Source organism: Lysinibacillus sp. NPDC098008 (assembly GCF_044760715.1).
Taxonomy (GTDB): Bacteria; Bacillota; Bacilli; order Bacillales_A; family Planococcaceae; genus Lysinibacillus.
On sequence record NZ_JBIWBA010000003.1, the window covers coordinates 114,364 to 172,034 of the forward strand.

At 36.8% G+C, this 57,671-nt stretch carries 54 protein-coding genes and 1 pseudogene (2 of these 55 only partly in view); 44 read left to right on the forward strand and 11 right to left on the reverse strand.

Features of this window, described 5'->3' with window-relative positions:
* Both ACIQVU_RS05295 and ACIQVU_RS05300 read right to left on the reverse strand, forming a co-directional pair.
* A protein-coding gene (locus tag ACIQVU_RS05295) for a TetR/AcrR family transcriptional regulator (RefSeq protein WP_340805110.1) crosses the window boundary here: on the reverse strand, window positions 1-366 show its 5' portion. 270 nt of this gene lie to the left of the window's left edge; only the first 366 of its 636 coding nucleotides appear in the window; it begins with the start codon at window positions 364-366; its stop codon lies off the left edge, out of view.
* Between the two features lie 535 nt (window positions 367-901).
* Window positions 902-2,299 carry a hypothetical protein gene (locus ACIQVU_RS05300; RefSeq protein ID WP_340805112.1) on the reverse strand — a complete coding sequence of 466 codons (1,398 nt, stop codon included), beginning with the start codon at window positions 2,297-2,299 and terminating at the stop codon, window positions 902-904.
* Between the two features lie 351 nt (window positions 2,300-2,650).
* On the opposite strand from ACIQVU_RS05300, the gene ACIQVU_RS05305 reads away from it, so the two are divergent.
* The 19 genes from ACIQVU_RS05305 to ACIQVU_RS05395 all read left to right on the forward strand — a co-directional run bounded on the left by ACIQVU_RS05305 (window position 2,651) and on the right by ACIQVU_RS05395 (window position 21,811).
* On the forward strand, window positions 2,651-2,992 hold the full coding sequence (locus ACIQVU_RS05305) for a DMT family transporter (protein ID WP_340805113.1): 342 nt from the start codon (window positions 2,651-2,653) through the stop codon (window positions 2,990-2,992).
* Window position 2,993: 1 nt separating this feature from the next.
* Window positions 2,994-3,308 carry a DMT family transporter gene (locus tag ACIQVU_RS05310; protein ID WP_340805116.1) on the forward strand — a complete coding sequence of 105 codons (315 nt, stop codon included), beginning with the start codon at window positions 2,994-2,996 and terminating at the stop codon, window positions 3,306-3,308.
* Between the two features lie 30 nt (window positions 3,309-3,338).
* Window positions 3,339-3,917, forward strand: a complete 579-nt coding sequence (locus ACIQVU_RS05315; protein WP_402894260.1) for a TetR/AcrR family transcriptional regulator — start codon at window positions 3,339-3,341, stop codon at window positions 3,915-3,917.
* Window positions 3,918-4,300: 383 nt separating this feature from the next.
* Window positions 4,301-4,972, forward strand: a complete 672-nt coding sequence (locus ACIQVU_RS05320) for a GntR family transcriptional regulator (protein WP_340805119.1) — start codon at window positions 4,301-4,303, stop codon at window positions 4,970-4,972.
* A gap of 358 nt (window positions 4,973-5,330) precedes the next feature.
* Window positions 5,331-6,797: a 4-hydroxyphenylacetate 3-hydroxylase family protein gene (locus tag ACIQVU_RS05325; protein WP_402894263.1), complete on the forward strand. Its 1,467-nt coding sequence runs from the start codon at window positions 5,331-5,333 to the stop codon at window positions 6,795-6,797.
* A 28-nt stretch (window positions 6,798-6,825) separates the two neighbouring features.
* Entirely contained in the window at window positions 6,826-7,617 is a 792-nt protein-coding gene (locus ACIQVU_RS05330) for a carbon-nitrogen family hydrolase (RefSeq protein ID WP_340805121.1), read from the forward strand.
* Window positions 7,617-8,291 (forward strand): DUF2848 family protein, encoded by a 675-nt coding sequence (locus ACIQVU_RS05335; RefSeq protein ID WP_340805122.1) that lies wholly within the window; start codon window positions 7,617-7,619, stop codon window positions 8,289-8,291. The genes ACIQVU_RS05330 and ACIQVU_RS05335 overlap by 1 nt, the downstream gene beginning before the upstream one ends.
* A gap of 1 nt (window position 8,292) precedes the next feature.
* Window positions 8,293-9,009, forward strand: a complete 717-nt coding sequence (locus tag ACIQVU_RS05340) for a cupin domain-containing protein (RefSeq protein WP_340805123.1) — start codon at window positions 8,293-8,295, stop codon at window positions 9,007-9,009.
* A gap of 198 nt (window positions 9,010-9,207) precedes the next feature.
* Window positions 9,208-10,074: an adenylyltransferase/cytidyltransferase family protein gene (locus ACIQVU_RS05345; protein WP_402894267.1), complete on the forward strand. Its 867-nt coding sequence runs from the start codon at window positions 9,208-9,210 to the stop codon at window positions 10,072-10,074.
* 53 nt (window positions 10,075-10,127) lie between these two features.
* Window positions 10,128-11,456: an MFS transporter gene (locus ACIQVU_RS05350; RefSeq protein WP_340805125.1), complete on the forward strand. Its 1,329-nt coding sequence runs from the start codon at window positions 10,128-10,130 to the stop codon at window positions 11,454-11,456.
* Between the two features lie 150 nt (window positions 11,457-11,606).
* On the forward strand, window positions 11,607-12,080 hold the full coding sequence (locus ACIQVU_RS05355; protein ID WP_340808544.1) for a flavin reductase family protein: 474 nt from the start codon (window positions 11,607-11,609) through the stop codon (window positions 12,078-12,080).
* 353 nt (window positions 12,081-12,433) lie between these two features.
* Entirely contained in the window at window positions 12,434-13,300 is an 867-nt protein-coding gene (gene folE2 / locus ACIQVU_RS05360) for a GTP cyclohydrolase FolE2 (RefSeq protein WP_340805126.1), read from the forward strand.
* A gap of 17 nt (window positions 13,301-13,317) precedes the next feature.
* Window positions 13,318-13,854 carry a dCTP deaminase gene (gene dcd / locus ACIQVU_RS05365; RefSeq protein ID WP_340805127.1) on the forward strand — a complete coding sequence of 179 codons (537 nt, stop codon included), beginning with the start codon at window positions 13,318-13,320 and terminating at the stop codon, window positions 13,852-13,854.
* 80 nt (window positions 13,855-13,934) lie between these two features.
* The gene (locus ACIQVU_RS05370) at window positions 13,935-15,131 is read left to right on the forward strand and encodes a GTP-binding protein (RefSeq protein WP_340805128.1); all 1,197 of its coding nucleotides are present in this window, start codon (window positions 13,935-13,937) and stop codon (window positions 15,129-15,131) included.
* Complete coding sequence (locus ACIQVU_RS05375) at window positions 15,121-16,059, forward strand: CobW family GTP-binding protein (protein WP_402894271.1); 939 nt, start codon at window positions 15,121-15,123, stop codon at window positions 16,057-16,059. The genes ACIQVU_RS05370 and ACIQVU_RS05375 overlap by 11 nt, the downstream gene beginning before the upstream one ends.
* A gap of 26 nt (window positions 16,060-16,085) precedes the next feature.
* The gene (locus ACIQVU_RS05380) at window positions 16,086-17,267 is read left to right on the forward strand and encodes a GTP-binding protein (protein WP_340805130.1); all 1,182 of its coding nucleotides are present in this window, start codon (window positions 16,086-16,088) and stop codon (window positions 17,265-17,267) included.
* Window positions 17,268-17,300: 33 nt separating this feature from the next.
* On the forward strand, window positions 17,301-17,888 hold the full coding sequence (locus ACIQVU_RS05385) for a hypothetical protein (RefSeq protein WP_402894274.1): 588 nt from the start codon (window positions 17,301-17,303) through the stop codon (window positions 17,886-17,888).
* A 119-nt stretch (window positions 17,889-18,007) separates the two neighbouring features.
* Window positions 18,008-18,910, forward strand: a complete 903-nt coding sequence (locus ACIQVU_RS05390; protein WP_340805132.1) for an NAD(P)/FAD-dependent oxidoreductase — start codon at window positions 18,008-18,010, stop codon at window positions 18,908-18,910.
* A 414-nt stretch (window positions 18,911-19,324) separates the two neighbouring features.
* On the forward strand, window positions 19,325-21,811 hold the full coding sequence (locus ACIQVU_RS05395) for an S-layer homology domain-containing protein (RefSeq protein ID WP_340805133.1): 2,487 nt from the start codon (window positions 19,325-19,327) through the stop codon (window positions 21,809-21,811).
* 103 nt (window positions 21,812-21,914) lie between these two features.
* Here ACIQVU_RS05395 and ACIQVU_RS05400 read toward each other — a convergent pair whose 3' ends face one another.
* Window positions 21,915-22,691, reverse strand: a complete 777-nt coding sequence (locus ACIQVU_RS05400; RefSeq protein WP_340805134.1) for an acetoin reductase — start codon at window positions 22,689-22,691, stop codon at window positions 21,915-21,917.
* 352 nt (window positions 22,692-23,043) lie between these two features.
* Here ACIQVU_RS05400 and ACIQVU_RS05405 point away from each other — a divergent pair, with 352 nt between their 5' ends.
* The 6 genes from ACIQVU_RS05405 (at window position 23,044) to ACIQVU_RS05430 (ending at window position 29,012) form a co-directional block, all read left to right on the forward strand.
* Window positions 23,044-23,415, forward strand: coding sequence for a hypothetical protein (locus ACIQVU_RS05405; protein ID WP_340805135.1), 372 nt, complete (start codon window positions 23,044-23,046; stop codon window positions 23,413-23,415).
* Window positions 23,416-23,598: 183 nt separating this feature from the next.
* The gene (locus ACIQVU_RS05410; protein ID WP_402894278.1) at window positions 23,599-24,183 is read left to right on the forward strand and encodes a pyridoxamine 5'-phosphate oxidase family protein; all 585 of its coding nucleotides are present in this window, start codon (window positions 23,599-23,601) and stop codon (window positions 24,181-24,183) included.
* Window positions 24,184-24,438: 255 nt separating this feature from the next.
* The gene (gene vanR, locus ACIQVU_RS05415) at window positions 24,439-25,125 is read left to right on the forward strand and encodes a VanR-ABDEGLN family response regulator transcription factor (RefSeq protein WP_053994230.1); all 687 of its coding nucleotides are present in this window, start codon (window positions 24,439-24,441) and stop codon (window positions 25,123-25,125) included.
* A gap of 22 nt (window positions 25,126-25,147) precedes the next feature.
* Window positions 25,148-26,242 carry a vancomycin resistance histidine kinase VanS gene (vanS, locus tag ACIQVU_RS05420; RefSeq protein WP_340805137.1) on the forward strand — a complete coding sequence of 365 codons (1,095 nt, stop codon included), beginning with the start codon at window positions 25,148-25,150 and terminating at the stop codon, window positions 26,240-26,242.
* 88 nt (window positions 26,243-26,330) lie between these two features.
* Entirely contained in the window at window positions 26,331-27,257 is a 927-nt protein-coding gene (locus tag ACIQVU_RS05425; RefSeq protein ID WP_402894281.1) for a D-alanyl-D-alanine carboxypeptidase family protein, read from the forward strand.
* Window positions 27,258-27,725: 468 nt separating this feature from the next.
* Window positions 27,726-29,012 (forward strand): NtaA/DmoA family FMN-dependent monooxygenase, encoded by a 1,287-nt coding sequence (locus ACIQVU_RS05430; RefSeq protein ID WP_340805141.1) that lies wholly within the window; start codon window positions 27,726-27,728, stop codon window positions 29,010-29,012.
* Window positions 29,013-29,073: 61 nt separating this feature from the next.
* On the opposite strand, the gene ACIQVU_RS05435 is transcribed toward ACIQVU_RS05430, so the two are convergent.
* The 3 genes from ACIQVU_RS05435 to ACIQVU_RS05445 all read right to left on the reverse strand — a co-directional run bounded on the left by ACIQVU_RS05435 (window position 29,074) and on the right by ACIQVU_RS05445 (window position 32,354).
* Window positions 29,074-29,982 carry a TIGR03943 family putative permease subunit gene (locus ACIQVU_RS05435; RefSeq protein WP_402894284.1) on the reverse strand — a complete coding sequence of 303 codons (909 nt, stop codon included), beginning with the start codon at window positions 29,980-29,982 and terminating at the stop codon, window positions 29,074-29,076.
* An 11-nt stretch (window positions 29,983-29,993) separates the two neighbouring features.
* Window positions 29,994-30,992 carry a permease gene (locus tag ACIQVU_RS05440; protein ID WP_402894287.1) on the reverse strand — a complete coding sequence of 333 codons (999 nt, stop codon included), beginning with the start codon at window positions 30,990-30,992 and terminating at the stop codon, window positions 29,994-29,996.
* Between the two features lie 162 nt (window positions 30,993-31,154).
* On the reverse strand, window positions 31,155-32,354 hold the full coding sequence (locus ACIQVU_RS05445) for an AraC family transcriptional regulator (RefSeq protein ID WP_402894289.1): 1,200 nt from the start codon (window positions 32,352-32,354) through the stop codon (window positions 31,155-31,157).
* 150 nt (window positions 32,355-32,504) lie between these two features.
* Between ACIQVU_RS05445 and ACIQVU_RS05450 the strand changes: the two genes are divergently transcribed.
* The 11 genes and pseudogenes from ACIQVU_RS05450 to ACIQVU_RS05500 all read left to right on the forward strand — a co-directional run bounded on the left by ACIQVU_RS05450 (window position 32,505) and on the right by ACIQVU_RS05500 (window position 43,636).
* Window positions 32,505-33,263 carry an SDR family NAD(P)-dependent oxidoreductase gene (locus ACIQVU_RS05450; protein ID WP_402894291.1) on the forward strand — a complete coding sequence of 253 codons (759 nt, stop codon included), beginning with the start codon at window positions 32,505-32,507 and terminating at the stop codon, window positions 33,261-33,263.
* Between the two features lie 213 nt (window positions 33,264-33,476).
* Window positions 33,477-34,259, forward strand: coding sequence for an IclR family transcriptional regulator (locus ACIQVU_RS05455; RefSeq protein ID WP_402894294.1), 783 nt, complete (start codon window positions 33,477-33,479; stop codon window positions 34,257-34,259).
* Window positions 34,260-34,276: 17 nt separating this feature from the next.
* Window positions 34,277-35,731, forward strand: a complete 1,455-nt coding sequence (gucD, locus tag ACIQVU_RS05460; protein ID WP_402894297.1) for an alpha-ketoglutaric semialdehyde dehydrogenase GucD — start codon at window positions 34,277-34,279, stop codon at window positions 35,729-35,731.
* Between the two features lie 28 nt (window positions 35,732-35,759).
* Window positions 35,760-36,701 carry a U32 family peptidase gene (locus ACIQVU_RS05465; protein ID WP_402894300.1) on the forward strand — a complete coding sequence of 314 codons (942 nt, stop codon included), beginning with the start codon at window positions 35,760-35,762 and terminating at the stop codon, window positions 36,699-36,701.
* A 37-nt stretch (window positions 36,702-36,738) separates the two neighbouring features.
* On the forward strand, window positions 36,739-37,857 hold the full coding sequence (locus ACIQVU_RS05470) for a UxaA family hydrolase (RefSeq protein WP_402894303.1): 1,119 nt from the start codon (window positions 36,739-36,741) through the stop codon (window positions 37,855-37,857).
* A gap of 16 nt (window positions 37,858-37,873) precedes the next feature.
* Window positions 37,874-38,188, forward strand: coding sequence for a UxaA family hydrolase (locus ACIQVU_RS05475; protein ID WP_340805150.1), 315 nt, complete (start codon window positions 37,874-37,876; stop codon window positions 38,186-38,188).
* A 22-nt stretch (window positions 38,189-38,210) separates the two neighbouring features.
* Window positions 38,211-39,368 carry a UxaA family hydrolase gene (locus ACIQVU_RS05480; RefSeq protein WP_340805151.1) on the forward strand — a complete coding sequence of 386 codons (1,158 nt, stop codon included), beginning with the start codon at window positions 38,211-38,213 and terminating at the stop codon, window positions 39,366-39,368.
* A 48-nt stretch (window positions 39,369-39,416) separates the two neighbouring features.
* Window positions 39,417-40,442 (forward strand): 2-keto-3-deoxygluconate permease, encoded by a 1,026-nt coding sequence (locus ACIQVU_RS05485; protein ID WP_340805152.1) that lies wholly within the window; start codon window positions 39,417-39,419, stop codon window positions 40,440-40,442.
* A 580-nt stretch (window positions 40,443-41,022) separates the two neighbouring features.
* Window positions 41,023-42,315 (forward strand): M48 family metallopeptidase, encoded by a 1,293-nt coding sequence (locus tag ACIQVU_RS05490; RefSeq protein WP_340808545.1) that lies wholly within the window; start codon window positions 41,023-41,025, stop codon window positions 42,313-42,315.
* Window positions 42,316-42,381: 66 nt separating this feature from the next.
* Window positions 42,382-43,200, forward strand: coding sequence for a YitT family protein (locus tag ACIQVU_RS05495; RefSeq protein ID WP_402894307.1), 819 nt, complete (start codon window positions 42,382-42,384; stop codon window positions 43,198-43,200).
* A 78-nt stretch (window positions 43,201-43,278) separates the two neighbouring features.
* Window positions 43,279-43,636 (forward strand): annotated as a pseudogene (locus ACIQVU_RS05500) (MmcQ/YjbR family DNA-binding protein).
* A 55-nt stretch (window positions 43,637-43,691) separates the two neighbouring features.
* Here the strand turns inward: ACIQVU_RS05500 and ACIQVU_RS05505 are convergent.
* Window positions 43,692-44,033 (reverse strand): GIY-YIG nuclease family protein, encoded by a 342-nt coding sequence (locus tag ACIQVU_RS05505; protein ID WP_340805155.1) that lies wholly within the window; start codon window positions 44,031-44,033, stop codon window positions 43,692-43,694.
* A gap of 17 nt (window positions 44,034-44,050) precedes the next feature.
* Window positions 44,051-44,806: a DUF2087 domain-containing protein gene (locus ACIQVU_RS05510; protein ID WP_340805156.1), complete on the reverse strand. Its 756-nt coding sequence runs from the start codon at window positions 44,804-44,806 to the stop codon at window positions 44,051-44,053.
* 202 nt (window positions 44,807-45,008) lie between these two features.
* Here ACIQVU_RS05510 and ACIQVU_RS05515 point away from each other — a divergent pair, with 202 nt between their 5' ends.
* Window positions 45,009-48,041: an Alw26I/Eco31I/Esp3I family type II restriction adenine-specific DNA-methyltransferase gene (locus ACIQVU_RS05515; RefSeq protein WP_340805157.1), complete on the forward strand. Its 3,033-nt coding sequence runs from the start codon at window positions 45,009-45,011 to the stop codon at window positions 48,039-48,041.
* Between the two features lie 49 nt (window positions 48,042-48,090).
* On the opposite strand, the gene ACIQVU_RS05520 is transcribed toward ACIQVU_RS05515, so the two are convergent.
* Window positions 48,091-49,488, reverse strand: coding sequence for an Alw26I/Eco31I/Esp3I family type II restriction endonuclease (locus ACIQVU_RS05520; RefSeq protein ID WP_340805158.1), 1,398 nt, complete (start codon window positions 49,486-49,488; stop codon window positions 48,091-48,093).
* A gap of 170 nt (window positions 49,489-49,658) precedes the next feature.
* Between ACIQVU_RS05520 and ACIQVU_RS05525 the strand changes: the two genes are divergently transcribed.
* From ACIQVU_RS05525 to ACIQVU_RS05555, 7 genes are all read left to right on the forward strand, one after another.
* Window positions 49,659-50,852, forward strand: a complete 1,194-nt coding sequence (locus ACIQVU_RS05525) for a multidrug effflux MFS transporter (protein ID WP_340805159.1) — start codon at window positions 49,659-49,661, stop codon at window positions 50,850-50,852.
* Between the two features lie 148 nt (window positions 50,853-51,000).
* Window positions 51,001-51,837, forward strand: coding sequence for a CbrC family protein (locus tag ACIQVU_RS05530; protein ID WP_340805160.1), 837 nt, complete (start codon window positions 51,001-51,003; stop codon window positions 51,835-51,837).
* A 42-nt stretch (window positions 51,838-51,879) separates the two neighbouring features.
* The gene (locus ACIQVU_RS05535; RefSeq protein ID WP_402894314.1) at window positions 51,880-52,908 is read left to right on the forward strand and encodes an AbrB family transcriptional regulator; all 1,029 of its coding nucleotides are present in this window, start codon (window positions 51,880-51,882) and stop codon (window positions 52,906-52,908) included.
* A 66-nt stretch (window positions 52,909-52,974) separates the two neighbouring features.
* Window positions 52,975-53,115, forward strand: coding sequence for an RAxF-45 family protein (locus ACIQVU_RS05540; protein WP_340805162.1), 141 nt, complete (start codon window positions 52,975-52,977; stop codon window positions 53,113-53,115).
* Window positions 53,116-53,218: 103 nt separating this feature from the next.
* Window positions 53,219-55,018 carry a ribosomal protection-like ABC-F family protein gene (gene abc-f, locus ACIQVU_RS05545; RefSeq protein ID WP_340805163.1) on the forward strand — a complete coding sequence of 600 codons (1,800 nt, stop codon included), beginning with the start codon at window positions 53,219-53,221 and terminating at the stop codon, window positions 55,016-55,018.
* The gene (locus ACIQVU_RS05550; protein ID WP_340805164.1) at window positions 55,011-55,799 is read left to right on the forward strand and encodes a GNAT family N-acetyltransferase; all 789 of its coding nucleotides are present in this window, start codon (window positions 55,011-55,013) and stop codon (window positions 55,797-55,799) included. Before abc-f ends, ACIQVU_RS05550 begins: the two co-directional genes overlap by 8 nt.
* Before the next feature lie 167 nt (window positions 55,800-55,966).
* Window positions 55,967-56,701 carry a hypothetical protein gene (locus ACIQVU_RS05555; protein WP_340805165.1) on the forward strand — a complete coding sequence of 245 codons (735 nt, stop codon included), beginning with the start codon at window positions 55,967-55,969 and terminating at the stop codon, window positions 56,699-56,701.
* Between the two features lie 136 nt (window positions 56,702-56,837).
* On the opposite strand, the gene ACIQVU_RS05560 is transcribed toward ACIQVU_RS05555, so the two are convergent.
* A complete protein-coding gene (locus tag ACIQVU_RS05560; protein ID WP_402894319.1) occupies window positions 56,838-57,209 on the reverse strand; it encodes a hypothetical protein in 372 nt (123 codons plus the stop codon).
* 76 nt (window positions 57,210-57,285) lie between these two features.
* Window positions 57,286-57,671, reverse strand: partial view of a M23 family metallopeptidase gene (locus tag ACIQVU_RS05565; protein ID WP_340805167.1) — the 3' portion only. Its footprint extends 286 nt past the window's final position; only the last 386 of its 672 coding nucleotides appear in the window; its start codon lies off the right edge, out of view — the gene reads right to left on this strand; the stop codon is at window positions 57,286-57,288.

Genomic DNA, 57,671 nt, shown 5'->3' on the forward strand with positions numbered 1-57,671 from the left:
TAAGCTTTTTTGATGCATTTCTGCGTTATCTGGCTGATGAAAATGCTCAATTAATTGCTCTTTTTGATCCCCTTGCTGTGGTGCTTGTGCTAGTAAAATCGCAAATAATTTCTCTATTGCTGACATAGTGGAATCACGGGCAATATGCTGCGCCTTTGCTACATCTGCTTGAATAATGCGCTCAATGATGGCATCTAGCACTTCCTCTTTCGATTTGAAGTAATGATAAAAAGTGCCTTTCGCAATGCCGATTGCCTGTAAAATATCATTGATGGTTGTTTTCATATAGCCCTTTGTAACAAAAAGTGTCTGAGCGGTATTTAATATTTCATTGCGCCGCTCCTCATGCTCTTTGACAACTCTCATGTTGAATGCCTCCTGATATGACCGACTGTCGGTCTATTCTTATTATATGCATAGCTTATTGAAAAATGCAAGATATATTGCTTATCTTTGCTGTTGCAAGCAATCGAGTAGATATAAACTTAATTCATTATTATAAGCTTTAAGCAAAGTTTTAAGCAATATAGAAGCTGCTAAATTGAAGCAATTAATTAGCAAGAGCATGTTAAAGCTTGTGTGAAATATTGGGATTGTATTAAAGCTGCTACCTTAGATAAAAAGAAAATCAAGCGACTCAACTCTCATGTAATGATTCGCGATTTAGCATGACACAAAGCTTAACCTTCATACCGTTCACAAAAGCTATTATTACCGTAAAGCCCTTTGCAAAAGCATTTGTGATGGATAAAAAATTTAATGAGGCAAAGAGTGCTACCCAACAGCTTCAGTAGGATTTAAGCAAATACTATACAGTACAACCATCATAAGAAAATCCCTTTAATGTTAAAAGCGATGGACTCGAACACTGTCCATCGCTTAATGCTGCTCTTTGATAGCACTATATTAAAAACATCGCTACTATTGTCGTTACAGCAAGCCCAATCACTACAGGAATTAAGTTACGTCTTGCTAGCTCAAATGGGCTGACATTACAAATAGCGGCTGCTGGAATTAATGCCCAAGGAATTAATGTTCCTCCACCAACAAAAATCGCTGTGATTTGCCCTAAAGCTGTTAACGTAGCCGTACCGCCACCAATAGCATTACCAAATAAGCTACCGACAGAGCCTGCAAGGGAAATACCAGAAAAGCCTGAGCCATCTAATCCAGTAATCGCGCCTACAACCGTTAATGTGACAACGGCTATTTCCTTTGTTAAAGGCACGACTGCGGCAAGCCCAACACCTAGGTCATTGACAATACCGTGCGAGGTAGCGGGTAAATGATCTCCGATAATTTGGATAAAGCCGACATCACCGAGGTAGAAGAAGGCGGCGATTGGGATTACAGGCCCAAACACTTTAAAGCCAAATTGAAAGCCCTGTATCAAATAGCTTGTCGTTTTTTCAAGCCCCTCTTTTTTATGTGCAGCAACACTTAGCAAAAGTAAAATAAAAACAGCAGTTCCACCAACTAATGCAGTAGCATCACCGCCCTGTAGCTGGAAGAGCGACATGGCAATCACATCTGCTATAAAAGCAATCGGAATAAGCACAGCAAAAAACCGCTTTTGCCCCATAGATAGTAAATGTGCAGTTGCTGCTTGTTCACGCTCCTTATCAGCCTCATCAGCAGTGTTTAGTGTTAGTGTTCCACGCTTCATATCGCGTCGCAATAAAATATAAGCAACAACAGTTGTCACAACGCCCATCGTTATAACAAGTGGAATACTAGCCGCTACAACATCCCCAACAGGAATACCCGCAGCATCAGCTGTTAGCTTTGGCGCTCCCTGTATGACAAAATCACTCGATAACGCAATACCATGCCCAAATAAATTCATCGCCATGGCAACGCCCAGTGCTGGCAAACCCGCACGAATCGCCACAGGCAAGAGTACAGCCCCTAGCAGCGCAACAGCGGGAGAGGGCCAGAAAAACCAAGAAATAACCATCATTAGTAGACCAATTGTCCAATAGGCGAGTGCAGGTGTTTTAATAATTTTTGTAAACGGTGCAACCATGATCTCATTAATGCCTGATGCCATCATCACTCGACTCATCGCAACAATAATGGAAATAATAAGAATCGTTGATAGCAGCTCTGTAATAGCATAAATAAAGCTATTAAACACACCACTAATGGAGGCAGTTAAATCGCCAGTTGCCACAATTGCTAGCATAAAGATGCCAAGTATACAAATAAGTGTAGTATCACGGCGTTTCACCATAAATCCAATAATAAGCACGATAAATATGACATAAATCCAATGGAGAGCGGTCAATTCAATCCCCATACAGTTCCCCCTCAATATTCGACCTGATGCTATAGAATATGAGAAGAAAAAAAGTTGGTGATGCATTTGAAAAATTTTGCTTTAAATAGAAAGGTAGGATGAATTGATAATTGAAATAATGAGGGTAATATCATGGCACTTAACCATAAATTCAACCAATTAGCTAGAAGCAAAAATTAACAAATAGAAAAAATGAATTATTTCTGAAAAATATTTAATAAAAAGGTTGCATTTTTATTTTTTTTTACTTAAAATCTAACTAACGTTAGTTAAATTATTGTTTGTTTAGCATATACTATATTTATTAGTGTTAAACGTTATTGGTAAAAACATATATAAAGGAGCAGTTTTATGGCATGGTTATTTCTTATTTTTGGAGGAATTCTAGAAGTAGGTTGGGTTTTAGGGTTGAAGTATTCAAATGGTTTCACAAATATAAAAGTCGTAATTCCAACGGTTGTATTACTGGTATTAAGTTTCTATGCTTTCTCTAAAGCGTTAAAGTTTCTTCCTATATCAACTGCCTATGCTGTTTTTACAGGTCTGGGTTCTTTTGGGACGGCCCTTGTCGGCATGGTATTTTTAGGGGATTCCGTTAGTCTTATAAAGATTGTATTCGTGTTAATGTTAATTAGCTGTATTATTGGGCTTAAATTTATATCCAATCAGTCTGAAACAGAGGATGGTGTATAGGATGAGCTGGTTATTTTTAGTGCTAGCAGGAATAATGGAAGTCGGTGGTGTAATATTTTTAAAATTATCTGAAGGCTTTACGAAAATAAAGCCAACTATTATGTTAATCATATTTATGGGGTTAAGCTTCATCGCTCTATCTATCTCGTTAAAGGAAATACCTGTAAGCATTGGTTATGGTATATGGACAGGAATCGGGGCAGCCGGAAGTGTGTTAATTGGCATGATGGTTTTCAAGGAGCCTAAGGATGCAAAAAAGCTAGTTCTTGTTGGTGGAATTATCATAAGTATTGTTGGGCTGAAATTGGTATCCTAATAGGAGGATATTATAATGAGGTGAGAAATGATGAGTAAGGGAGAAGCAACAAAGCAAGAAATATTGAAGCATGCTCTAATCCTATTCTCTACAAAAGGATATGAAGAAACATCTCTTAAAGAGATAGCAAACAGGGTAAATATTAAAGCACCATCTATTTATGCCTATTTCTCCAGTAAAGAAGAATTGTTTGAAAGTGTCACTAATAATGTTATGAGAGATTATCATCTTTTTATGCGTAACCAATTAAGTTCGTTAAACATGCCTTCTGTAGAGGAAAAATTATACACGCTTATGGAAAAATTAAATAAATATTTTTATGATCATGAGCTGGGCTTTTTTATTAAAAGATATGGAGTCGTGCCTCCTGAGAAATTTAAGGATTTTATGCTTCAAAAATATAATGAATCGGAATCAGAAATTAGAAAATTACTCTATAATATTTTAGAGAGTGAATCGGACAAATACGTTGAAACGGAAACTATTGTGACAGCTTTTCTTTGTATGTTAGATGGTACGCTCTTTTATATGGTGAATTTCTCTACAGAAGAATATGAAAGAAGATTAAAGATAAGCTGGGAAGTTTTTTTGCGGGGGATTGTTAAGTAACAAATAATTATTAGTATGAAAGAACCTTGCAAATGAATAGGAGGATTCTATTACCTTTAATAGATACACCTCCTATTTTAAGTGCTATTTATAAAATTATTGACTCTGTCAGTCTTAGTAGGTGTATGGATTAAACTGTACAATTTTTTGAAAAAAAGGAAGCATTTAGCGCTCTATATTAATATTTTAATAAAGCGGCAGACTTGAACACTGTAAGGATTCATTAACTTCTATTTAAAAATTTCAGAAAAAATAAAAAAATGTTGACTTCTATAAGGCGTTTTTCGTATTATGTATACATAAAACATGAAGAGTTTAACCATTCATATAAATTCAGATTTTTAATGTAGTATGGTAAAGACTTAGTAAAAGGGTGGATTGATATGAAAGAGGTTCAGTTAAAGCCAATAGCGAAGGAAAAAACAACCCAAGATAAAGTTTATAAGCAAATTAAGAAAGCTATATTATTTGGTGGAATTACAAGTGACGAAATTTTTACAGAAGTTCAATTAGCAGAAACACTGAATACTTCAAGAACACCAGTAAGAGCAGCTATTCAAGATTTGGTAAAAGAAGGTTTGCTTGTTGCGATTCCAAGAAAGGGAATGACCGTAAAAAAAATTACTAAAGAGGAACAGGATGAAATCTTTTTAGTAAGAAGTGCTATTGAAGTGGAAGCAGTGAAAAAACTTATTGAAAGAATTACATCGACTGAGCAGCTGAAATCATTGAAAATAATTTTAAAACAACAAGAGGAAGCATTGGAAAATGATGATGCGATTAGATTTATTGAGCTAGATCATGAGTTCCATCTCTCTCTTACCAAATTGGCTAAATTCACGATTATTGAACAAATTTTAACGAATCTTCATAATCTTACTCAGCTTATTGGATTGAGAGCAGTTAGGAAGCCAGGGAGAATGAGAAGTGTTTTAATTGAACACCAGCAGATTGTACAAGCTATAGAAGAAAAAAATCCTGAATTAGCTTCAAAAATGATTTTAAACCATTTAGAAAATACAAAAGAAACATTAGTAGTTATTGATAATTCCTGATAGCTAGAATGTTTTGAAGGGAGGTGTTAAGGAAGTTTACCACTATCTTTAGTAAAGGGTGTACTTCAATCTATTATAAGGCGGGTCTTATGCAAGAGGCTTTCATCTTGATACTATTTAACGGATGCTTCAATTTCGATTTAGCTATAGGTTAAGAAAAACATATTGTGGCATTTGTAAATTAATTTGCTTGAATGAAAGCGCTTGCTTATGAGTATTTGTTGCAATACAAGTTTTTGGGGAAATCAATGTATACACAACACAGTACACAGAGTTCTGAAAAGGGAGTTAATGATTCGTTGAAAGACTGTTTCTTTTAAAAACATCTATTTATTCGATACATGGGGAGGAAGTAAGTATGGTTAGAACAAGTCAAGAGTATTTAGAGGCATTGAAAGATGATAGAGTGATCTACATAAACGGAGAAAGAGTTAAAGATGTAGCAACACACCCTGCTTTTAAAGGAATTACAAATACGATTGCTGGTTTATACGATTTAGCATTAGATGAATCGCAAAATATGACTTATACAACAGAGGATGGCACGCTCGCAAACAAAATTTATATGATTCCAAAGAGTCGTGAAGAGCTAAAGGAACGAAGATTAGCAATTTCTAAATGGTCTCAAGCAACTTGCGGATTTGTTGGCAGAAGCCCTGATCATGTTGCTAGCTTTTTAGCCTCATTTGCTAGTTCACCTGAGGTATTTGAACGTGGGGGAGAAGGTTTTGGAGAAAATGTTGTGAATTTCTACAAGCATGTGCGTGATAAAGATTTATATGTAACATATGTTATCATTCCACCGCAAATTGACCGAAGTAAAGCAGCCCATGAATTGGAAGATAAATTTCTACCAGTGGGTGTTTATGAAGAAAAAGAGGACGGTATTGTTGTAAGAGGCTCTCAAATGCTTGGCACAGCATCAGCAGTATCTGATTATTTATTTGTAAGTTGTCTTACTCCACTACGTCCTGGGGATGAAGACTATGCATTGTCCTTTGTATTACCGATTCATGCAAAAGGGTTAAAATTTTATGCAAGACCTAGTTATGCTGACAAATCACCAAGCACATTTGATTATCCATTATCTTCTCGTTTTGATGAAAGCGATTCATTAGTTGTTTTTGATGATGTATTTATTCCATGGTCAGATATTTTTGTTTACAAAAATATTGATATTGTGAGAGCACAGTTCCATGAAACGCCAGCACACGTATTAGGTAATAATCAAGCCCAAATAAGATTTAGTAATAAATTGAAATTCTTAATTGGTGCAGCACGCAAAGTGACAGCAATGAACGGAATAGATAAGATTCCTTCTGTTCAAGAAAAGCTAGGTGAACTTGCATCTATTGCAGCTTCTGTAGAAGGTAACCTGTTAGCATCCGAATATAATTGTATCATTGATAAAAATGGTGTAGCACGACCAGACCCGCGTTTCCTTTATGGTGTAGTTGGTCAGCAGGATATTATTTATGCTTCAGTTATTAGAATTTTAAGAGAGCTATGTGGGGGAGGCGTTTTACAATTACCTTCTTCCTACAAAGAACTGATCAATCCTGAAACGAAGGATGATATCTATCAATATATACGTTCTACAGGCGTAGGTGCTGAGGAGAAAATTAAATTATTTAAGTTAGTATGGGATATCATTGGATCAGAATTTAGTGGGAGACATCAACAGTACGAAATGTTCTATAATGGTGCACCATTCGTTACGAAAGGCTATTCATTTAGAAATTATGGATATGAAGAACCAGTGAAAATGGTTGAAGCTTTTTTAGAAAGTTATTCTCTTCCTACACAAGTGGAGGAGCTCGTTTAGGAAATATAGATAAAAGGATGTTGAAAAAATGAAGATTGCATCAATACAATTAGAGATTAAAGATAATGAATCTAAAAACGCTCGTATAGATCGTGTGGAAGCAATGATTGATAAATTAAAGGGTCAAGATTTAATTGTTCTACCTGAAACATGGGCAACTGGGTACTTTGCATTTGATCGATATGTTGATGAATCGGAAGAAATTAATGGAGATTTTGTACAGCGATTCTCTTCAAAGGCAAAAGAAATTCGTTCTTATCTATTTGCAGGCAGCTTTATAGAAAGAAATAATGGAAAATTCTATAACACTAGTGTTTTATTTTCTCCAGAGGGTGCACTTATTGGAACCTATAGAAAAATTCATCTATTCCGTTATGGTTCACAGGAGGGGCAAATTTTAACGAGAGGCAATGAAACAACTGTAGTAGATACAGACTTTGGGAAGGTAGGATTATCAACTTGCTATGATTTACGTTTCCCTGAATTGTACCGTGCAGAAGTAGATTTAGGAGCAGAGCTACTTCTTGTTACATCTGCTTGGCCACATGCCAGATTAGAGCATTGGAAAATATTTAATACAGCGCGAGCATTAGAAAACCAATGTTTCTTAATTTCAAGTAACTGTGTTGGTCAGACGCATGGTGTTCATTTAGGTGGTCATAGTCAAGTGGTTGATCCTTGGGGAATTGTAATGGCAAGTGGAGGCGATGAAGAAACGATTGTAAAAACAGAAATTGATCCATCTCAAATCGCTTCTATTCGTGATGCTTTCCCAAATTTAAAGCATCGAGTTTTAGATAAACAGGAGGAATTAATTTAATGGATATTCATGTTTCTGGAGAACGTATAAGTGTAACTCCAAAACGTCTACTGATTGCTGGTTACACAGGGAAGGATCAGGCATCTGTAAAAAAACATATTGATGAATTAAGAGAGATTGGCGTCCCAGCTCCTCCACAAGTTCCAATGATTTATGATATTTCAACAAATCTTCTTACGACAGATCAATCTATTTCAGTTGTTCAAGAAAGTAGTAGTGGAGAAGCAGAAGTAATTATTATGAGTGTTAAGGGAAAATGGTATGTAGGGCTTGGAAGTGACCATACGGATCGTGAGCTTGAAAAAGTGTCTATTCAAAAATCCAAACAAGTTTGCAGCAAGCCTATCTCTACACAGTTTTGGTCTTTAGATGATATTGAAAATCATTGGGATGACATTGAAATGAGAAGCTGGATGATTGTTGATGGTGATAAGAAAGAGTATCAAGCAGGAACACTTGGAGAATTCCTCCAGCCTAAAGATTTACTTAAAATTATAAAAGAGCGTGGATACTACAGTGAGGATATGGTTGTATTTTGTGGAACGCTTCCTATTATAACTGGTGAATTTATTTACGGTGATGGTTTTTCAGCAGAATTATATGACCGTTTAACGGACAGCAAAATCCAATTAGATTATAAGGTTCATATTCTGACAGATGCGGAGGTTGTATAATATGAGGAAATCAGAAATAGAAGTTACGATTAAGCCTGAACACGAGTTTATTGATTATAAAACGTTTGAAGCAACTCCGTCAAAAACAGTGGAAGGCTCAGCACAACGTATTATTGCTCAAATCCCAGGTACGGAAGTAGCCACTCGTATTCTTGAACTGGGGGCAGGAACAGATACATCTCCAGATGGTGTACAAATCCATGACTTCTGGGAAGAACTATACATTATAGAAGGATCATTAATTGATCTACGTCTAAACGAGGAATTTACGGCGGGAATGGTTGCATGTCGCCCTCCGGGTATGGAGCATGGTCCATGGAAATCACCAAATGGCTGCAAAATTTTCGAAGTTCGTTATTATGCAGACCAAGAAAAAGAAGAACATGAATTTGTGGATTATAAAACGTTTGAAGCAACTCCGTCAAAAACAGTGGAAGGCTCAGCACAACGTATTATTGCTCAAATTCCAGGTACGGAAGTAGCCACTCGTATTCTTGAACTGGGGGCAGGAACAGATACATCTCCAGATGGTGTACAAATTCATGACTTCTGGGAAGAACTATACATTATAGAAGGCTCACTTATTGACCTACGTCTAAACGAGGAATTTACGGCGGGAATGGTTGCGTGTCGCCCTCCGGGTATGGAGCATGGTCCATGGAAATCACCAAATGGCTGTAAAATTTTTGAGGTTCGATATTACACTAATAACGAATAAGTGGTTAAATTATATAGAAGCTAATTAGATGGGGTGAAGAATCTCATCTAAAATGCCTCTGCTATTAATACGTATGTGAAATTCGACAAAATTTCACAATTTTTCTCACTATTTAATGTATACACAGTACAGTATACATAATTGGTGTAAAATTTGTTCCTTTAATAATCAAATAGCTTGTAGAGAAGGTGAAGCATAGTGGAAATTTTACATTTAACACATCCAATGAATGAGCCATTAGACATTCAAGAACCACATGTGATGGCTTTAGGTTTTTTCGATGGTGTTCATTTAGGTCACCAGTTTTTATTACAGCAAGCAAAGAAAATTGCCAACAAAAAAAATTTAAAATTAACTGTTATGACCTTTGATCCTCATCCTAGTGAGATTATCAAATGTGAAGCAGATAGAAAATATTTAACCCCGTTGGCTTCTAAACTTGAAGAAATGTCTAAACATGGTGTAGATAAAGTTTTTGTAATGAATTTTACATTGCCATTCGCTTCACTTCCTGCAAGCGAATTTATTAATCAATATATAATAAATCTTCGTGCAACCCATATTGTTGTGGGCTTTGATTTCACCTTTGGTTATAAAGCCCAAGGCAATGTAGACTATTTACGACAGGTCAGTATGTACAATCCCTTTGAAGTTACAGTAATTTCAAAAAGGGTCACGAATGATAATAAAATAAGTTCAACCTTAATTAGAGAGCTAATAAGTGAAGGCGATGTCCATTTAGTCCCGTACTACTTAGGGAAACATTATGAAATGAATGGGTTGATAAATTTCCCGATGAATTTGTATACACAACAGAAGTTAAATAATATTAAGTTTCAAATTCAGGGGAAGTACATTTTGCCGAAAAGAGGTCTCTATAAAGTGGAAATTACAAATGGGGATAGAACTATTCAAGGTTTCTTTAAGCATAATAGCTCTCACGACAATCACTTTGAGCTGAGCAGTAATAAGCTGGAAAGGTTGAAGCAAGGAAATCAAACAGAAATTACTGTTAAATTTTTTAACAAAGTAGCCTATATGGATACTATACCTATTTGGAATTAAAGTTTATTTACAAATCTGTATTTAAAAATCAAATAGTTGGGGGAATGTGATGAATGAGAAAAGAACAATCAACTGCAAGTTCCCGAAAAGTATTATTCGCTAGTTTAGTGGGCAGTACGATTGAATTTTATGATTTCTTTCTTTATGGTACCGTGGCAGCGCTTGTTTTCAATAAACTGTTTTTCCCAAGCCATGATCCATATGTAAGTCTGTTACTTGCTTACGCTTCCTTTGGTGTTACGTTTTTTATTCGCCCTCTTGGTGGTCTTATTTTTAGCCATATGGGCGATAAATTTGGAAGAAAAAATACCCTTGTTATCTCACTTTTATTAATGGGGATTTCAACAGTATGTATAGGCTTGTTGCCAACGTATAGTACAATCGGAATTTTAGCGCCCATTCTACTTGTATTCTTACGACTCCTACAAGGGGTTGCTGTTGGTGGAGAATGGGGAGGAGCTGTTCTTCTAGCAGTTGAAAATGCACCGAAAGAAAAACGAGGGTTTTATGGAAGTTTCCCAGCGATGGGGATCCCTCTGGGTATGCTACTTGGAACAACAGCTATTTCAATAATGACTTTACTTCCAGAAGGGCAATTTCTTTCATGGGGATGGAGAATTCCTTTTTTACTAAGTGCAGTTTTGGTGATTACTGGTTTATGGATACGCCGTGGCATTGAAGAAACCTCAGCATTTAGTGAAGAAAAACAAAAAGGAAATGTTGTAAAAATCCCTCTTTTTGAAACACTACGTTATCATTGGAAAGCTGTGTTAATTTCATTAGGAGCAAAATGTGTTGAAGTAGGTCCATTCTATCTATTCACAACATTTTTTATCTCCTACGCTACAGATAGCATAGGTTTCACAAGAACTACAGCATTAAACATTATTACTGTTGCAACTATTGTAACGACATTATGTATTCCAATAATGGGGAAATTATCGGATGTATTGGGCCGTAAACGTGTATTCATGATGGGAGCAGCCGGCATTGCTCTCTTCTCGTTCCCTTATTATTATTTATTGTCAACAGCCTCAACATTTTGGGCTTATGCCGTTTCCATTATTGGTTTAGGCATTCTATGGTCTTCCATTGCAAGTATAATTGGCACAATGTTTACAGAAATGTTCAGTACAAATGTTGGCTACACGGGAATAACACTTGGCTATCAAGCAGGATCGGCATTGTTTGGAGGAACTGCTCCTATGATCGCTACTGTCTTACTAAGTGCTTATAATAACTCTTGGGTTCCACTCGCTATTTTTATTGCGATCCTTTCTGTGGCCTCATTTATCTCTGTAACATTTTTACGCAAAGCGCCAGTGATGGAAGAGGGCCTAGTAGATCAATCATTACCTCAGAAAGAGCTAGTTATTAAATAGCTAGGTTGAAAAGGTAGTTGATATAATTTCTGAATATTCAGTTATTTATATCCAAGGTTCCTAAATCAATAGGAAGACACGATAAAATTATTTATAGCTCATTTTAAATCTATAATAAAACACTTTTAATTTTAAGGAGGAAGTCAAATGATGGATGATAGAACTTTTAGAAATGCAATGGGTAAATTTGCTACAGGGGTAACAGTGATTACAACAGTTATAGACGGAGAAGCGCATGGTATGACAGCCAATGCATTTATGTCGGTATCGCTTGACCCAAAATTGGTGTTAATATCAATTGGTGAAAAAGCTAGAATGCTAGATAAAATTAATACGTCAGGCAAATTCGCTGTTAATATATTGTCAGAGGAACAAAAAGAACTATCAATGCATTTTGCGGGACAAATTAAAGAAGAACGTGAAGTTGAATTTGACTGGGTAAATGAACTACCAGTATTAAAGAATGCATTAGCAAATATTGTATGTAATGTTCATAGCAAGCAAATTGCAGGAGATCATACACTCTTTATTGGAGAAGTAACTGATATCGTTATGAGTGAAGGGTCACCACTTGCTTTCTATGAAGGGAAATATAGCACAGTTAGTCAGCTTGTAAACTTGTAAAAGCGGTACATTGTTGAACTGCACCTCACTTGTTAGGTAGTGTCTAACAAGTGAGGTGCAGTTAAATGTAGAGAGTCATGAAAAGTTGAAGTAAGAAAAATGCAAAGGATTGACTTGAAATGGATGTTCAAGCAATCCTTTTTACTATTTGCTGCTATTTTTTATTTATGTTATACGAACCTAAAATCATCAAGAAGTTGAGGGACATATAAAACCAACATGGGGAAAGCAGTATTCAAGAGGAATAGCATTATTTTTGAAAATAGTAATGATTACTATTTTCTTTTATGTTACCATATAAAAGTATTAAACATTAACCTTAAATTTGATAAGTGTTGAAAAGGAGTTTGTGAATGTTGAAAGCAGATACGATTAATTACAAGCTGAAAACTCTATTTCATAGTGAGGAAGCTTTTATCGATCAGCAAGAAGGCTTAAAGGATGTGCAGCAACAAAAGGGGGATTTTGAGTTTGACATTCAAGAAGTAGGAATATCGAATGTCAAATTACCAATCATTTTAAAGGAGCAAGATAGATTACAGACTCCTTTAGCAACAATCAAACTGACAACATCTTTAAAAAGCAATGAACGTGGTACACATATGAGTCGGCTTATTCAAAATCTTGAACTATATTTAGTAAAGCCATTGACACTGCCATTATTAAAAGAATTAGTCCAACAAATAGCCTATTCGTTAAAGCAAGGGCGCGTTGATTTAGCAATTGATTTTCCGTGGGTCTTTGAAACAACTAGTCCTGTTACACAATTAACAAGCACGCAGCATGCTAATCTACAGTTAAACATTCGCTATGATAGTCACCAGACAATGGAGCTATGGGTTGCGATGAAAATAGGGGTCACAACGCTATGTCCATGCTCCAAAGAGATAAGTATCTACGGTGCACATAATCAGCGCGGCTTTATTACAATGCAAGCGAAGGCAGATGAAACAACAATTAGCGACAGCTGGAAACATGACTTAAAAAATATTGCTTTATCGAATGCGAGTGCCCCTATTTATAATGTATTAAAACGTGAGGATGAAAAATTTGTGACGGAGGAAGCATATCAAAATCCAAGATTTGTGGAAGATTTAGCTCGATTGGTGGCAGCGGATTTGGAAGAAGTACACTGGATTAAAAATTATAAAGTAACTTGTGAAAATGAAGAATCCATTCATTTACATAATGCAATTGCTGTCATTGAACGCAATAAATAATGGAAGGAGGGGCATAGATGGTACTTTCAGATCAAACAATACAAAGCTTACTTCATCATGAATCTATGAAAATTCAACCATTAGGAACAAAGCAAATACAACCTGCTTCTGTCGATTTAAGGCTAGGCAACCACTTTTTAAAGGCTATGCCAAATGAAGATAATAGTCTTAATATTACTCAAGCAATGACGTATGAGGAAATAATAGCAGAGAAAATAACTATTCCTCCTAAATCCTTCCTGTTAGCGACAACGAAAGAATATATAGAGTTGCCCAATTTTTTAACAGCCTTTGTGGAGGGAAGAAGTTCTATAGGAAGAATGGGCTTGTTTATCCAAAATGCAGGCTGGGTTGATCCTGGCTTTGCGGGGCAAATCACGTTGGAATTATTTAATGCCAATGATACAGCAGTCGTTATAGAAGAGGGAATTCGGATTTGCCAGCTTGTCTTTGTTAAAACGGATATACCTGTTGTAAATGAGTACAACGGAAAATACAAATATCAAACGAATGCAGTAGGCAGCAAAATTTATTTAGATCAAGATAGAGAATAAAAAAACTTGCAATATGATTTATTTTGTGATTTACTTTGTAAGTATTAAATCGTAATAATTACTATTTAAGGAGGTTGCATATGAAAAAAATACCAGTAACAGTGCTTAGCGGCTATTTAGGTGCGGGAAAAACAACTGTTCTCAATAATATTTTACAAAATGAGAAAAATCTTCGAGTGGCTGTCATTGTCAATGATATGAGTGAAATTAATATTGATGCAGAGCTAGTGGAAATGGGCAGCGGCATCTCTCGTACAGAGGAGAAGTTTGTGGAGCTGTCAAATGGCTGTATTTGCTGTACATTGCGTGAGGATTTATTAATTGAAGTGCAGAAATTAGCTGAAAAGGGCAATATCGATTATATCGTCATTGAATCAACAGGGATTAGTGAGCCAATTCCAGTTGCACAAACATTCTCGTATATTGATGAAGAATTAGGCATTGATTTAACGGCTACATGCAAGCTAGATACAATGGTGACAGTTGTAGATGCTAATCGTTTTTGGCATGATTTCCAATCTGGCGAAAGTCTATTGGATAGAAAGGAAGCTGTTGGGGAGTTAGATGAACGGGATGTTGCTGATTTATTAATTGATCAAATAGAATTTTGCGATATTTTGCTCCTAAATAAATGTGATTTAGTAGATGAAGAAGAATTAGGGAAGCTTGAGAATGTGATTCGAACGTTACAGCCAGAAGCTAAAATTATTCGTACTATTAATGGTAACATCGACCCTTCAGACATATTGAATACCAATCGCTTTGATTTTGAAAAGGTGTCAAATTCCGCAGGCTGGTTAAAGGAGTTACAGCTAGGGCATGAGAATCATACACCTGAAACAGAAGAATATGGTATTAGCTCGTTCACATATATGAGAAGATTACCATTTCATCCAGAGCGTTTTAAAGAATGGGCAGAGCATATGCCAAAATCAATCGTGAGAGCGAAAGGGATTGTTTGGAGTGCAGCACATCATGATATTGCTATTCTTTTATCGCAGGCAGGACCTTCTGTCAATATTAACCCAGTATCCTATTGGGTAGCTGCTTTACCGAAGCATCAGAAAGAGCAAATATTACAGCAAAATCCAGCAATTCAAGAGGATTGGGATATCGAGTACGGAGATCGCATGACGAAAATCGTTATTATTGGAATGGATTTACCGAAGGATGCTATTGTCAGCAGCTTAGATAAGTGCTTATTAACAAAAGATGAAATGATGGGGGCATGGGACGAGCTTGCAGACCCATTCGGATGGAAGATTAGTGGACGATAGTATGCTTGATAAGGTAGAAATTGTGATCTTAAGTGGCTTTTTGGGCAGTGGCAAAACGACATTACTACAAAATTTATTAGTGCAAGAGCGGCAAAGAAATCGTAAAGTTGCCGTTCTGATGAATGAAATAGGGCAGGTATCCATTGATCGTAACCTATTAAACGACCATACACCGATTGAAGAAATTATTAATGGCTGTATTTGCTGCACGAGCAAAACACAGCTTGAAAATGCTTTATTAACCCTTTATGTGCAAGAAAAACCTGACGTAATCTATATTGAAGGCTCTGGTATAGCACATCCAATGGAAATTTATGATGCATGTCTATTACCAGTAATTGCTCAAAATATTATCGTTAAAAGCATTATTACCGTAGTAGACGGGAATATATGGTCTAGAAAAAATAAATTAAGCTTGCGTATCCAAAAATTGCTGGAAGAGCAAATTCGATATGCTGATCAAATTGTTATTAATAAAGTAGATTTATTAACAAGTGGGCAGTACAACCAAATTGTAGGAGATACAAAGCAATTAAATTCACATGCTATACAACATATGACAACATTTTCAAGATTAAATGTAGAGGACATCATTCATAGAGATCATCCAATTAGTTCAGTGGGTCATGACAAGCTGCATGTGACAGAGCATTTACATGTTTCAAGCCTCACGTATACATTTGATAAACCGATTAATCGGAATCTTTTTATGGAATGGTTAGAACAATTGCCTGTAAGTGTTTATCGAATAAAAGGCTTCCTAAAGTTTGTGGATGATGTAAATAGTATCGCCTTATTTCAATATGCATTTGGTGTACCCTTTTTCTACAGAGAAGAAGTGAATTTACCATTAAACCTTGTCATGATTGGTGAAAATTTAGCGAAAGATTTACTAAAGGAACAATTAAATCAGTTAGAGCAATATTAACATTTGAAAGGAAGTAATCATGCAGTATGACGAAAATACCTGTTACTGTGCTAAGTGGCTACTTAGGCGCAGGAAAAACGACGATACTCAATCAATTATTAGCAAACAGAGATGGTAGAAAAATAGCCGTTATCGTCAATGATATGAGTGAAATCAATATCGATTCACAGTTAATTAAGGAACAAGGCTTTTCTAGAACAACAGAGAAGCTAGTGGAGCTATCGAATGGCTGCATTTGCTGTACATTACGTGAGGATTTAATGATTGAAGTGGAGAAGCTAGTGGCAGCGGGCGATATTGATTCCATTGTTATTGAATCAACAGGGATTAGTGAGCCAATACCTGTCGCTCAAACATTTTCATATATTGATGAGGAAACAGGCATTGATTTAACATCGCACTGTCGATTAGATGCTATGATTACTGTAGTAGATGCCAATCGTTTTTGGTATGACTATGAGAGTGGCGAAACGTTGCTGGAGCGAAAGCAAACAGATGATATTTACGATCAACGCGATGTATCCGATTTATTAATTGATCAAATTGAATTTGCAGATATTATTTGTGTGACGAAGGCAGATTTAGTGACACCTGAATATCTTGAGGTTTTGCAAGCATTTCTTTTAAAGCTAAACCCCGATGCTGAACAGCATATCGTTAAAAATGGCATTATTAAGCCCGAGCTATTATTAGATCGTCATTTATTTGATTTTGATAAAGCAAGCCAGGGCGCTGGTTGGATTAAAGAGCTAAATGAGGAACATGTTCCTGAAACTGAAGAATACGGCATTTCATCATTTGTGTACCGCAGAAGAAGACCTTTTCATCCGCAGCGCTGGTATGAGTGGCTAGATCAGTTACCAGTTGAAATTGTTAGAGCAAAAGGCTTCTTTTGGCTAGCCACAAGAGATATACCTGGCATATTATCACAAGCAGGGGCTTCTATCCAATTTCAAGGAGCTGGTGAATGGATTGCTGATTTACCTCAAGAGCTTCAGGAGGCAGAATTGAAGGAGGACCCAGCATTAAGAGCACGTTGGGATGAAACATACGGTGATAAGCAAACCGAATTAGTTTTTATTGGCATAGAGCTTGATCGTGAAGAAATCGAAAGTGAACTGGATAAATGTTTATTAACAGATGCTGAAATGATGGAGGATTGGCAACAATTTAGTGATCCCTTACCGAAATTTATTGTCAGCACTTGATGAAATGGGCTTTGCATTAGCAGAGCCCTCAGTATGCCTGGCGTATATCATTTATCATTAGATCAGCTGTTGCTTGAATTACAGAAGCTTCATGTTTTAGGATTAAATAAAATTATGCTATTTGGCATGCCAGCTGTTAAAGATGAATTAGGCAGTGGGACATTTCAGAAAGATGACATCATTCAACGTGCTACGCGATTAATGAAAGAAAATTATCCTAATTTTTTAGTGATTGCTGATACATGTATTTGTCAATATACAACAGATAGCCATTGTGGTTTATTGCAGGATGGCGTTATTGTAAATGCTGCCAGCTTAGAAATTCATAATCAAGTGGCTTTATCACAAGCTATTGCTGGAGTTGATATAGTAGCACCAGCAAGTATGATGGATGGATTTGTAGCCTCGATTAGAGCTACATTAGACAATCATGGTTTTGAACATACGCCAATTATGTCCTATGGGATAAAATATAGCTCTGCTTTTTATGGGTCATTTAGAGATGAGCAGCAAGTAGTAGCAGAAACCTTTCTAGGTATGTTTAGAGCAGGTGCGGATGCTATCATTACATATTCCACTAAAGATTGTGCTAAATGGCTACATAATAGCAGAGCCATGTAAAAATAACATTGTATAAAAATTTATATTTAGACATATTCTTATTTGTAGTAATATTTTTTACTTGAATTATAGACAATAAAGGTCTGTAATATATATTTTGAAAATGGAGGAACAGTGTGATGAATAAATATGATTGTATTGTTATTGGGGGCGGACCTGCTGGATTAAGTGCAGCCTTAACTTTAGGAAGAGCGTGTAGAAAGGTTGCTCTATTTGATAATGAAACAAATCGCAATCGTGTGACACAGACATCACATGGCTTTTTAACGAGAGATGGTATTACACCGTTACAATTTAAAAGCATTGCGATGAAGGAATTGGAGGCTTATCCTACTATTTCAGTTTTGCATCAGACCGTTATTGCTATAAAGAAAGAGGAAACTAATTTATTTTTAGTGCAAACAGCCAATAATGAGTCTTATTTATCCGAAAAAATACTATTAGCTACTGGTATACAGGAGGAGTTTTTTCTAGCACAGATTCGACAATATTATGGTAAAAGCTTATTTAGCTGCCCTTATTGTGATGGCTGGGAGCAAAAGGAAAAAGCGTTAGCTATACTAGCAGAAGATGAAGAACATATTCTGCATATGACTAAGCTGGTTTATAATTGGTCACGGGATTTAATGGTGTTTACAAATGGCAATCCATTATCCGATGAAGTTCATCATGAATTGGAGCGTAGAAAGATTAAAATTTATACAGCTACTATTAAAAACTTACATGGCGAGCATGGTAACTTGCAGAGCATTGAATTAGCAACAGGTGACAATATTGCAAGAAGTGGTGGTTTTGTCGTGCCGAGCTTTATGCGTCCAAATAAATTTGCTGAACAATTGCATTGTCAATTTGATGAAAACCAGTGCATTATTACAGACGGCACTGGGCAAACGACAGTGAGCGGCGTATATATTGCAGGTGAAACTAAAAAGGCAGTTCCATCCTCGTTAATGATTGCTGCTGCTGAAGGGTTTCAGGCTGCTGTAAGCATCAATATGGATTTAATAGTAGCTAGATTTTAATGGAGTAAGATTGTTTTCTTGTGCGCTCTAAACTTGAATTGACCTGCCATTATATAAGCTATAGAAGAATATGTTAAAAGGGTTCTTTTGCTGGTATTTCCCTCTATCAAAAGAACCTTTTTTAATGGGCTGGTCAGGTTGTTTTTATGAAAGATTTCCCTCCAAAGCCAGTAGTCTATTAATATTACCGTATTTTTAGCGTTTATTTATTGGAAGCATAGTAATATTATTGTCTAGTAAAGCAAATTTAAGTTTGATTGGTAGATTTCATCATGAAAAACTTAGAAGATGGTTTTACATATTATAGTAACTATCTATTATTTGCGAGAACTATACATATTAAAAAAATAACTAGAGTGGTAATATAGTTTTCAAGGAATAGTATGATTTTTTAAAATTTGGAGGAACCCACATATGACAAAACAACTCAAAGGCCGTAAATTTTTCGTAACAGCAGCTACAGCAGCACTTGTTGCATCTGCTATTGTACCAGTAGCATCAGCAGCTGAATTAAAGGATGCCGATAGTATTTCATCTTGGGCAAAGGAAGCTGTGCAATTTTTAACGGATAAAGGATTTATCCAAGGTGATGAAAAAGGAAACTTCAATCCAGCGGGTACACTTACGCGTGCAGAGGCTGCGGAAGTATTATCAAAAGCGTTAGATTTAAAGGCAACAGGCACAGAGGATTTTTCAGATGTAGATGAAAAAGACTGGTTCTATAATGCGGTGCTTGCAACATCACCAGAATTATTTGATGGGATGGGCAATGGTAAATTTGAGCCAAAAGCACAATTAACAAGAGAACAAGCAGCGAAAGTCATTGTAGAGGGCTATCAATTAACAGGTGAAGCTGATCTTGGTCAATTTGCAGATGCTGCTAAAGCTTCTAAATGGGCTGTATCGTACTTAGAAATAGCTGTTGCTAACGGAGTTATTAACGGTAAAGGTGCACTATTAGCACCACAAGATAAAATTAGCCGAGAAGAATTTGCAACAATGATTAAACGTACAATTGATGCAGTGGAAGATGTAGAGGAAGAAGAGGTAGTGCCAGCCGTAGAAGCTGTAAAAGGATTAAATGCAAGAGAATTTGAGGTTAAATTTAACACAGCTGTTGATGCGAAAGATGCTGTTATTTTAACGAAGTATGCTATTGAAGGCGTAAGCATCACAAACGCCATTATAGCTGAAGATGGCATGACTGTTACATTAACAACGGATAAAGCACTGAAATTAACGCATGGGAAAGTAACTGTAAAACCAATTAAAACAAAGGCAGATGCTACTGTTTTAACAGAAGAATTGAATACATTAACAACGTTTGAGGATAAAACATCTGCTGCTATTCTAGCTGTTGAACCAAAAGATACTACAGCGGTTATTACATTTAATGAGCATGTACAAAATGCAGGAACGGTAAATGTAAATGGTGTTCAACTGCCTGCTGACCGCTACACGCTATCTGATAAAACATTAACAATTACAGGCTTAACACCTGAACAATCTTATAAAGTCGATATTGTGGGCGCAACTGACTTTGCTAATAATATTGCTCATCCTCTTACTGTGAGCTTTACAACGCTGAAACCAGCAGCTGATCATACAAAGCCAACAGTAGCTACAACAGTGAATGGCACAGATATTATCCTTGATTTCTCAGAGGAATTAGTAAAGCAAAATCTTGATGCTAATACAACTACAGAAGAATATGCAAAGGTAACTGTTGGAACAACTGTCTTTTATTTGACGAATGCTCAGCTTAAAGATGCTACAGATAAAACGGTATTCACACTTAATGCGGCATCTGCTTTAGGTACATCGCAATTTATTAATACAAAAATTAAAGTAGAGGGTCATAGAGATTTAGCTGGTAATGTGGGCGACGCATTTGAAACAAATGCTATTTTATCAAAAGACACAACACCTGCTACGCTTGTAGCTGCTTCAGCAAAAATGCTCGTTGCAGATAATAGTAATGTAGCAACAGATGTAGATGCACTATACCTGACGTTTAATGAGCCTGTAACAGTGAATGGCAATTTAACACTTAAATCAAAAAATGGTATTGTTTATACGGCTGGTAGTGTAACAGCAGTAAAAGCCGATGCTGGCGTTGATGTAGATGGTAATGGCAAAATTGAGGGTGCTGAGAAAAATACAGTAAAAGTAGCTATTGATTTAGATAGCAATTCTAGCTATTTATTTGAGCTGGCTGCGAATGCGGTAACAGATGTAGCTGGCAATGTTACAGCAAATACAATAGCATTTAATGTTGCTACTGGAGCGTTTGAAACTGTGCCTGAAACAATTACAGATTCATTAGTATTTGGGGCAACACCTGTAGTAATAACAGATAATCAAGTATTTACGCTTGAATATGCTGCAGATGTGACAGCAGCAGCACTAACAGCAGCAAACTATACACTTGGAGGTCAAGTGCTTCCTGCAGGTACACAGCTACAATTTATAGACGGAACGAAAAAAGTACGCTTTACTTTACCTGAAGGCTCTATTATTGTAAATGGTAACTATGTGCTTGAAGCGCAAAATATTGTCGATACAAAGGGCAATACACTGAAAGGTGGCAAAGCAACAACTCATATAGCATTGAAAGAAAATATTGCACCTGTAGCATCTACGATAACAGCAGTAGATAGTAAAACGTTTAACGTAAACTTTACGGAAGCTATTGCTGAGCAAGATACTGTAACAGGTGTAACAGTGAAGATTGCTGGTTCAACTGTAGAGCCTGCTGCTGTGACTGTAACTGATGGTAAACTTACAGTTACAACGCAACAGGACTTTGCTTTAACAGATAGTATTGTTGTTGAATTTCAAGCAACTAACCTAGCTGATGTGAATAACAACAAAGTGAAAGATAGTTCTGTTACAAAATAATCTAACAATCAGAGCCCTGTGGAGATAGTTCTCTCTACAGGGCTTTTTCAATAAAAAAATCAAGTGCCTTCATAAGAGAAAGCACTTGATGATATTAAAAATTTTAACGGTAAACAAGTCCACCATCTGTGATAATGGCTTGACCAGTGATATAATCTGCATCATCTGAAGCTAGGAAGGACACTAAATTCGCAACATCTTCAGGTGTTTGATAACGTTGTAAAGCAATCCCAGCAGTGAAGTTAGCGAACGGTTCTCCTGGTTGAAGAGCACCATTGCTATGACGCACCATTTCGGCATCAATGCGATCCCACATTTTTGTTTTCGCAACACCTGGGCAATATGCATTGACCGTAATTTGATGTTGTGCTAGCTCTTTTGCAGATGCATGTGTGATAGCTCGTACAGCATGCTTTGTTGCTGAATATGTGCCAAGCATTTCATAGGCTTCATGCCCTGCAATACTACAAGCATTGATAATTTTCCCTTTAGAGCCTTGTGCGATAAATTGCTTCGCAGCTGCTTGTGTACCAAATACTACGCCATTGACATTAATGCCAAATAAGCGATTTAATTCTTGCTCTTCAATTTCTAAAAATGGTGTGACTGCATCTATACCCGCATTGTTAACAAATACATCGAGGCGACCAAAAGCTTCTACAGCCTTGTTAACAAGGTTGATCTGATCCTCCTGCTTCGAAACATCACCAACAACACCAATAATATCTGCCCCTGTATTTTTCAATTCTTCAACAGTTGAATTTAATAATTCCTCATTGATATCGTGTAAAACTACTTGGAAACCATCTTTAATTAAACGTTCTGCAATACCACGACCTAAACCTCCAGCAGAACCTGTTACAACTGCAACCTTTGTCATAAGTATTTCTCCCTTCAGCTACCAAAAGGTTGGTAACTTTATTTTTATCAGTATAAACTGTTAAGGATAAATATCTTTAACACTGTCAGTATAGTATAACTATCGTTTCACTACAAAAATTTTGCTTGTAATATTAAAAATTTTATTATAAAGACCTTATTTTAATTAATGTTTCAAATAAGGCCTTGAAATATTTCGTTAGTTAATTTAAATGATAGGTAAGTTATTCAAGGAGTGGTTCTGTGGAGTCTTGTACTACAAGAAATGGTCGCATCATTTCATAATCTTCATGGTTTATCTTTTATCGACTTCCAATAAATATTATAATAATATCACATAGGGGGGTTAAAGGATGAAGAAAATATTCAATATAACATTGATTTGTATGATGGTCACGGTATTTTGTTCAACTACTCATTCTAGTGCGGATACAAAAGATTTTGATAGGGATGTAGTGCTTATACCCTACAATAAAATATTAACAAAGCTTAGTAAAGAATATGGCATAGATATGTATATTCCAGAAAAAAATAAAGAAAAATTTTTAAATAAGGTGAAAGGGATGACACCGAAAGAATTTGAAAAGCTGCTAAGACAGCAGTATAACGAATCAAAAAAGTATATCACATCACCTTCTTATGACAAGGCAGAGATGGGAGATTCTCCTTATCCTCAACCAATTCCTAATGCAGAGCAAATGATACCAGCAACACCGTTACAATAAAAATAGCTCCGTATAATTTGCGGGTAATTATTTATAAGTACAGACTATTCTCTATAATTTATGCCCAATATAGCTACATGTGTATTTGGCTGTACCCATTTGTTTTCATAGAACTGTCCCTTTTTTGGAGAGCCGTCCTGCTGTAGACTCCTTTTTATAAGATGATAGGAGGATATGATAGAGATGACAACAGCTATTCGAACATTTAAAAGAGCATGTACAGATGAAACCCAAATTCATAAATTTTTAAGAGAGGCACAAACTGCTTTTCTGGGGCTAGTGGACCATAGTGTACCCTATGTAATACCTTTAAATTATGTGGTGAAAGATGGAATTTTTTATTTCCATGGTGCCAATGACGGAAGAAAAATAAACATCATGACTGCCAATCCAAATGCTTGTATAACAATATGCGAAAATTATGGAACAATGGTAGACCCCATTCCTGCGAACACAGATACAGCTTATATGAGTGTCATTGCAAATGGTGTGGTGGAAATTGTGAGGGATTTAGACGAAGCAACTGTGGCTATGCAGGCTATGCTTGATAAATATGTACCAGGTTATTATCAGGCACCTTTATCGAAAACACATATTGATAAATATCAATCATCGCTAGGCAGTAAAACACTTGTATTTAAAATTAAACCTGCTACTATGACGGTTAAAGAGCATAAGCTAAATGAACAAATGCAATATTATTGTGGCAGAGTTGTTACACAGGATATAAACCGAAAATCGAATGAGGAGCCAATTAAAACTACTTAGGTCCAATAGATGGTGTTGGTATATATCTTCCTCTAAAAGGACATGAAATGAATAAAATGGATAGATGGAATTTATGAGTTTTGTTTAGAGAACCAAAAGGAGAGTTGGAACTAGTTAGTATCCGATTCTTCTTTTTAATTTAAAGAGATAGCGTTAAAAAAGGCTACACATATTGATAGATATAGCCATAACTAAGTGCTATAATGCCTCTGAAAATCATTGGAAATTTCGTGTTTATAAAGAGGGGGCATTTAGTTGAATATTTTAGTTGTTGATGATGAACAGGAAATTGCAGATTTAATTGAGCTTTATTTAAAAAATGAAAATTATCATGTATTTAAGTATTATACAGCTCAAGAGGCTTTGGTCTGTATGGAGCGGGAAAAATTGGATTTAGCTATTCTGGATATCATGATGCCAGATATTGATGGCTTTACAATTTTACAGAAAATCCGAGAAGCATTTAATTTTCCAGTGATTATGCTTACGGCTAAGGAAGAAGAAATTGATAAAATAACTGGATTTTCTCTAGGAGCGGATGATTATATTACAAAGCCTTTTCGTCCATTAGAACTGGTTGCACGCGTAAAGGCACAATTACGAAGATTTACCCTGTACAACCAAGGCTCAAAGCAAAATGAGGCTATTATTGATTTTGCTGGTTTGATTATCAACAAGGATACACGACAGGTTTTACTAAATGAAAGACCATTATCGCTTACACCTACAGAATTCTCTATTCTATGGTATTTAAGCTCAAACAGAGGTAAGGTCATTAGTGCCGAGGAATTATTTCGAGAGGTTTGGGGAGAAAAGTATTACAACAGCAATAACACCGTAATGGTGCATATTAGGCATTTACGAGAAAAAATGAACGATTCTGTGGACAATCCAAAGTTTATTAAGACGGTTTGGGGAGTGGGGTATACCATTGATAAATGAGTTTGGAAGACTGAAGAGAAAAATGATTTTACAAATTATTGTTATTCTTGTGATTGCCCTGATAGTCGGTTATTTCATTAACTTCGTATTTATTGACGGTATCTTGCAGGCTCCTTTTGCGGACGTCTTTATGGCTTTTTGTGAAAATATTTTACAATTAGATTATTATGCAGCACGAAACGCGTATAATGTGCTATTTCAACAAAATAAACCATTTTGGCTAGCGATAGGATTTATACTATTACTGCTAATTATTTTTTATATTGCATTGTCCCGTTTTACTCGTTACTTTCATCAAATTAGTACAGGTATTACAATGCTTGCAGATGAGTCAGAAAAGGAAATACATCTACCTGCTGAACTTGATTTTTTAGAGAAGAAATTAAATGATGTGAAAAATAAATTAGAAAAACGTGCAAAGGATGCTCAAGAGGCAGAGCAACGAAAGAATGATCTTGTTGTCTATTTAGCGCATGATATTAAAACACCGTTAACGTCCATTATTGGCTATCTAAGCCTGTTAGATGAAGCAAAGGATATGCCTGTGGAGCAAAAGGAAAAATATGTAGCGGTTACGTTAGAAAAATCAAATAGGCTAGAACAATTAATCAATGAGTTTTTTGAAATCACCAGATTTAATTTACAATCCATTATTTTAGAGAAGGATCTTATTCCACTCAACTATATGTTAATGCAGGTAGCAGATGAATTTTACCCATTATTAGCACCAAAAGGTCAAAAAGCTATCGTTAAAATAGATGAAGACATCACTATTTATGCGGATGGCAATAAATTAGCGAGGGTCTTTAATAATATTTTAAAAAATGCAATGGCTTATAGCCACCCAAATAGTACAATTGAAATTAGTGCTAATAACGAAAATAATCAGACATGGATTTCTTTTATAAATACAGGAAAGACCATTCCTCCTGAAAAATTAAAGATGATATTTGAAAAGTTTTATCGTTTAGATCTTGCGAGGTCCTCACAAACTGGTGGTGCGGGACTTGGCTTAGCCATTTCGAATGAAATTGTACAAGCCCATGGAGGGACTATTACGGCTACCTCTAGCGATGAAAAAACAGTATTTACTGTTAAACTGCCAAACAATTCTTAAGAAATCTTAAGAATTCACTAATAGTTAATTAAAAATAAGCTCCTTTTTTTATGGTTGAATATAAGCATAAAGAGAAGGAGTTGTTTTTATGTTCACTAAAAAAGGTATTTTTAGTATATCGTTTATCATAATTATGTTATTCGTTTATGTTATGGTTTCAAAAGAAACGCCCATATCATTTGTTGACTCTTCAAAAGTAGATGTACTTGCAACGAGTGAAGATATACTTGATGTCGATTTATACAGCTCGAATGCAATTTTAGTTAATTTAGATAACAATCAGGTTTTATTGGATAAAAATAGCGAGGAGAGAATTTATCCTGCATCTTTGACAAAAATGATGACCGTTTTAGTTGCTATTGAACATATTCAAAATTTACAACAAGAAGTTGTGTTACCCAAAAATATATTTCATGATTTATATGAAAAAAATGCTTCAATGGCAGGTTTTCTCCCTAATGAGCAGCTTACAGTAGAGGATTTATTGTATGGTTCCATGTTGCCATCAGGTGCAGAGGCATCTATCGGCTTGGCTGAATATATTACAGGCTCAGAGGAAGAGTTTGTCAAACTTATGAATAACAAGGCTCAACAGCTTGGCATGATAAATACGCATTTTATGAATACAACGGGTCTGCATCACCCAGAACATTATACAACGGTACAGGATATTGCTTTGCTTCTACAGTATGCATTAACAAATAGTGAATTTCGTCAGATTTATACTGCGGAAAGATACTCGATAAAGCAAACAAATCGTCATCCAGAAGGCATGACATTTACCAATCGAATGTTTCAACATATGACTTCAGGCGAGTTGTCAGCAGGGGAAATCTTAGGTGGTAAAACGGGTTATACAGAGGAGGCTGGGTTATGCTTAGCGAGTTTAGCTACAGTCAATGGACAAGAATATATCCTCGTAACAGTAGGAGCCAAAGGAGATCCTCGAACGGAACAATATAATATAACAGATGCATTTTCAGTATATCGTCAATTATCAAGCGGAAACATATGAAAGGTGTTGCGTAGCCGTCTGTAAATAAAGTGAATCTTCAATCAGTGGAGTTTTCCTCCAGCTTCCACTGATGGGTGATAGAGAAGCAGAGGCTAAGAACCTCGCATCCTGTGAAAATGCTTGTGCGACCAACATCGTGTTGACCTTGACCGTTGTTTTTACAGCGTGTCGCCATCGCACAAAAATGCTTATGAATACGGGACAAATTTTAACCAGAGCTTGGGCAAAATTATTTATTATTGAAATCGTCTTTCTAAATGAAGCATTTAATTTAGACAAAGCTCTTTTTACTACTGGAAAACAAAAACAGCACATAAATTGTTCCTGCCGTATGTAAATATTTCACATTCTACTTATCGTTAGCAACGATAATGAGTCAAATAGAGGCAAAGTATTTGATTGCAATCTTAGAAATTAATGCTTATCATGAAAATGATAATCATTTTCAATTGATAGGGAGAGAGTAATTTGCTGAATAAAAGACAACTTATAATTGGTATACATCTAGCTGTACACGGTGAACAGGACAAAAAAGGTGCAATGATTCAGGAGCAAATTGCATTTGCAAAGCGTGCTGAGGCAGCCAAATTAGATTTTGTATTTAAGGCTGATTATTTAATAGCGCACCCAGAGTTAATAGCTAAAACAAAAGGAACAGTTGGACTAGACCCTAGCTTTTTGCTAGCACTCGTAGCGAGAGAAACGCAGCAAATCGGTTTAGTAACAACTATTTCCACATCATTTACACCACCTTATCTTATTGCCCGCCAATTACAATCCTTAAATTGGATTAGTAACGGACGAGTAGGATGGAATGTAGTGACCTCCATTGATGGGGCATATAATTTTAGCAATGCCCCTATGCCATCATCAGAGGAGCGTTATGCTAAAGCGGCTGAATGTACAAACGTTGTTCAGCAGCTATGGCATAGTCACCCTAGTGAAATATTAGAAGCTAACGGAGATTTAGAAAAAATTAAAGACCTTGTAAAGCCTATTGATTATAATGGTGAGTTTTTCCACATTCAAGGTCCTTTAAATATACCTATGCATCCAGCGGGAGATATACCGTTATTTCAGGCAGGTGCATCTGAGGTAGGACGTCAATTTGCGGCAACTGTATCGAATGCGATTTTTGCTGCAACACCAACTATGGATGTTGGCATTGAAATGCGTAATGATTTGCGAAAGCGTGCTGTTGAGGCTGGTCGTTCGGCAGATGATATTCGCTTATTGCCAGGTCTCTATTTCTTTATAGGTGATACATATGAGGAGGCATTGGAAATGCATCAGCAGGCTCATGCCCATTTAACGCTTGAGCGCCGCTATGCTGCATTGGTATCCGTTATTGGACTGGATGTTCGCCACTTGGCACTTCAGGATCGTGTAACAGTTGATCTACTGCCTCCAAAAGATCAAAAGGTTCGTAGTAAAACGCATGCTCATCTTGTGCGGCGCTATATTATGGAGAATAAGCCGACTGTGGAGGAATTACTTGCACGACCCGAGGTAATTGGCTCAGCACATCTTGTAGCCATTGGTACGCCACAGGATATTGTCCAGCAAATCGTTACGTTTTATGATAAGGGTGCATTCGATGGCTTTATTGCTGTGCCAGGTGGTCCAGCGAAATCTTTGGATTTATTCTTTAACGAGGTGATACCTATGCTCGTTGAACGTGGGTTATTCCGAGCCGACTATGAAGGGAGCACATTACGCTCACATCTAGGCTTAGATGTGTTACTACCTAATTAAAGCTACACATAAAAGGAGCAAAGATGTTGCGAATCAACATGCTTTGCCCTTTTAATGCTTGCTAAAAGCTCATTCGAATATTAATTGGGTAGAGATAGGGTGATTCAGGCTGTTCGATTGTTACCCAATTATCAATTTGAATAATAGGTAGGGTAGCACCGTCATAGGTCGTTTGCCCAATTGTACCTACAATCTCAATCCATGTATCCTCCTCAAGCGTAGGAGCCTCTGCAAATTCTGTTAAAAAGCCTACAATGCTTGCATCTGCCACACAATGAGTAATGAGAAATCGTGAAATAACTAGTTGATTTTGACTAAAATCCTCCTCTTTTAAAACAAAGCCCTTTAGCTGTATTTGCTTGCCTAAATAACTCGCTAAATTATTATTAATTTCCTCATAATAAATCGTATAATCCTCGTCTGTCATTTTAAACATTGCTTGCTGGGAGAGCTGTTGCTTTAATTGGTCATATTGCTTCTTTGTCATCTCCTGCTTTTCTTCCATTAATCTAGGATCAGGCTCATGGTCATCATAGATATTGTCATCAATGGTTTCATTGGAAGTAAGATAATCCTCTATTTTTGAACTTTGACTTTGTTGAGCAAGAATAAAGGAAGCTCCTTTTTTATCAGCAATTGCAGCATCTAAAATTTTAGCAGGCACAAAGAAGCCCGTTATAATAGGTGCTATAACAATAAGATAGGACAGCATTTTTTGTCGTGTAAAAGGTGATTGTCCATGGTCATGGTGTGAGCAGCAAGCTTGTCTATGATGAGTAGTCTTTGAAACGACTCTTGTTAATTGCACAAGAAATAGCATAAAAAATAGAATAGCGGCTGTTTTACTGAGGTTATCGTATTTTGGGTTAATATATTTTGTTAGTTCCCCCGTCCAATGCAGGCTCGCAATCATCGCAGAAAAAGCAAGTAAAATAACCGCCCTCACTGCTTGCTGAATGTGAAATTTCATGAATTTCCTCCTTACAAATACGGTGAAAGAATAAATAAACTAACATAAACTACTATAGCGACGAGGGCAACTAACCATAAAACAAATTTTAGGCGAAATACACTTATCAGCATAATAGTATTTTTTAAATCAATCATTGGGCCAAAAATTAAAAAGGCAAGGATTGATGGAGTAGAAAAAAGAGAGCTAAATGAAGCACCAATAAAAGCATCCGCTTCTGAACAAAGTGAAAGAATAAAAGCTAAGCCCATCATTACTAAGATAGAGGAGGATATGCCATCACCTATTTCTACAAGTGCTTTAGTAGATACATATGTTTGGACAAAGGCTGCTAACAATGCACCAATAATTAAATATTTTCCTACATCAAAAAATTCATCAACGGCATGTTTACATGTGTTTATTAATTTTGTCATAAAAGCTGTTTGCTGCTCATCCTTTGCTACTGGTTGAAGCGCTACAGAGCTTTTAAACTGTGAACCTTTAAAAAATAAGCTAACGAATAAAGCAACTACAATAGCGATTACAAAGCCTATTAGCATACGAAGACTAGCGATCTTTAAATTATTGCCAAATGCCATATAGGTGGAGAGAATAACAATGGGATTAATTAAAGGACCTGTTAACATAAAACCGATGGCTGCATGGATCGGTACGCCTTTAGCGATCAACCTTCTTACAATTGGCACGATGCCACATTCACAGGCTGGAAATAATGCGCCTACAAAGCAGCTCATCACAACAGCCAGCAATGTATTTTTAGGAATCCACCTTTCAATATGCTCCTCCGTGATAAAAATCTGAATAAAGCCTGCAATTAGAATGCCAATTAAGACGAAAGGCAGTGCTTCAATTAAAATACTTAAAAATATCGTATGAAGGCTGAGCAAAGAGGAGCTAAAGCTTTTTAGTGCTGAGAAGTTCAGCAACAGTACGGAAAGAAGACTTATGATGAAGATGAAAACTAACCAAAAATTCAGTAAATACTTAGGGAAATGAAGACGCTCCACATGTACCTCCTTGATGCAGTAAAGTGTAATAATTACGTTTTAATATAGATTATGCAAGAGGACATGCAGGTATTCCTCCTATTCATTGATTAGTGCTCAACTAAATAAAGAGAAAGTGGAATAGGCTTAGTGCTACCTTTTCACTTTCTCTTTATTTCATCACTATTTATGCAAATGCTTATTTCTAAATTGCTTGGGTGTAATACCAGTAAATTTTTTAAAAACTTTAATGAAATAGCTTTGGTCTGTAAAATTAAGGAGGGAACCAATGTCTAAGATTGGGTAGTTTGTAAATGTTAATAGCTTTTTTGCTTCGTCAATTCGTTGTTGCTGGATATATTCACTGACTGCAATACCTACCTCCTTTTTAAATAAGGAGGAAAGATAATTTGGACTTAAATGACAAATATCTGAAAGTTGCTCTAATGTTATTTCACTATATATATGATTTTCGATAAAATGCACACATGTTGTGATTGTTGCTGAGTATTTTACTTTATTCGCATATGATACACGGTTCGTATAATCGTAAATCGCCTCCTCCATTAAGGATAGGATGTCGTTTAAGCTGCTTTGTTCCTCAAGCTTTTGTATATAAAAATCACTTAACGTAAAGGCAGTTTCTTCATTTAAACCGCCTTCAATCGCAGCACGACAAATAAGTGCTATTCCTGTAATCATTAGATTTTGTACACTTCTAAAACTGTTTCGCTTGGAAAGCACACCAAGTTCTGCTTCTCCGACAATTGAGTAGTTCAACACTTCATTTAATTTTTCCATACGTCCATTTTTTATATAGTCTAATAATATTTTTTCATAGTAGAGATTTGTATGAACAGTATCATTTCTTCTAGCATAGGAGAGCTCAAGGGTTGTATTTTCTTTATAACGAATAATGGGCTTTAATGTTTGATTGCTTTGCATCACCAATGTTTTTGTTAATTTTTTCTGATAGATCAAATAGTAAACGAATAAACTAATTGCTATAAATTGTTGATAATGAAGGGTAGGAACAGGCTGGTTGTCATAATCGAAATTTTGCTTGACTATGCCATCATTGTCAGGGGCAAGAGCAGGGCCTATTAGAAGCGTTCCTAAATCATGATTATCTTTGTTTAAATTGATAAAGAAAAAGTGAAATTCATCCATTGAGATAAAAATCGGATAGTTATTGGAAGCAGTATCATAAGGATACGCTATTAGTTGCTCTATTAACGAAGTGTAACCTAGATTTTTCTGCAATGCCTTCGATCTATACTCAAAGATTATTTCGCCCAGCGGATTGATATATGTCACAGCAAGTTGATGTGTTTCATAAATTAATTGACCTATGTATTGAAGGTCTAGTAAAGAAATTTTCACTTTTTTACACCTCCATTTTTATTGCTACTGTCAGCATGAAAGCCATTACAACAATGAGAAAGTACCATTTTGTGTAGAATAATACAATAAAATAAGCGGAATTGGCAATAAAATAAATAGTGACTTCAAAATGCTAAGGAGGAATGGAAGATGGATTTTTTAAATAAAATTGCCGTAGTAACAGGCGCTGGAAGTGGTATTGGGAGAGCCAGCAGTTTGAAGCTTGCTAGCAATGGTGCAAAAGTAGTAGTTGTAGATTTCAACAAAGAAACAGGGGAAGAAACATTAAGCTTGATAAAAGAGCAAGGCGGAGAAGGTATCTTCGTGCAGGCAGATGTTTCAAAAAGCGAAGATGTTCAGAAATATGTTAATGTCGCTGTTGATACGTATGGACGCATTGATATATTTTTCAATAATGCGGGAGTTATTCAAAAAATTTCTCCGTTAACAGAGATAGAAGATGCCGAATATGACCGTATTATGGGTATCAATGTGAAAGGTGTATTCCTTGGCTTAAAGCATGTTTTAAAAGTCATGGAGGGACAAGGCAGTGGCTCTATTATTAACACAGCTTCAACAGCAGGTGTTCGTAGTGAGCATAGTATGGCGGCTTATTCTGCAAGTAAGCATGCAGTAGTCGGTTTAACAAAATCCGCTTCATTAGAGTATGTAAAAAAAGGTATTCGCATCAATGTTATTTGTCCAGGTGGAGTGGCAACAGCATTAACAGACAGTGTGACAACTATGTTTGAAACAGGTGGCTATATTCCAGAGGAAATTCCAAATATGCGAATGGGACGCTATGCAAAACCAGAGGAGCTAGCAGAAATGGTTGCGTTCTTGGCATCCGATAAAGCAAGCTATATGACAGGCTCAATCGTGCTTGTTGATGGCGGTTTAACTTTATAAAAGATTGAAATCCAGTGAAAATTCATTCACTGGATTTTTTTAATGGCGTTATAGTATGAGTTTTTTAGCCATGTATCTATTATTTTTTTGCATTAAATTTATCAGAATTTTTAAATTACAGTTGAAATTTATCGAACTACCTGATAGACTCAGTTTAAGGTTTTTATAGTAAAACTTAGTTTTGTATAAAAAACCGATGAGGAGGTGAAAGTTTTGGATAAGAAATATTGGGTTCCTGCGGTAGAACGTGCCCATCTTGTATTAATGGAAATTAGTAAGTCCCCTGATGAACTAAGATTAATTGATTTATCAAAGCGATTAGAAATAAATAAAAGTTCATTGTTCTCTTTATTGAATACGCTGGAATCGCTCGGTTGGGTAATTAAGGAAAATAACGATACTTATCATTTAGGTCCTACAATTGGTATGTTCAACTCTATGTATTTAAGCCAATTTAATTTAATTCAAACCTTCTATAAAGAAGCGATTGATTCGGTTAATAAAATTAATGAGCCTATTCAATTAGGGGTTTTAGATGGCAGTGATGTTGTTTACTTAGGGAAGGTAAATGCTCAAACGAATGTACGCTTAGTCACAGACCCAGGTATGAGATTCCCTGCCTATGCTTCAGCAATTGGGAAGGCACAGATGATTCATTTTAGTAAGCAAGACCTTGAAAAATTGTTTAATGATACGGAATGGGTCAAAAAGACTGACCATACGACAGCTAATATAGATGAGCTATACGATAAAGTACGGCTAGCTAAAGCAAATGGTTATTCCATTGAAAACGAGGAATCGGCGCTTGGCTTCCACTGTGTAGCAGCACCTATTTATAACTTTGAGAATCAAATTATTGCAGCAGTAAGCTTTTCAATGCCAACAGATAGTTGGACGAAAAAATTTAGTGATGCGAAAGAGGAAATATTAAATTTAGCAGCTAAGCTGTCTAAGCTAGCTGGTAGTTCCTATAACTCGAAAGGAAATAATTTGTAATGGTGGAGGAGAGCATTGTGCAAAATACAATATTTAAAAATTTTATTAATAATGAATGGGTAGAATCAAGTTCTCAAAAAACATTGAGCAGTATTAGTCCGATGAATAAACATGAAGTAGTTGGACAAGTAGCAGCATCAGATGTTCAAGATCTTGAAAAAGCTATCCAAAGCGCACATGAGGCAAAGGTACAATGGCGAAAATTAGGCCAACATGCTCGTGGACAATTTTTATTTAAAGTAGCGGATATTTTAGAATCACGTTTAGATGAGATTGCAGAAACGATGACAAAGGAAATGGGGAAAACATTGCCAGAGGCTAAGGGCGAAACGGCTCGAGGTGTCGCTATTCTACGTTATTATGCGGGAGAAGGTATGAGAAAAAATGGTGATGTGATTCCTTCCTCAGACAGCGAAGCACTCATGTTAACAAGAAGAGTGCCTGTAGGGGTTGTAGGAATTATTACACCATGGAATTTCCCAGTAGCGATTCCTATTTGGAAGCTGGCTCCTGCATTAGTTTATGGGAATACAGTTGTGTTCAAACCTGCTACAGAAGCCGCTGTCACTGCTGCAAAGGTGATGGAATGCTTTAGTGAAGCAAATTTACCGAAGGGCGTTTTAAACTTTATTACAGGATCAGGCTCTGTCATTGGACAAGGCATAATTGATCATCCAGGAATTGAGGCTATTACATTTACAGGCTCAGAAACGATTGGGCGAGAAGTATTAAAAGCTGCTGCCGCAAAAGGGATTAAATCACAAGTTGAAATGGGTGGCAAAAACCCTGTCATTGTGACAAAGGATGCTGATATTGAGAAAGCTGTAGAAGGTACAATTAGCGGCGCATTCCGCTCAACAGGACAGAAATGTACAGCTACAAGTAAAGTTATTGTAGAGGCACCTATCTATGAAGCCTTTAAAGAAAAGCTACTAGAAGAAACGAAAAAGATTAAAGTTGGAAATGGCTTACAGGCAGATGTTTGGATGGGTCCATGTGCAAGTGAAAGTCAATTCAATACAGTAAAAGAATATATCAATATTGGGCAAGAGGAAGGCGCTACTTTACTTTTGGGTGGAGAAGTGTTGGATCAGCAGGAATATAAAGATGGCTTTTATGTATCCCCAGCAATTTTTGATAATGTTCAGCCAAGCATGAGAATTGCACAAGAGGAAATTTTTGGACCTGTTATTGCATTGATTAAAGTAGCGGATATTCAAGAGGCGATTGATGTTGCAAATGATACAAAATATGGACTGAGTGCTTCCATTTATACACAAAATATTAGCTCGTTTTTAAAGTTTGCTGATGAAATCGAAGCAGGGCTTGTACGAATTAATGCAGAGAGTGCAGGGGTAGAGCTTCAAGCACCATTCGGCGGTATGAAACAATCAGGTGTTGGCTCTCGTGAGCAAGGTGAGGCTGCTCAAGAGTTCTATACAGAAGTAAAAACAATATTTATTAAAGAATAAATTTAAACGTAGAAAGAAGGGCTTTACAATGAATGAATCTCGAAATTTATTAGAATCATTAGGTTATCCATCAACAGACTTAAGTGCTTTACCTAGTTCAGAAAAACGCTTCCCAGATGGAGCTCAATACCGTATTGAGCTTCCAAGCACAGAGGGTCCTGCGGCTTTAAAGGCAACTTTAGAGGAGCTGGATCGATTAGGTATTCAAGTACATCGCATCTCACAAGGCAGTGGTATTATGCTGCAAACGGATGAGGAAATACGTGAAATGTGTGCCCTTACGGCTGAACGAGGGATTGAGCTAAGCTTATTTGTTGGACCACGCGGTACATGGGATATTAGTGCTCAAAACTTTACTTCTGGAGGGAAATTTATTGGCAATCGCCATGAAGGAGCCGACCAGCTTGTGTATGCAATGGAGGATTTAAAGCGCGGGGCACAATTGGGTCTTCGTGGGGCACTTGTTGCTGATGAGGGGCTGCTTTTATTAACAAAAGAAATGAAGGATGCAGGTCAATTACCAAAAGATTTTGTTGTCAAAGCATCTGTTCAAATGGGCGCTGCAAATCCTGTATCAGTTAAAATTATGCAAGAGCTAGGGGCAGATACTTACAATGTGCCAACAGCACTTACCTTGCCAAAGCTAGCTGCTATTCGACAAGCAATAGATATTCCTATCGACCTTTATGTAGAGGTTCCTGATAATTTAGGCGGCTTCCTTCGCTATTACGAAATACCTGAAATTATTCGGGTGTTATCACCAGTGTACATTAAATTTGGGTTGCGCAACCACCAAGATGTATATCCATCTGGTAAACAGTTAGAGAGCTTAAATATCAATCTTGTAAAAGAGCGTGTACGCAGAGCATCTATCGGTATTGAGATGATTAAACGTTATTGCCCAGATGCTAAAACATCCGAGCTAGGAGCAGAAGGATTAGGTATTGCCAAAACTCCCGTTACGAAATAGGCTTGACAAGCAATTATGAAAAAGGTGGGTGAAGATAATGGGATATACGTTTAAAGGATATTTAAGGGAGGATGGCTTAGCAGGAACACGTAATCATATCGGTATCGTGAGTTCTGTTATTTGCTCAAGTGTAATTACAAATGAAATCGCTGACAAAGTACCAGGGGCTATTCCTATTACACATGCCAATGGCTGTGCACAATTAGGCGATGATTTTCAAGTAACGAAAAATATGCTCGCTGGTATTGTTGAAAATCCTAATTTTCATAGTGCGCTACTGATTGGCTTAGGCTGTGAAACCAATCAAGTAGCAGGGCTTTTAAAATCAATTTCGACAACAAAGCCTCTTGAAGGTTTTAGTATTCAACAAATGGCAGGAGGAAAAAATACTGCTGAGCGAGGCATTACTACGGCATTGACTTGGTCTAAGGAGGCGAACCAAAGTAGTCGCACTGAGCTACCTGCATCTTTGCTGAAGGTTGGTATTGTTACAGAGGATATTGACGAAGCTTCTTTACAAGTAATAGCCCCTGTTATCAATGCCTTAATCGAGCTATTAATTACATCTGGCGCTACGGTTGTTTTTGGACTAACAAAAACGTTAGAGCCAGCTGGCAATCTATTAGCCCTCAATACGCAGGATGCTTCAGCCAAAAAGAATTTAACCTATATAGGAGAAGCGCTTAGTAGAAGAAGATGGGAAAAAGCACAGGGCTATCTACGTACAAACTTTTCAGAGCAGGAAAAAAGCTTAGCAGCTCTTGAATATCAGCTTATCAATACCCATGAAATTCAAAGCCTATTGGACTATAATCAAAAGCCAGCTAAAAACGGCTTACATTTAATTAAAACATCTGGCAGTATCGTTGAAACATTATCGAATTTTGCGTCAGTTGGCTGCAATCTTTCAATTATCCTTTCTAAGCGAGGAATTCTTACAGGCTCTAATGCATTACCATGTATGATTGTCACTGCAAATAATGGTATCAACCATACGAATAATTTAGTTGATTACGAAATTCAAGAAAATCAAATTAGCCAGCAGGCACAAGCATTATTTACACAGTTAATAGAAGTTAGTTCAGGGAAGCTTACAAAATTAGAAGAATATGAATTAGGTGAGTTTGCCATTCCTCATATAGGTACTACATTCTAAACAAGGAGGAAGTCATGTGAAAAATACGTATAACACGATTCTATTAAATCCTATTGATAATATTGTAGTGGCATTACAAAACATTGAAATAAATGACATTGTTGCTAATAGTCATATGAAAAATACGATAAAAGCAATTAGTACGATTCCTTATGGTCATAAAATCGCCATTCGCGCTATTAAAGCGGGAGAAAAGATCATGAAATATGGTGAGTGCATGGGAATAGCAACGAAGGACATCCAAATAGGAGAGCATGTGCATGTACAAAATGTAAGAGGGCTAAATGAAACGGAGCGTCTAACAATTATTAACACACTGTCAAGCGTGTAATAACATAGAAGGGAGCTTGGAGATGAAAAAATTCTACGGTTATCGAAGATCAGATGGTAGTATCGGTGTTAGAAATCATGTGATTGTCCTTAATACAGTCGGTGAATTAAGCGGATTAACGCGCAAGATTGCAAAATTAGTATCAGGCGTAACACCTGTTATTCATTATAGTGGTGCAACTAATTTTCCTGAGGATCAGCAGCAAATATTACGCACATTAGTGGGGACAGCTGGGCATCCAAATGTAAGCGCTGCCCTAATCGTTGGTATGAAGGATGATCCAGTCGCACAAGAGATTGTCACAACACTGCAAGCCAAAAATAGAAGAGTACATGCGGTTTATTTTAATAGTGAAAAATCAATTGCTGCTATCTTTGAAGAATGCAAGCAATGGTTATCAGCAAGTATGGACAGCCGACAATATGATGTCAGGGAAGAAGCTTTATTAACAGAATTAATGGTTGGTCTTGAATGTGGAGGCTCAGATGCATGGTCTGGTATTACAGCGAATCCTTCCATTGGTGCTTTTTCAGATATGTTTGTTGAAGATGGCGGTACAAGTGTCTTAGCTGAAACAACTGAAGCAATCGGCGCAGAACATATTATTGCCAGCAATGCTATAAATCAAGCTGTGCGTGAACAGTTTTTAGCCATTGTCAGAAATTATGAGCAACGCATTAAAGAAACAGGCGAGGATATTCGATCAGCTAACCCTACACCGGGCAATATGGCTGGTGGCTTAACAACCTTAGAAGAAAAGTCATTAGGATGCATTAAAAAGGGTGGTAGTACATCTTTGAAAGAAGTTGTTTGCTATTCACAAGCACCTACAGAAAAAGGCTTTGTCTTTATGGATACACCGGGCTATGATGTTGAATCGGTTTGTGGACTAGCTGCTGGAGGAGCACAAATTGTGCTATTTTCTACAGGGAAAGGCTCTCCAACAGGCTCTCCAATTGTACCTGTTATCAAGATTGGTACAAATCCTAAAGTATATGAAATTATGTCAGAACATATTGATGTGAACGCAGGAAAAATTATCGAAGGTGTATCGACAATAGAGGATATTGGGAAAGAAATTTACTCTTTAGTAGAAGCTGTGGCAAATGGCCATCAAACTGCTGCTGAAAATCATAATAATCAAGAATTTGCTATTTGGAGATTAGCAGAAAGCATTTAAGTAATCCCAAAATCAAAGAATTAGAACGATGAAGAAGGGGTGTAGTGTATGATTAAAAAGAATTTAGAAAAAATTCCAGGTGGTATGATGGTTGTACCATTATTGGTGGCTGCTTGTATTAATACATTTTTTCCTGATTTATTAAGGATAGGAGGGTTTACACAGGCTCTATTTGTAGACTCTGTTCCAGTATTAGCAGCTCTTTATTTATTAACGGCTGGTGCTCAATTAAATATGAAAAGCTTTGGGGTAAGTATTGCCAAAGGCTCTGTTTTATTAGGGGTGAAATGGCTTGTTGCAGCAGTTTTCACATTATTAGCATATATGTTTATGGGGTCGGATGGTCTTTGGTTAGGCTTAGCTCCGTTAGCAATAATGGCTGCCATGTCTAATAGTAATGGGATTGTGTATATGGCTGTAGCCTCTCAATATGGCAATAAAGAGGATAAAGCGGCTTACTCGGTGCTAGTTTTAAATGATGGTCCTTTATTAACAATGATTGCATTAGCTATTTTTGGCGCAATGGGATTTGTTGAAGGAATGTTCTCAGCGACAGCCTTTATTACAGTATTACTACCATTAGCAGTTGGCGTAATCATTGGTAATACAGATATGGAACTGCGTGATATGTTAGTAAAAGGTAGTGATATTATTATTCCTTTCCTATCATTTGCATTAGGAATGGGCATTAATTTAGCTGATGTAATAAAAGGTGGAGCTAGTGGTATTTTATTAGGAGTTTTCACAATTGTATTTACAGGAGGAGCAGCATTTTTAATATTTAAAGCCTTAGGATGGAACCCAATTGTTGGGGCTGCCGAAGGTACTACTGCGGGTAATGCTGTAATGGTTCCAGGAGTAATTGCATCTGCGAATGCGTCATTTGCAGCCATCGCTCCAATTGCAACAGTACAGGTTGCAGCCTCCGCTGTGACGACAGCTATCCTAATCCCTATCGTTTTAACAATATTAGTAAAATATACAAACATTGAAACGACTGATGGAAAAAAGAAAAAGCAAACTTCTTTAGAAAGTATACCTGATACAGCTCGTAAAGAAGACCTCGGCTTATAACAATAATACCTTAAGCTGAAATTATATGGCCGTATAATTTCAGCTTATTTTTATGCCCTCTTATTCGTACATAGCTCCTTCAAAACCATGCTCTACCTTTTACCATTTATTATAACTCAAAATTTTACACAATAAAAGCAATCCACAAATATGTTTCATTTTTGTCAATTATCTACTATGGTTAATTTCTTCAAAATGTGTACCTCCTATTGCCTATAGAGTATATATCGGCAAAAATAACGTTCTTTAGTCTGATGTCTGACGAGAAGAAGAAATTAATTTGAAATGATGATAAATCGTTTTGCTGTCGGCTATTGGTGTAGCATTATGTAAATCTTTTGACTAAGTATATGAGCTTTGAATGCTGATGATAGCTGCTGAATACAGCAATATATAGGCGAGAAGAGGTAATAATAAATACCCATATCAGTCCCTTTGTTAAACAGCAAAATAACTGGAACTAATAGCAAGAAGCAAATGCAATTTGATAAAAAGTCAGAATATCTTTGTTCTAACTTTGCTAAATTTGCTTACACTTACTATAGGACGAACTTTTGGCTGAAGCGAGGGAGGAAGTAACATAGCGAAAAAAATGGGCATTGTTGCGCTACTATTATTCGGTGTTTACGTGCTTTGTATGTATTGGTATATATTCCATAGTGATGGTGGGAAAATACCAAGTGTCTTACAAGGGACGGCTGCAGACCCTGTAATGTTTATGTCAGGGAAGGAGCTTTTTTTAAGTGGTGAATATTCAAAAATACGAAACTTTTTGTTCTTTATTGCAACGCCTTTAGAATGGCTGATTTACTTTTTCATATTGCTTATAGGTGTGTCACGCTATTTTGAGAAACTAACGACATCTCAAACAAAGTGGAAGCTTGTACAAAATGCAGGCTATTTATTTTTGTTATCACTATTGCTCTATATCGTGTTATTGCCGTTAAATTATTATCGCTATTATCTTAGTAAAAGCTATGGCATCAGTACCCAAAACTTTGCATCTTGGATGAAGGACGGTGTGCTTGATTTTTGGGTAAGCTTTGGGATGAGCCTCATTATTGTGACTGTTATTTATTGGCTTATGAAAAAGAGTGAGAAAAGATGGTGGCTTTATACGTGGCTCTTAACGATACCCTTTACAATCTTTGTAATGTTTATTCAGCCTGTTGTGATTGATCCTTTATATAATGATTTTTATCCATTGAAAAATAAAGAGCTGGAAACAAAGATTTTATCGCTTGCAACGCAGGCAAATATTCCAGCGGAGCATGTCTATGAAGTGAATATGGCTGAAAAGACGAATGCTTTAAATGCGTATGTGACAGGCATTGGCAGTAACTCAAGAATTGTACTATGGGATACAACTTTAAATAGACTAACAGACAATGAAATTTTATTTATCATGGCGCATGAAATGGGGCATTATGTAGAAAAGCATATTTATTTTGGTATAGCAGGCTATTTATTATTAACATTAATAGGCTTATGGCTAACCAATAAGGTGATGCGCCGATTGATAGCACGCTATGGGCAGGTATTAAAAATCCATAAAATCAGTAATATTAGCTCATATCCATTGTTTTTACTGATTACCTCTATTTTATTATTTGCCGCAAATCCTGTATCGAACTATATTTCGCGCTATCAGGAAACAAGGGCTGACCAATATGCCATTGCCCTTACAAATGATCGAGAAGCGGCTGTTACAGCATTTCAAAAGCTAACGATTTCAGGCTTAAGCGAGGTGAATCCTCCATTGCTTGTCAAATGGTTCCGCTACACACATCCGCCAATGCTAGAGCGTATTTATAAGGTTGCCGATAATAGGGAGCAGCAACATAGCCCGTTAAAGGAAGAGCGGAAGAAGTAAAGGTTTCTAGCAGGGCTAAATTGGATAATCTATAAGTAAGAGTCGTTGTGAGATAGGGGATACCATATGCGTAATATAATAATCATTACACTTTCTTCCATAGTTGTAGCCTTTGCCTATAATTTTTTATTCATTCCCCATGAAATTTTAAGTGGTGGGTTAAGCGGAATTGCTATTATGCTTGGGCTTATTACACCTCTTAATACAGGTGTGTTAAATTTACTGCTCAATCTGCCTTTATTGATTTTAGGCGTGATCAAGCTTGGCAAGCGCTTTATTAGCTACACAATTCTTTCCGTGGCTGTGTTATCAGTGAGCCTATATGTTATTCCGATATACAAAGCGACACAGGAGCCAATTCTCGCATCTTTGTTTGGCGGTGTTATTGTAGGCTTTGCGATGGGCATGATTTTTCGTGCAGCAGGCTCCTCTGGAGGCTTTGATATTATTGCGATGCTACTAAGCCGTAAACGTGATTTTCCGCTCGGTACGTTACTTGCGGCAATGAATGGTATTGTTGTGGCAGCTTCTGGCTTTATTTTTAGCTGGGATGCTGCATTATTAACACTTGTTTCTATTTATGCAACAGGCAAAGTAGTCGATACCATTCATACAAGCCATATTAAGTTAACGCTCATGATTATTACAAGTAAGGGTGACGCAGCAAAGCAACAGCTGCTGCACAAGCTACATCGTGGCATAACTATTATGGATGCGAAGGGTGCATACTCTGGCGAAGATCGGCAAGTTTTAATTACGGTAATTACACGCTACCAGCTTGCTGATGTTAAAAGCACGATTAAAGAAACCGACCCTCAATCGTTTGTTAATATATTGCAAACAACAGAAGTGATTGGGATGTTTGATCGTAGCACAGGTAAATAACGCTAGTTTTAACACATGTTGTCGATTATACTACTAATAATCGAACGTGTGTTTTTTATTTAGGGAGGAGTTTAAAAGATGAAAAAAGCCATGATTCATGCGTATTGTTTACAGCTTCGTGGAACGATTTATGATTATCAAGAGGAATGGCAGGCAGATCGCTACCATATTGGTGGGAAAATGTATGCGATGATTGGAGGCAATGCAACGGGTAAGCCTGTGCTTACGTTAAAATGTGACCCTGCACGAGCAGAGGAATTACGGTGAATCGTATGATAGCATTATACCGGGTTACTATATGAATAAAACCCACTGGAACTCAATTTATATGGATGCCGAAGATGTTCCGATGGAATTGATCGAAAACCTAATCAAACATTCCTATGAGCTTGTTTTCAGCAAATTAACAAAAAAAGTTCAGCAGGAGATTCAATAACGATATAAATCGCGCATTTACCAGTTATGGTGCTAGTAAATGCGCGAGGTGAATATTAATTATAGCCACGTTCGCCATAAGGCTGCAGCGTATCCAGCCATTTTTGCTCTAGCTTTTCCAGCTCTCTTTTAGCATCAAAATAGCCTTCTTCCTTTTTCTTTAAATATTCCACAACCTTCACTTCAAAGGCATCTTGACCAAAGGCATTATAATCAGCCTGAAGCTCCTTATTTGTATGAGTATTCGTTTTTAACATAAATTGAAAACCATTTAAACGTTTTAAATTATTAAAGCTACCAACAAATACTTTTCCTGTTTGTGTGTTGGTCATGGTAAAAACGCCTGCTTCAATTTTTATCTCTTTATACATTTCTTTTAATTCTTTCTTATGATCCATTTAACAAACCTGCTTTCTTATTTTTTAACCCAGTAGGCACTACCATCTGCTGTTCGATCCATAAAGCCGTATTCGATGAGATAGCGGCGGATATGAACATAGTCCTCATAGATTGGTTGAAGGACTGCATTGAGTTCCTTTTCTGTATAGTGTTTCCCTTCCTCCAAAAGCTTTGTAATGGCACGTAGCACTACAATTTTTTGCTTTTCACGCTTGGGCAGGCGAACAAGCCCTTTATCAACACCTTGCGGAAAAAACTTCATTAATAATTGCTGTTCTTCGGAAAGGGTGATGTTATAGCGATCATCAATCATTGTAGCTGTTTTATGAATCGGCACAAAATCGTCTTGCTTGTGATGTTGTTCCTTTAATAACTCCATCATTACCAACAATGTTTTCGCTTGACGTTCCTTTTCTTTTAACGCAAAACGATGATGACGAATCGTTGCAGCACTGCCAATTGTCAGCTCCTCTTGTATCTCCTGATCTGATTTTCCCTCATAAAATAATCGTAAAATATGGCTTTGATGCTCTGTTAAGCCTGTTAGCTTTTTACTTAGACCATTTAAATAATGAAAAACAGATTGATGTGCTGCTGTAATATGCTGCTGCATCATTTTCTCGGCCTCATACAATAAACCTTCATATGGGTAAATAATGCCCTTTTCCACCTTTTCACCACATAATAAGCAGGTAAAATAGGAGCCTTCATCTATATATCCTTTTTTAATGTCCTCGGTTGAAGCCTGCCAAAATTGTTCATTTACATCCACTAGGAAACCTCCTAAAAAACAAACGTATTTATAATTTGTTTATAAATTTATATTTAAAATATCAAATTGTTTAATATAAAGCAATCAAAATGTATCGCACTTCAAATCGCCTACAGGTATTGTTAGATATTGCAAAACGTCTCATTTTTATTGTCTCGTATTTGGTTTTATGCTATATTATTAAAATATTGGAGGTGCTATTTTGAAGGGGCAGAAGATTGCAAATGATTCTAGAACAGCCTTATGGGAAAGAATCAAAGAAGGAAGTAAGCATGTTGAGATGCAGATGAACCCTTTAGAAAGAAAAAGAACGGGGAGCTATTTCACTTCATTAGATTTAACGGATGTAATGATGGAAGAGCTTGTTACTAAAATAGATCAAAGCGGTAAAAATATATGGGAATTAAGGTTTTTAGAACCATGTGCTGGCACAGGTCATTTTGTCTTTTCATATTTAAAGGAAGTTAGTAAATTAAATCTGACTAAAGAAAAGATGGAAGCCTTAATCAATAATATTTATGTTGCAGATATTAATCGAAAGGCTTTAGCGCAATATCAAAAAATGCTTACTGAACTGACAAAATTATATTTTAATATAGAGTTGGATCAACATTATTTTGATACACATATAGGCTCTGGCTTGTTGGTTGATTTAGAGGCAGATACACTTAAATATATTAAAATTACGGATGTTTTTTCAGAGGAAATTATTGCTAACGGCTTTGATATTGTTGTAACAAATCCTCCATATAAAAATTTAAAGGCAGAAAAAAATCACTATAGTCATAGTGACGATTTTAATGCTGATAAATTAAAGTACGCTGAAATTGCTAAGCTAGTGGATAAAACCTTTACTTACTCAACAGAAGGGGTTTTGAATTTATATAAGATTTTTGTTGAGGAAATTATCGCTAATTATACAAATAAAGATGGCTTTATTCATTTACTAATTCCAGCATCTATTCTTTCAGATAAGACATGTGCTAGATTGCGCACATATATGCTGATGGAGCATACTATTTTGTCTGTCAAGCTGATAGGTGAAGGCAGTGGCTATATCGAGGCACAGCAGGCAGTATGTGCAATTGTGATGAAAAACGGGGCTAGTACGGAAACAATCAATGTAACGAAGGATTATTTGAAAAATCCTTATCAAACAACAGATGTGCATATCAACGATATACTTAATAAAAACACTGGCAATGCGATTTTTCCAATTAATCAACAAGAATATTTAATATTGAAGCAGCTTAGAAAATTTCCTATTGTGAAGGACTTGCCATTTATCGTGAATTCAAGAGGGGAGCTAGATTTAACAACCCATAAACAATCAATCGTGAATGGGAACACGGGCTACCCCTTAATTAGAGGAAAGCATATTAAGTATTATGAAATTAATGACGTGGATAACAGCGAATATGTAGATGCTACGTTTGTTCATAATAGTAAAAAGCATAAGTATATAAAAAAAGAACGTATTATTTGCCAGCAAGTTGTCAATATGAAAAAAGAGAGAAGAGTAACCTTTGCCTATATAAAGCCTAACTATGTGCTAGGAAATTCATGTAATTTTATTGCAGTAGATGAAAATAAATATGGCATTGATTTATATGCAATTTTAGGTCTTTTTAATACAACTATTATTAATTGGTTTTTTAAGCTGACAAGTAGTAATAATCATGTGAATAATTATGAAATCGATTGCTTCCCTATTCCTATTCATTCACCTTTGCTGCATAAAATCAGTATGCTTGTACAGCAATATTTAAAAACAAAGGATGAATCATTGATTGAATTAATTGAGGAATATGCATATGAAGCATATGAAATTAAGAAAGTGGAAGAGGATAGTGAGATGCTAGAAGTAAATAAGCTAACGCAAGATTATTACCATGCTATTCAACATATAATTCCAACGATAAGCTTAGAATTAGCTGATAGTATTTTAACTGGAGCTGCTTCACTTGATACAGTGATATTAAAAAGTGGTGTCGATTTAGATGAGCGATCCAAAAAAATAGCGAAAGGCATCACAGCTAAATATAGCAAGATAGCAAATGGCGAAATTTTGAATCATACAACCTTTAAATTAAGTGATTTAGATTTAGAAATGATACGCTCTGTACCACCAGGTGGGAATTGGAAGAATATACCGATGGAAACCGTGGAAAAATCAAAGCGTTTAAAGAGAATTACAGAAACTGGTGGACGAACGACTCTCTATGGTCGTATTGACTATACAAAGCCAAGTTATACGATAACTACATATTTTAATCGACCAGGGAATGGTACATATGTTCATCCCGTGCATGATCGAGTGCTTTCTGTAAGAGAAGCGGCAAGATTTCAATCTTTTAAAGATGATTATTTATTTTTTGGCAATAAGACGCAAATGCTAAAACAGGTTGGAAATGCTGTGCCAACAATACTAGCTTATCAGATTGCTCGTAATATTGTAGAGAAATGTAATTGTCAAAACTCATTAGATTTATTTTGCGGAGCTGGTGGAATGACTGCTGGATTTAAGGAAGCAGGCATCCATTCGGTGCTAAGCAATGATATTGAGGAAAGTGCCTGTATCACGCTGAAAATCAATAATCCAGAGGTAGACGTGCACTGTGGTGATATTACAGTACAGGCTACTAAAGATTATTTAGTGGCAAAAGCGCTTGAGCATTCTGTTGATATTATTTGCGGAGGGCCTCCCTGCCAAGGATTTTCAATGGCTGGCTTTAGATTTATTGATGACCCAAGAAATCAATTATTTAAAGAGTTTGCAGAGGTCGTGTCAAAGGTAAAGCCTAAGGTTATCGTATTTGAAAATGTGGAAGGCTTACTAAGCTTTCAAAATGGCGCTGTTTATACTAGTATTTTAGACATGTTTTCAGAGCTGGGTTATTACACAGAGGGAAGAGTATTGCTTGCAAGCGATTACGGTGTTCCTCAAAAAAGAAAAAGGGTTATTATTATTTGCACAAGAAAGGATATTGGTGTGATGCCAGATGCATTATTCCCTGCTCCCATTACAGCAAATCAGCCAATTACAGCCTATGACGCAATAGGGGATTTAGAGCATGTTGAATGTGCAGAGGATGCCAAATACACAAGCGAACCCGAATCAGCCTATATAAAAGCACTAAAAGGAAAGCTTAGTTACGATCACCTTCTCCATTCCTTGAAGGACGCTGATATTTTAGAGAGTAATGAATTTGGACAGTTGAGCTTACAGCTATAAAGACAGGAAGAGCTAGTTATGCCAATGGATAGCTAGCTCTTTTGTTTTCCTAAAATGTCCTAATGATTTTGCGTTGAATCACCTGAAATAACTCAAAAATTTTATCCTTAATAATAGGTAATGGTCCATCATTGGTAATGTCTTGACATAATAAGCTCAAGGATACTAAATCAGCATTATCCAAGGATGGTTTAGTATTTCTATTTTCTTTTGTAGCATAGTCATGTATAGCTTCAAAGGCGATTCTTTTATAGCGCTCATATTCGTTGGCACTACGTTGTGTAAAGTGGCGTGGCGTTTGCTTTATGATTTCACCGTTTTCATTAAATTCATATGAATAGTTAAAATATGTGTATTTAGGTGCTAAGAAAATTTGCTCCAGCACAGAAGCACCTTTTGCACCACACTGCGTTAATATTTTAGCTAGTATATACATAAAATTTGCCATATTTTGTTTTAAAGCATTGCGGTAAGTAGTTTCAATGATTTCAGGATGCTTTTGGTAGTTTTCTTTAATATATTCCCAAAGTAAGCTTGAATGCTGTGAGATAGGGTAAATATTTGTTTTGTTTTCGATGTCGATTATTTTTTCAATATCGACGAATTGTAAACGATCTCGTTTAGTTGAATTATCACTACCATACATTGGCTGCAAATAGCGTGGATCATGCACAAAGCCTAAAGAAATAGGGCCTATATGGTCAGCGGTAGTGCCTGCAAAAAACTTACTGCCCATAAAGGAGTTTGCCGCATGAATATTGCCATCGCTTAAATATTCATATGCTCGTCTATCCTTTGTATAAGATTTAAGATTTTCCTTTGAACGCCCTTTGTCCTGAATGGCTCTACAGCAGCGATTATAGGTGTGGAAGCCATCAAAGCGGTCTGGGAAGTTTGACATAGCACCAGGGCTTAATATTTTTTTACCTTGATAACGGCAGAGCGATTCTAGTGCATTGATTACTTCATCTTGACTAGCAGTTTGTGAACTAAGCGGAAGCTTACCTTTTTCTATTAGAAACTTGGCAACTTGATGATTTGAGAAGCCCTTTTGCAATAAATCATCCCAAATATCATAGATACAATCTATTTCGCTATATGTAACATTAAATTTCTTTTGAAGAGCTTTAATAAAATTTGCGCTTGGATAGAGATAATACAGGGACATTTCATTTCCACATGTTTGACAAACTTTCTGCTTAGTTGGATGGATTTCTAGCATCACTTTCGCATAGACGCCAGCCTCAATTGGGATACCTAAAGCTTGTGCCTTTTGTTCACACCAAGCTTTGCGCTGCTTGCCAATGCTTGTCGTTGCAGCCGCTATCCACGACCAGCTACCATCATCCCTTTGCTTTATCGGGAGTCCACTATAGGTTGGGTGCTGTACAATAAAATCCATATATTCAACAAAATTCGGATGCCACTCTCTTTTTTCTCTTGCCATTACAAATTCCCCCTTTTCATCTTTTACGAATAAAGAAGAATAAAGTTTCGAAATCTTTAAACACTATTCAACGATTAAAGATGATACGTTTTAAACACTGCCAAAATTATGTTATTGTAGTTGCAGCAATTGTCGCAAGGCGTGTTAATAAAAGGAAAGGATAGACATGATTGAAGACAGCAACAGACAATATACATCATAAAAAATTATGGTTTGTACTTATTTTAGGATCGTTGACGGCATTTGGTCCATTATCGATGGATATGTATTTACCAGCATTGCCGCTTGTTGCAAAAGATTTAGAAACGACAGCCTCTCTTGTACAAATGAGTATTACTTCCTGTTTATTAGGGCTTGCCTTTGGTCAATTATTATTTGGCCCATTAAGTGATATTCATGGACGACGTCGCCCGCTTCTATTTACATTGCTTGTGTACGCAGCAGCTTCCTTATTATGTGCATTTAGTACATCGATTTGGGCATTTATTGGTTTGCGTTTTATTCAAGGATTTGCAGGTGCAGCAGGTATTGTGATTGCAAGGGCATCCGCTAAAGATATGTATTCGGGTAAAGAGCTGACAAAATTTGTGGCACTGCTTTCATTAGTCAATGGAGCAGCACCAATAGTAGCGCCTATTTTGGGCGGTGCTGTCCTGCGCTTTGTACCATGGCCAGCAGTGTTTGTTATTTTAAGCTTAATCGGCGTTGGAATGTTTCTAGCAGTTGCCTTCACGCTTACGGAAACACTGCCAGAAGATAAACGGGCAGAAGGCGGTGTGCTTGCAACGGTAAAAACATTCCATCTCCTTATAAAAGACCGTGTTTTCATGGGAATTGCACTATCACAGGCATTTGTTTCGATGGGGATGTTTGCCTATATCGCAGGCTCTCCATTTGTATTGCAAAATATTTATGGGGCAACACCACAGCAATTTTCCTTTATTTTTGCCGCAAATGGTGTTGGCATTATTATTGCAGCACAAGTTACAGGGAAGCTTGCCAGCCATATGGCAGAGAAAAAATTATTGCTTTACGGCATTATGATGTCATTTAGTGGTGCATTACTGCTACTGCTAGCGATTACATTGCAAGGACCACTTTGGCTCGTGCTTATCGCTTTATTTTTCGTTGTGTCAAGTGTTGGTATTGTTGGGACAACGGCATTTTCACTAGCAATGGAAAGGCAAGGAAGAGCAGCGGGCAGCGCCTCTGCCTTTTTAGGTATTTTACCATTTGGGGGTGGTGCACTTGTGTCACCATTAGTTGGTATTGGTGGAGAGTATACAGCCATTCCTATGAGCATTACTATTTTTGCCTGTAGTGCAGCGGCATGTCTGTTCTATCTTACGCTAGTAAGAGATTAGGATATAATTAGCAGTGACCTACAAAGCGACTAGGGAGCCTCTAGTCGCTTTGCGCTTAAAGTATATTTATAATATTTCGATATACGTTATACTTTACTATGGTAAAATATATAGCTATACATAGGAAAAAATGGAGGCATGGTCTGCCATGACAACAAATCTGATAGAGCAGTGGAATCAGCAAAGAAAGCTATTTAATAGTGCCGATGCCAAAAGTATTAATGAGATGCATAAGCTAAAGGAGCAAGTGAAACAAGCAGAGCCGACAGAAGTGAAGTTGCGTATATTAGTGGAGATTTATTGTATGCTACGTATGTATAACGAGGCGTCTAAAATTTTTACAACGATAATGGATGTAAACAATAAAAAAGACCTGAAAAAATATAGCTCCATTAAATATTGGGTGGATAATCCGCAAAATGTTAGCCCCTTATTGCCACGAGTAATTCAGGAAACAAAGGAGCTAACAACGCCATTACCAATGTTTAAATATATGCCAAATCCACTACAGGCTGGTATTTTTGAAACAGGAGAAATTGTTGTCTGTGATTGCTGTGAGCAAGAAGTGGATATTTATTGTACAAAGGGTATTTATGCGATTGAAGAGGTGGAGTACCTTTGTCCAAGCTGTATTCATAGCGGGCTTGCCGCACAAAAATTTGATGGCGAATTTCAGCAGGATTTATTAAACTCAGAGCTTGTCAGCAATGAGGACTATACAAATGAAGTGCTCTATCGAACACCTGGCTATGTCAGCTGGCAAGGCAATAATTGGCTAGCCCATTGTACGGATTATTGTGCCTTTCTTGGCTATGTTGGCTGGCAGGAGCTAGTGGATATGGGCATTACTGAGGAGCTTGAACATTTTAATGGCTATACAAATGAGGAGCTAGCGACTTCTTTACGCAATAATGGCTCACATCAAGGCTATTTATTTCAATGCTTGGAATGTCAGCAATATATTGTATACTCCGATTGGGATTAAGACGAACGAGCGTGGACAACAATGTTTTAAGGAGTTGCTGTAATGTTTATTTTTGATAGGCATATGTTTATAACATTATGCATTGGCTTATTAGGCGCAATCATTTTTCAATTTTTACATATACCGATGCCATGGATGCTAGGGGCGATTACAGCGGTATTGATTGTGCAATTATCAACAAGCGTGCAATTAAAATGGCATCGTTTTTTTCGTAACTTTGGCTTAGTTGTTGCAGGCTATTCGATTGGCTTTGCTTTTACACCAGAGGCTGTGCGAGATATTCAGCTATTTTTAGGCAGTATTATTGTTTTAAATGTGCTGTTTATCCTGCTATTTTTTGCAGTAAGTTATGTTGTAGCGAAGCGGACGGATTTGGACTTTGCGACAGCCTTAACGTGCTGTATACCCGGTGGTATGTCACAGATTGTTGCCTTTGCTGAGGAGCAAAAAGATATGGATATAGCGGTTATTACCTTCTTCCAAATTCTTCGTGTGCTATTAATTGTAAGCTTTGTTCCTTTACTAGTTGCAGGGTCTGGTGGACAGAGCACAATGATTGCTGGAACCTATACATGGCATGTAGCTGGCATGCTAGCTCTTTGTGGCTTAGCTGGCTGGTTGGCTCAAAAGATAAAAATTCCAACAAGCTATTTGCTAGGTCCTATCCTTTTCTTAATGGGTATCAATATGGTAGGGGTGGACGTGCCTCAATTACCTGGCTCATTATTGCATATTGCACAGCTTATGATTGGTATTTATATTGGCTTATTATTGAAAAAGGAAGATTTACATTTATCGAAAAGGCATATCTTTTATGCATTTGTATCAGCAGGTCTTTTTATCGGGGCAGCATATGGCTTAACATTTGCCATGACAAGCCTATATAGCCTTGATTTCCGTACAGGCTTTTTAAGCATTGTGCCTGGAGGGCTTGACCAAATGGGGATTATCGCCGCTTCTGTGCATGCTAATGTAACAATTGTGACGGCTTTTCAGCTTTTTCGTGTACTAGTCGTGTCAGTTTTTCTTGTGCCATTTGTAAAGCTCTTTGTGAAAAAAGCGAAAACATAGCCTCTTTTCAAATAATTCGAATAATGTTATAATAGAAATAATTATTGTGAACGGAGGTGAAAAGGAATGAATAAAAACGCTACGAAAACATGTGTAAAAGTGGATACAGCTATGTATTTTGCACGTGTGATTACTTTTGATTTTGCGAACAACGGGAGAGGTCTGTCCATTTTTAAGCAAAATCAAATAATAAACGTAGCGAATTAACCATTCTTTTTCACAAATGATAAGGGAAGAAGACTGCTTGTTAATGAGCAGTCTTTTTTGTGTTTGAAGGATGTTTTCGCACGTTTCATTGGAGGAAAAAACGATGCAAATAAAAGCTGAACAACTACAAAAAATTATTGGTGGTAATGTATTATTTGAAAATTTACAGTTAGAAGTAAATAGTGGGGAGCATGTAGCAATTGTTGGCGTCAATGGCAGTGGCAAAACAACGCTTCTACAATTGCTGGCTGGCATTGATACTCCTGATAAGGGACGTATTATTAAAAGTAAGGAAGCAACGATTGGCTATTTACATCAAATTCCACATTACCTAGAGCATTCTGTGAGGGAAGTGCTGGAGGAGGCATTTGCGGAGCTTTATATATTAAAGGAAAAAATGACACGGCTTGAGCAGGAAATGCAATCGATGGTAACAGATAAAATATTAGTGCAATACGGACAAATACAGGAGCAATTTATGCTACAGGGAGGCTATGAGGTAGAGGCTCAGCTAGCGATGATTGCCAATGGGCTTGAGCTAACAGCTATGCTTGAGCAACCGTTTAGTAGCTTAAGTGGTGGCGAAAAAACAAAGGTGATGCTTGGGCAAATTTTATTAAAAAAGCCCTCTATTTTGCTGCTAGATGAGCCAACGAATCATCTGGATATGCATGCCATTGAATGGCTTGAGCAGTATGTCCGACATTTTGAAGGCATTGTAATCGTTGTATCCCATGACCGCCATTTTATGAATCAGGTGGCACATAAAATTATTGAACTTGAGGATGGCGAGGCTTTTACGTATAACGGTCATTATGATGCCTTTGTGGCACAAAAAGAGGCAAAAATTGAGCAGCAATTTGCGAGCTATGAAGAGCAGCAAAAGAAAATAAAAAAAATGCAGGAAGCGATTAAGCGTTTAAAACAGTGGGCGAATGAAGCGAATCCCCCAAATGCAGCAATGCATAGACGTGCGAAAAGCATGGAAAAAGCGCTGGCGCGGATACAGCGTGTTAAAAAGCCTGTAACGAAAAAGAAAATGAATCTAGCCTTAACAATGGCAGAACGCAGTGGCAAAGAGGTTATGCAGCTAGAAGGTATTTGTCATGGATTTGAACAGCCATTGTTCCAAGATAGTCAGCTTGCTATTTATTTTGGAGAGCGTGTTGCAATCGTTGGTAGCAACGGTTGTGGCAAATCAACATTATTAAAAATCATGCTAGGAGAGATTACGCCAAACCAAGGTATTTGCTCCATTGGCAGCAATGTGAAGTTTGGCTATTTATCACAGCAATTTGAGCATAAAAATCCAACGATTCGCTTAATCGATGCCTTTCGTGAAAGTGTTGCTGTATCTGAGGCTGAGGCTCGTCATATACTCGCACAGTTTTTATTTTACGGCTATGACGTCTTTAAAAAAGTGAAGGATTTAAGTGGTGGCGAAAAAATGCGTTTACGCTTAGCACAATTAATGCATGAGGATATTAATGTCTTAATATTAGATGAACCGACGAACCATTTAGATATTGAGGCAAGAGAGGTATTAGAGGATACATTGGAATCCTTTGAAGGAACGATTATTGGTGTGTCCCATGACCGCTATTTTTTACAAAAAATATTTACGAAAACAGCATGGATTGAAGAGCAAAGAATTACTGTGTTTGAGGGCGATTATGAATGGGCTAGGCATAAGCGACTGGAGCTGATGCAGCAAGTTACAGAGCCAGAGCCAGTAAAGAAAAGATCGTCTATGAAAAAAGAGCTGCCAATTGAGCAGCAAATTGAAAAGCTAGAGGCAAAGCTACAGGAGCCAGCACTTGCACAGGAGCAGCGTCAAAAGCTTCAGCAGCAATTAGAGCATTTATATGAAAGCTGGATAGAGGAGGAAACAGAGCATGTATAACTTAGAGCATATGATGCAGCTTGATATTGACTATATAAAAACGTTCAGTGCAATAGAACTGTGTCAGGAAGGGGCTTTTGCTTATAATCAAGCATTACCAAATTATTATGATGCAAACCATGCACATATTTGGCGTAAAATTGATAAACCAGATACGTTTTTACAAGATATTAAAAATTTCTATCAATCGAAAGCACTTATCCCAAGGTTGTATTTATACAATCTTGAGGATAACCTACCTTGCATTCAGGCACTAGAGTACCATGGCTTTCAGTACGAAAGCTTTCTAGATACGATCCAATGCTGGAATGGCGAGTATGCACCACTTACACCAAATAGTGCAATCCAGATTGAACGTGTAACAGATGCCAATATGGAAGAGGCACTAGCAGTTGAAATGAGCATTACGACATTTGGAGAGCCTTCACTTATTCAACAAGCTTTTATGCAAACATATCACTCTCCACATTTTACGTATTATTTATTAAGGATAGATGGGAAAGCATGCTGCTCAGCAAATATTTTTGTAGCAGGAAATCAAGGGAGAGTTGAAAGTGTAGCAACTATTGAAGGCTATAGAGGGCGGGGGCTGATCGGCTATATATTACAGCATATTCAGCAACAGTCCATAGAATGGGGACTAAAGTATTTATGGATTTTACCGATAAATGAACAAGTAGCAAAAGTTTATCATCGCGCAAATTTTAAATCAGTTGGAAAAATCGCATCTATTCATGCGTTCACAGCAGGGAAAAGCCTTCAAGAAATACGACAGCTATAAAATATTGCGAGATAAAATTTCCCATAAACCTTCACTGTTTTGCTATACTAACTAGTACCAGCCATTTAAGATTTTAAATGATTGCTGACAGTTTTTACTTGAAAAAATGCTGTATTCGATTTATGGTCTTTAAAAGATACTTGTTTAATGGACTTGGAGGATAGGAAATGCACGGAATTTATATACGCTATAATGTTTCAGAAGAAATCTCAACAGCTCAATGGCCTAAACAAATAAATGCATTTGCGTATGTTCAACGAGACAAGCCACAACAAGATAATGAAAACTTGCTGTCGATAGAGGAGCTAAAAAGCCATGCTATTCATTATATTAAAAGCTTAAAAGACAATGCAAGTGTACATTTAGTAGAGCAACGCAATGGCGAAATTGAACATTTCAACCGACGTTATATGGAATCGTTAAAAGTAAAAGAAAATATTGATTCACAGCTTATTAATTTAGAAGAAATCCGTCTACTATTGCAATTAATGAATGTACTGAATTTATCACATGGTTTTGGAGAAAATGCTGGAAAGCTTTTACGTCAGGTGACCCCGTATGCAAAAGAGGCGGAGCATCCAACATTTCAAACAACTCGTGTAGAGCGTCATTTCTACGCGGAATTAATTGAACAAATTGAAGCGGTGTATGCACGCATTATGCGCCAGCACAATCCGTCTACAACGGAAATGCAGCACTCAGAAAAGCTCTGGACAACGGTTTGTGAGCAGGCTATTGAAAAGGTGGAGGCGCGAATTGAACGCTTATCATCTATTAAATTAAAGCATGAGAAAAATTTGCTAGAGTTTAGCCAATTAAAAAAGCAAAATATCGAGGCTAAGGAACGCCTTGATCACGCTGTGACTGAGCTTGACGCTATTTTAAATGTTTTAGAATCATAAAAAAGCATGTCTGCCGATTGCAGTGCCAATCGGTGACATGCTTTTTTGGATGAGTGGCGGATAGCGCGATGAAAGTGGTGGATAGGGTGCTAAAAGTGACGGATAGAACGTCAAAAATAGCGGATAGCATGTGCTGTTATTTTTCCTCCGCTCGCTCACGCTTAGCTTGCTTGGAAACACGTAGCAAATCAAGCCCAAGCAATACGACAATAATATAAAATAGCGGGCTTGTGAATGATAGACCAATTTGGGATTTGCCTCCAAGCAATGTTAAGACAATCCATAGCCCAACTGTATATAGTGTTAACCCGACATAAGTTTTTTGGGATAGCTTTTTATATTGACCTTTATCTGCAACAATCTGAATAATTACTAAAACAATTAGTATGATCAAAATTAGTTTTTTCGTTAGTGTCGCAGCAAGCGCTGTGTCAGGGAAAAAGTCATTGACGAATAGTAACGTAAAAAATACTAGAATACAAACATTTAAAATTGTTGAAAGCTTCATGCCCAATCTCCTTAGTTGCCAAAATTCCTTTCTATTGTAACATGGTTTGATTGAATGAATGTATAGAATAGGGAGGTTATTTTTTATTGAAGGAGTCCTGGTATCTTCTCAGCATTGTGGCAAATTGCTCACGCGTTAAAAAATTTTGAGGATTTGAGCCGTCAGTAATACCTTGACCTTTTAACCATTTCCATGCATCACTATGGATTTTAGAGGCATTTTGTGAAGAAATAATCGTTTGCTTTGTTTTTAACGCTTCCTCTAATTGTTTGATTTTATTTAGTAATTCTGTGTATTGTGACATTGTTAACTCTCCTTTGCTAGCTGTTTGATTTAGTAATGAAATATAGTTCATTGGGTCAATCGCATTCGGTTGCCCAGTAGCCCATAGCCCTCGATGAATTTCAAAATGCAAATGGATGCCAAATGCACGACCAATATTGCCCATAACACCAATTTGCT

Bases quoted from the DNA above. Each gene is read 5' to 3' on its own strand.
- ACIQVU_RS05300 (WP_340805112.1), bottom strand. From the start codon at position 2,299: ATGGGGATTGAATTGACCGCTCTCCATTGGATTTATGTCATATTTATC.
- ACIQVU_RS05305 (WP_340805113.1), top strand. From the start codon at position 2,651: ATGGCATGGTTATTTCTTATTTTTGGAGGAATTCTAGAAGTAGGTTGG.
- ACIQVU_RS05310 (WP_340805116.1), top strand. From the start codon at position 2,994: ATGAGCTGGTTATTTTTAGTGCTAGCAGGAATAATGGAAGTCGGTGGT.
- ACIQVU_RS05315 (WP_402894260.1), top strand. From the start codon at position 3,339: ATGAGTAAGGGAGAAGCAACAAAGCAAGAAATATTGAAGCATGCTCTA.
- ACIQVU_RS05320 (WP_340805119.1), top strand. From the start codon at position 4,301: ATGAAAGAGGTTCAGTTAAAGCCAATAGCGAAGGAAAAAACAACCCAA.
- ACIQVU_RS05325 (WP_402894263.1), top strand. From the start codon at position 5,331: ATGGTTAGAACAAGTCAAGAGTATTTAGAGGCATTGAAAGATGATAGA.
- ACIQVU_RS05330 (WP_340805121.1), top strand. From the start codon at position 6,826: ATGAAGATTGCATCAATACAATTAGAGATTAAAGATAATGAATCTAAA.
- ACIQVU_RS05335 (WP_340805122.1), top strand. From the start codon at position 7,617: ATGGATATTCATGTTTCTGGAGAACGTATAAGTGTAACTCCAAAACGT.
- ACIQVU_RS05340 (WP_340805123.1), top strand. From the start codon at position 8,293: ATGAGGAAATCAGAAATAGAAGTTACGATTAAGCCTGAACACGAGTTT.
- ACIQVU_RS05350 (WP_340805125.1), top strand. From the start codon at position 10,128: ATGAGAAAAGAACAATCAACTGCAAGTTCCCGAAAAGTATTATTCGCT.
- ACIQVU_RS05355 (WP_340808544.1), top strand. From the start codon at position 11,607: ATGGATGATAGAACTTTTAGAAATGCAATGGGTAAATTTGCTACAGGG.
- folE2 (WP_340805126.1), top strand. From the start codon at position 12,434: ATGTTGAAAGCAGATACGATTAATTACAAGCTGAAAACTCTATTTCAT.
- dcd (WP_340805127.1), top strand. From the start codon at position 13,318: ATGGTACTTTCAGATCAAACAATACAAAGCTTACTTCATCATGAATCT.
- ACIQVU_RS05370 (WP_340805128.1), top strand. From the start codon at position 13,935: ATGAAAAAAATACCAGTAACAGTGCTTAGCGGCTATTTAGGTGCGGGA.
- ACIQVU_RS05380 (WP_340805130.1), top strand. From the start codon at position 16,086: ATGACGAAAATACCTGTTACTGTGCTAAGTGGCTACTTAGGCGCAGGA.
- ACIQVU_RS05385 (WP_402894274.1), top strand. From the start codon at position 17,301: ATGCCTGGCGTATATCATTTATCATTAGATCAGCTGTTGCTTGAATTA.
- ACIQVU_RS05390 (WP_340805132.1), top strand. From the start codon at position 18,008: ATGAATAAATATGATTGTATTGTTATTGGGGGCGGACCTGCTGGATTA.
- ACIQVU_RS05395 (WP_340805133.1), top strand. From the start codon at position 19,325: ATGACAAAACAACTCAAAGGCCGTAAATTTTTCGTAACAGCAGCTACA.
- ACIQVU_RS05400 (WP_340805134.1), bottom strand. From the start codon at position 22,691: ATGACAAAGGTTGCAGTTGTAACAGGTTCTGCTGGAGGTTTAGGTCGT.
- ACIQVU_RS05405 (WP_340805135.1), top strand. From the start codon at position 23,044: ATGAAGAAAATATTCAATATAACATTGATTTGTATGATGGTCACGGTA.
- ACIQVU_RS05410 (WP_402894278.1), top strand. From the start codon at position 23,599: ATGACAACAGCTATTCGAACATTTAAAAGAGCATGTACAGATGAAACC.
- vanS (WP_340805137.1), top strand. From the start codon at position 25,148: ATGATTTTACAAATTATTGTTATTCTTGTGATTGCCCTGATAGTCGGT.
- ACIQVU_RS05425 (WP_402894281.1), top strand. From the start codon at position 26,331: ATGTTCACTAAAAAAGGTATTTTTAGTATATCGTTTATCATAATTATG.
- ACIQVU_RS05435 (WP_402894284.1), bottom strand. From the start codon at position 29,982: ATGAAATTTCACATTCAGCAAGCAGTGAGGGCGGTTATTTTACTTGCT.
- ACIQVU_RS05450 (WP_402894291.1), top strand. From the start codon at position 32,505: ATGGATTTTTTAAATAAAATTGCCGTAGTAACAGGCGCTGGAAGTGGT.
- ACIQVU_RS05465 (WP_402894300.1), top strand. From the start codon at position 35,760: ATGAATGAATCTCGAAATTTATTAGAATCATTAGGTTATCCATCAACA.
- ACIQVU_RS05470 (WP_402894303.1), top strand. From the start codon at position 36,739: ATGGGATATACGTTTAAAGGATATTTAAGGGAGGATGGCTTAGCAGGA.
- ACIQVU_RS05480 (WP_340805151.1), top strand. From the start codon at position 38,211: ATGAAAAAATTCTACGGTTATCGAAGATCAGATGGTAGTATCGGTGTT.
- ACIQVU_RS05485 (WP_340805152.1), top strand. From the start codon at position 39,417: ATGATTAAAAAGAATTTAGAAAAAATTCCAGGTGGTATGATGGTTGTA.
- ACIQVU_RS05495 (WP_402894307.1), top strand. From the start codon at position 42,382: ATGCGTAATATAATAATCATTACACTTTCTTCCATAGTTGTAGCCTTT.
- ACIQVU_RS05505 (WP_340805155.1), bottom strand. From the start codon at position 44,033: ATGGATCATAAGAAAGAATTAAAAGAAATGTATAAAGAGATAAAAATT.
- ACIQVU_RS05520 (WP_340805158.1), bottom strand. From the start codon at position 49,488: ATGGCAAGAGAAAAAAGAGAGTGGCATCCGAATTTTGTTGAATATATG.
- ACIQVU_RS05530 (WP_340805160.1), top strand. From the start codon at position 51,001: ATGACAACAAATCTGATAGAGCAGTGGAATCAGCAAAGAAAGCTATTT.
- ACIQVU_RS05535 (WP_402894314.1), top strand. From the start codon at position 51,880: ATGTTTATTTTTGATAGGCATATGTTTATAACATTATGCATTGGCTTA.
- ACIQVU_RS05540 (WP_340805162.1), top strand. From the start codon at position 52,975: ATGAATAAAAACGCTACGAAAACATGTGTAAAAGTGGATACAGCTATG.
- abc-f (WP_340805163.1), top strand. From the start codon at position 53,219: ATGCAAATAAAAGCTGAACAACTACAAAAAATTATTGGTGGTAATGTA.
- ACIQVU_RS05550 (WP_340805164.1), top strand. From the start codon at position 55,011: ATGTATAACTTAGAGCATATGATGCAGCTTGATATTGACTATATAAAA.
- ACIQVU_RS05555 (WP_340805165.1), top strand. From the start codon at position 55,967: ATGCACGGAATTTATATACGCTATAATGTTTCAGAAGAAATCTCAACA.
- ACIQVU_RS05560 (WP_402894319.1), bottom strand. From the start codon at position 57,209: ATGAAGCTTTCAACAATTTTAAATGTTTGTATTCTAGTATTTTTTACG.